Annotated in this window: 57 protein-coding genes and 1 tRNA gene (2 of these 58 cut by a window edge); 18 read left to right on the top strand and 40 right to left on the bottom strand. The window is 57.1% G+C overall.

Translation table 11 applies throughout. The features are described from left to right. On the top strand, positions 1-806 hold the 3' portion of the coding sequence (locus INF58_RS02185; protein ID WP_107534625.1) for an HlyD family secretion protein. It extends 262 nt beyond the left edge of the window; 806 of the gene's 1068 nt are visible here — the last part of the coding sequence; its start codon lies off the left edge, out of view; its stop codon occupies positions 804-806. Next, entirely contained in the window at positions 796-1872 is a 1077-nt protein-coding gene (locus INF58_RS02180; protein WP_193526901.1) for a DUF2955 domain-containing protein, read from the top strand. The genes INF58_RS02185 and INF58_RS02180 overlap by 11 nt, the downstream gene beginning before the upstream one ends. On the opposite strand, the gene INF58_RS02175 is transcribed toward INF58_RS02180, so the two are convergent. From INF58_RS02175 to INF58_RS02165, 3 genes are read right to left on the bottom strand one after another with little or no spacing between them, the layout of a single operon-like run. Continuing rightward, the gene (locus INF58_RS02175) at positions 1869-3140 is read right to left on the bottom strand and encodes a DUF445 domain-containing protein (protein ID WP_193526900.1); all 1272 of its coding nucleotides are present in this window, start codon (positions 3138-3140) and stop codon (positions 1869-1871) included. The genes INF58_RS02180 and INF58_RS02175 overlap by 4 nt on opposite strands. 3 nt (positions 3141-3143) lie before the next feature. Next, positions 3144-3797 carry a LysE family translocator gene (locus tag INF58_RS02170; protein WP_193526899.1) on the bottom strand — a complete coding sequence of 218 codons (654 nt, stop codon included), beginning with the start codon at positions 3795-3797 and terminating at the stop codon, positions 3144-3146. 47 nt (positions 3798-3844) lie between these two features. Next, a complete protein-coding gene (locus INF58_RS02165) occupies positions 3845-4588 on the bottom strand; it encodes an AraC family transcriptional regulator (protein WP_193526898.1) in 744 nt (247 codons plus the stop codon). A 153-nt stretch (positions 4589-4741) separates the two neighbouring features. Here INF58_RS02165 and INF58_RS02160 point away from each other — a divergent pair, with 153 nt between their 5' ends. Beyond that, entirely contained in the window at positions 4742-6112 is a 1371-nt protein-coding gene (locus INF58_RS02160; protein ID WP_193526897.1) for an NAD-dependent succinate-semialdehyde dehydrogenase, read from the top strand. 178 nt (positions 6113-6290) lie between these two features. Here INF58_RS02160 and INF58_RS02155 read toward each other — a convergent pair whose 3' ends face one another. After that, positions 6291-6836, bottom strand: a complete 546-nt coding sequence (locus INF58_RS02155; protein WP_063450766.1) for a YfaZ family outer membrane protein — start codon at positions 6834-6836, stop codon at positions 6291-6293. A gap of 411 nt (positions 6837-7247) precedes the next feature. Between INF58_RS02155 and INF58_RS02150 the strand changes: the two genes are divergently transcribed. After that, a complete protein-coding gene (locus INF58_RS02150) occupies positions 7248-8606 on the top strand; it encodes an esterase-like activity of phytase family protein (protein ID WP_193526896.1) in 1359 nt (452 codons plus the stop codon). Between the two features lie 78 nt (positions 8607-8684). Here INF58_RS02150 and INF58_RS02145 read toward each other — a convergent pair whose 3' ends face one another. The 14 genes from INF58_RS02145 to hpaG all read right to left on the bottom strand — a co-directional run bounded on the left by INF58_RS02145 (position 8685) and on the right by hpaG (position 24630). Next, entirely contained in the window at positions 8685-10532 is a 1848-nt protein-coding gene (locus INF58_RS02145) for an NERD domain-containing protein/DEAD/DEAH box helicase (RefSeq protein ID WP_063867361.1), read from the bottom strand. Positions 10533-10718: 186 nt separating this feature from the next. After that, complete coding sequence (gene yjiA, locus INF58_RS02140; protein ID WP_193526895.1) at positions 10719-11672, bottom strand: GTPase; 954 nt, start codon at positions 11670-11672, stop codon at positions 10719-10721. Positions 11673-11682: 10 nt separating this feature from the next. Next, positions 11683-11886 (bottom strand): YbdD/YjiX family protein, encoded by a 204-nt coding sequence (locus INF58_RS02135; RefSeq protein ID WP_003856610.1) that lies wholly within the window; start codon positions 11884-11886, stop codon positions 11683-11685. 96 nt (positions 11887-11982) lie between these two features. Beyond that, positions 11983-14136 (bottom strand): carbon starvation CstA family protein, encoded by a 2154-nt coding sequence (locus INF58_RS02130; protein ID WP_063867366.1) that lies wholly within the window; start codon positions 14134-14136, stop codon positions 11983-11985. A gap of 282 nt (positions 14137-14418) precedes the next feature. Beyond that, positions 14419-14928, bottom strand: coding sequence for a 4-hydroxyphenylacetate 3-monooxygenase reductase subunit (locus INF58_RS02125; RefSeq protein ID WP_193526894.1), 510 nt, complete (start codon positions 14926-14928; stop codon positions 14419-14421). A 17-nt stretch (positions 14929-14945) separates the two neighbouring features. Then, positions 14946-16508 (bottom strand): 4-hydroxyphenylacetate 3-monooxygenase, oxygenase component, encoded by a 1563-nt coding sequence (hpaB, locus tag INF58_RS02120; RefSeq protein ID WP_116290533.1) that lies wholly within the window; start codon positions 16506-16508, stop codon positions 14946-14948. 195 nt (positions 16509-16703) lie between these two features. Continuing rightward, complete coding sequence (gene hpaA, locus INF58_RS02115) at positions 16704-17594, bottom strand: 4-hydroxyphenylacetate catabolism regulatory protein HpaA (RefSeq protein ID WP_193526893.1); 891 nt, start codon at positions 17592-17594, stop codon at positions 16704-16706. Then, complete coding sequence (gene hpaX / locus INF58_RS02110; protein WP_193526892.1) at positions 17566-18909, bottom strand: 4-hydroxyphenylacetate permease; 1344 nt, start codon at positions 18907-18909, stop codon at positions 17566-17568. The genes hpaA and hpaX overlap by 29 nt, the downstream gene beginning before the upstream one ends. A 21-nt stretch (positions 18910-18930) precedes the next feature. Then, on the bottom strand, positions 18931-19725 hold the full coding sequence (gene hpaI / locus INF58_RS02105) for a 4-hydroxy-2-oxoheptanedioate aldolase (protein ID WP_041911315.1): 795 nt from the start codon (positions 19723-19725) through the stop codon (positions 18931-18933). A gap of 10 nt (positions 19726-19735) precedes the next feature. Further along, complete coding sequence (hpaH, locus tag INF58_RS02100; protein ID WP_045259529.1) at positions 19736-20539, bottom strand: 2-oxo-hept-4-ene-1,7-dioate hydratase; 804 nt, start codon at positions 20537-20539, stop codon at positions 19736-19738. 106 nt (positions 20540-20645) lie between these two features. Beyond that, complete coding sequence (locus INF58_RS02095) at positions 20646-21026, bottom strand: 5-carboxymethyl-2-hydroxymuconate Delta-isomerase (RefSeq protein ID WP_102750119.1); 381 nt, start codon at positions 21024-21026, stop codon at positions 20646-20648. A 9-nt stretch (positions 21027-21035) separates the two neighbouring features. Continuing rightward, the gene (hpaD, locus tag INF58_RS02090) at positions 21036-21887 is read right to left on the bottom strand and encodes a 3,4-dihydroxyphenylacetate 2,3-dioxygenase (protein WP_107534635.1); all 852 of its coding nucleotides are present in this window, start codon (positions 21885-21887) and stop codon (positions 21036-21038) included. Between the two features lie 2 nt (positions 21888-21889). Further along, positions 21890-23356, bottom strand: coding sequence for a 5-carboxymethyl-2-hydroxymuconate semialdehyde dehydrogenase (hpaE, locus tag INF58_RS02085; protein ID WP_193526891.1), 1467 nt, complete (start codon positions 23354-23356; stop codon positions 21890-21892). After that, the gene (gene hpaG, locus INF58_RS02080; RefSeq protein ID WP_193526890.1) at positions 23353-24630 is read right to left on the bottom strand and encodes a 4-hydroxyphenylacetate degradation bifunctional isomerase/decarboxylase; all 1278 of its coding nucleotides are present in this window, start codon (positions 24628-24630) and stop codon (positions 23353-23355) included. The genes hpaE and hpaG overlap by 4 nt, the downstream gene beginning before the upstream one ends. A gap of 268 nt (positions 24631-24898) precedes the next feature. Here hpaG and hpaR point away from each other — a divergent pair, with 268 nt between their 5' ends. Then, a complete protein-coding gene (gene hpaR, locus INF58_RS02075) occupies positions 24899-25339 on the top strand; it encodes a homoprotocatechuate degradation operon regulator HpaR (protein ID WP_063867379.1) in 441 nt (146 codons plus the stop codon). Between the two features lie 83 nt (positions 25340-25422). Then, complete coding sequence (tsr, locus tag INF58_RS02070; protein WP_063450753.1) at positions 25423-27087, top strand: methyl-accepting chemotaxis protein; 1665 nt, start codon at positions 25423-25425, stop codon at positions 27085-27087. A gap of 250 nt (positions 27088-27337) precedes the next feature. Here tsr and INF58_RS02065 read toward each other — a convergent pair whose 3' ends face one another. The 17 genes from INF58_RS02065 to INF58_RS01985 form a co-directional block, all read right to left on the bottom strand. Then, positions 27338-27844 (bottom strand): GNAT family N-acetyltransferase, encoded by a 507-nt coding sequence (locus INF58_RS02065; RefSeq protein ID WP_193526889.1) that lies wholly within the window; start codon positions 27842-27844, stop codon positions 27338-27340. 29 nt (positions 27845-27873) lie between these two features. Further along, entirely contained in the window at positions 27874-28347 is a 474-nt protein-coding gene (locus tag INF58_RS02060) for a hypothetical protein (protein ID WP_063867381.1), read from the bottom strand. A gap of 1 nt (position 28348) precedes the next feature. Continuing rightward, entirely contained in the window at positions 28349-29089 is a 741-nt protein-coding gene (locus INF58_RS02055) for a transcriptional regulator (RefSeq protein ID WP_063867382.1), read from the bottom strand. A gap of 129 nt (positions 29090-29218) precedes the next feature. After that, positions 29219-30175 (bottom strand): spore coat U domain-containing protein, encoded by a 957-nt coding sequence (locus INF58_RS02050; protein ID WP_193526888.1) that lies wholly within the window; start codon positions 30173-30175, stop codon positions 29219-29221. Then, on the bottom strand, positions 30166-32460 hold the full coding sequence (locus tag INF58_RS02045) for a fimbria/pilus outer membrane usher protein (protein ID WP_227414978.1): 2295 nt from the start codon (positions 32458-32460) through the stop codon (positions 30166-30168). The genes INF58_RS02050 and INF58_RS02045 overlap by 10 nt, the downstream gene beginning before the upstream one ends. Then, on the bottom strand, positions 32378-33157 hold the full coding sequence (locus INF58_RS02040) for a molecular chaperone (protein ID WP_063450748.1): 780 nt from the start codon (positions 33155-33157) through the stop codon (positions 32378-32380). The genes INF58_RS02045 and INF58_RS02040 overlap by 83 nt, the downstream gene beginning before the upstream one ends. 2 nt (positions 33158-33159) lie before the next feature. After that, the gene (locus INF58_RS02035) at positions 33160-33660 is read right to left on the bottom strand and encodes a spore coat protein U domain-containing protein (protein ID WP_063450747.1); all 501 of its coding nucleotides are present in this window, start codon (positions 33658-33660) and stop codon (positions 33160-33162) included. Positions 33661-33680: 20 nt separating this feature from the next. After that, positions 33681-34235 (bottom strand): LuxR C-terminal-related transcriptional regulator, encoded by a 555-nt coding sequence (locus INF58_RS02030; protein WP_193526887.1) that lies wholly within the window; start codon positions 34233-34235, stop codon positions 33681-33683. After that, a complete protein-coding gene (locus tag INF58_RS02025; protein ID WP_063867385.1) occupies positions 34232-34870 on the bottom strand; it encodes an EAL domain-containing protein in 639 nt (212 codons plus the stop codon). Before INF58_RS02025 ends, INF58_RS02030 begins: the two co-directional genes overlap by 4 nt. A gap of 180 nt (positions 34871-35050) precedes the next feature. Next, a complete protein-coding gene (opgB, locus tag INF58_RS02020; protein WP_193526886.1) occupies positions 35051-37342 on the bottom strand; it encodes a phosphatidylglycerol--membrane-oligosaccharide glycerophosphotransferase in 2292 nt (763 codons plus the stop codon). A 268-nt stretch (positions 37343-37610) separates the two neighbouring features. Next, complete coding sequence (locus INF58_RS02015; RefSeq protein ID WP_063867387.1) at positions 37611-38093, bottom strand: DUF2501 domain-containing protein; 483 nt, start codon at positions 38091-38093, stop codon at positions 37611-37613. Positions 38094-38166: 73 nt separating this feature from the next. After that, positions 38167-38904 (bottom strand): DNA replication protein DnaC, encoded by a 738-nt coding sequence (gene dnaC / locus INF58_RS02010; RefSeq protein WP_193526885.1) that lies wholly within the window; start codon positions 38902-38904, stop codon positions 38167-38169. Next, the gene (gene dnaT / locus INF58_RS02005) at positions 38901-39446 is read right to left on the bottom strand and encodes a primosomal protein DnaT (RefSeq protein WP_064910162.1); all 546 of its coding nucleotides are present in this window, start codon (positions 39444-39446) and stop codon (positions 38901-38903) included. Before dnaT ends, dnaC begins: the two co-directional genes overlap by 4 nt. 123 nt (positions 39447-39569) lie before the next feature. Continuing rightward, positions 39570-39998 (bottom strand): organic hydroperoxide resistance protein, encoded by a 429-nt coding sequence (locus INF58_RS02000; RefSeq protein ID WP_003856578.1) that lies wholly within the window; start codon positions 39996-39998, stop codon positions 39570-39572. Positions 39999-40082: 84 nt separating this feature from the next. After that, the gene (locus INF58_RS01995) at positions 40083-40535 is read right to left on the bottom strand and encodes a MarR family winged helix-turn-helix transcriptional regulator (protein WP_193526884.1); all 453 of its coding nucleotides are present in this window, start codon (positions 40533-40535) and stop codon (positions 40083-40085) included. 44 nt (positions 40536-40579) lie between these two features. Beyond that, on the bottom strand, positions 40580-41053 hold the full coding sequence (locus INF58_RS01990) for a threonine/serine exporter (protein ID WP_063450740.1): 474 nt from the start codon (positions 41051-41053) through the stop codon (positions 40580-40582). Continuing rightward, on the bottom strand, positions 41044-41820 hold the full coding sequence (locus tag INF58_RS01985; protein WP_107534649.1) for a threonine/serine exporter ThrE family protein: 777 nt from the start codon (positions 41818-41820) through the stop codon (positions 41044-41046). The genes INF58_RS01990 and INF58_RS01985 overlap by 10 nt, the downstream gene beginning before the upstream one ends. A 392-nt stretch (positions 41821-42212) precedes the next feature. Between INF58_RS01985 and INF58_RS01980 the strand changes: the two genes are divergently transcribed. Both INF58_RS01980 and bglJ read left to right on the top strand, forming a co-directional pair. Then, positions 42213-42950, top strand: a complete 738-nt coding sequence (locus tag INF58_RS01980; protein ID WP_193526883.1) for a response regulator transcription factor — start codon at positions 42213-42215, stop codon at positions 42948-42950. After that, positions 42947-43582, top strand: coding sequence for a DNA-binding transcriptional activator BglJ (gene bglJ, locus INF58_RS01975; RefSeq protein WP_063867393.1), 636 nt, complete (start codon positions 42947-42949; stop codon positions 43580-43582). The genes INF58_RS01980 and bglJ overlap by 4 nt, the downstream gene beginning before the upstream one ends. 37 nt (positions 43583-43619) lie before the next feature. Here the strand turns inward: bglJ and INF58_RS01970 are convergent, their stop codons facing one another. Then, entirely contained in the window at positions 43620-44078 is a 459-nt protein-coding gene (locus tag INF58_RS01970) for a YbaK/EbsC family protein (protein ID WP_003856572.1), read from the bottom strand. A gap of 328 nt (positions 44079-44406) precedes the next feature. Here INF58_RS01970 and INF58_RS01965 point away from each other — a divergent pair, with 328 nt between their 5' ends. Then, positions 44407-45753, top strand: coding sequence for a PTS sugar transporter subunit IIC (locus tag INF58_RS01965; RefSeq protein ID WP_063450736.1), 1347 nt, complete (start codon positions 44407-44409; stop codon positions 45751-45753). A gap of 84 nt (positions 45754-45837) precedes the next feature. Here INF58_RS01965 and fhuF read toward each other — a convergent pair whose 3' ends face one another. Further along, positions 45838-46626, bottom strand: a complete 789-nt coding sequence (fhuF, locus tag INF58_RS01960) for a siderophore-iron reductase FhuF (protein ID WP_107534651.1) — start codon at positions 46624-46626, stop codon at positions 45838-45840. Positions 46627-46719: 93 nt separating this feature from the next. Next, the gene (locus INF58_RS01955; protein ID WP_193526882.1) at positions 46720-47784 is read right to left on the bottom strand and encodes a GGDEF domain-containing protein; all 1065 of its coding nucleotides are present in this window, start codon (positions 47782-47784) and stop codon (positions 46720-46722) included. Between the two features lie 255 nt (positions 47785-48039). Between INF58_RS01955 and INF58_RS01950 the strand changes: the two genes are divergently transcribed. Next, complete coding sequence (locus tag INF58_RS01950; protein ID WP_193526881.1) at positions 48040-48270, top strand: DUF1435 domain-containing protein; 231 nt, start codon at positions 48040-48042, stop codon at positions 48268-48270. 42 nt (positions 48271-48312) lie between these two features. On the opposite strand, the gene INF58_RS01945 is transcribed toward INF58_RS01950, so the two are convergent. After that, positions 48313-48399: transfer RNA gene (locus INF58_RS01945), tRNA-Leu, on the bottom strand. A 148-nt stretch (positions 48400-48547) separates the two neighbouring features. Then, complete coding sequence (gene rsmC, locus INF58_RS01940) at positions 48548-49576, bottom strand: 16S rRNA (guanine(1207)-N(2))-methyltransferase RsmC (RefSeq protein WP_193526880.1); 1029 nt, start codon at positions 49574-49576, stop codon at positions 48548-48550. Positions 49577-49678: 102 nt separating this feature from the next. On the opposite strand from rsmC, the gene INF58_RS01935 reads away from it, so the two are divergent. The 8 genes from INF58_RS01935 to INF58_RS01900 form a co-directional block, all read left to right on the top strand. Continuing rightward, positions 49679-50092 carry a DNA polymerase III subunit psi gene (locus INF58_RS01935; RefSeq protein ID WP_063867399.1) on the top strand — a complete coding sequence of 138 codons (414 nt, stop codon included), beginning with the start codon at positions 49679-49681 and terminating at the stop codon, positions 50090-50092. After that, on the top strand, positions 50061-50504 hold the full coding sequence (gene rimI, locus INF58_RS01930; RefSeq protein ID WP_193526879.1) for a ribosomal protein S18-alanine N-acetyltransferase: 444 nt from the start codon (positions 50061-50063) through the stop codon (positions 50502-50504). Before INF58_RS01935 ends, rimI begins: the two co-directional genes overlap by 32 nt. 19 nt (positions 50505-50523) lie before the next feature. Further along, the gene (gene yjjG, locus INF58_RS01925; protein ID WP_193526878.1) at positions 50524-51201 is read left to right on the top strand and encodes a pyrimidine 5'-nucleotidase; all 678 of its coding nucleotides are present in this window, start codon (positions 50524-50526) and stop codon (positions 51199-51201) included. A 92-nt stretch (positions 51202-51293) separates the two neighbouring features. Continuing rightward, positions 51294-52883: a peptide chain release factor 3 gene (gene prfC / locus INF58_RS01920; protein ID WP_063450728.1), complete on the top strand. Its 1590-nt coding sequence runs from the start codon at positions 51294-51296 to the stop codon at positions 52881-52883. A 304-nt stretch (positions 52884-53187) separates the two neighbouring features. Continuing rightward, positions 53188-53805: a molecular chaperone OsmY gene (gene osmY, locus INF58_RS01915; RefSeq protein ID WP_193526877.1), complete on the top strand. Its 618-nt coding sequence runs from the start codon at positions 53188-53190 to the stop codon at positions 53803-53805. A gap of 127 nt (positions 53806-53932) precedes the next feature. Continuing rightward, complete coding sequence (locus tag INF58_RS01910; protein WP_003856556.1) at positions 53933-54094, top strand: DUF1328 domain-containing protein; 162 nt, start codon at positions 53933-53935, stop codon at positions 54092-54094. A 122-nt stretch (positions 54095-54216) separates the two neighbouring features. Next, positions 54217-55269, top strand: coding sequence for a patatin family protein (locus INF58_RS01905; RefSeq protein ID WP_193526876.1), 1053 nt, complete (start codon positions 54217-54219; stop codon positions 55267-55269). Continuing rightward, positions 55266-55675 carry the 5' portion of a TatD family hydrolase gene (locus INF58_RS01900; protein ID WP_193526875.1) on the top strand. Its footprint extends 373 nt past the window's final position, so 410 of the gene's 783 nt are visible here — the first part of the coding sequence; the start codon lies at positions 55266-55268; the stop codon falls past the right edge of the window. Before INF58_RS01905 ends, INF58_RS01900 begins: the two co-directional genes overlap by 4 nt.

Raw genomic sequence — 55675 nt, 5'->3', positions numbered from 1 at the left:
CGCAAATCGCGCTGGAGCAGGCGCGTCTGTCTAACGATCAGCTGGATGCGCAGATTGCCGCGGCGCAGGCCAGCCTGAAAACCGCCGTGCTGACGGCGCGTAACGACAAGGTGACCTTCGACCGCTACCAGAAACTGAGCACCTTGCAGAACGTGTCGCAGGCGGATCTGGATAAAGTCCGCACCACCTGGCAGAGCAGCGAGCAGTCCGTCAGCTCGATTCAGGCGAATATTCATAACCTGCGCATTCAGCGCGGCGAGCGGGACGAGCACCGTAACGTGACGCTGCAAAAATACCGTAACGCGCTGGATGACGCGGAGCTGAACCTTGGCTGGACGAAGGTCTACGCCGAGGCGGACGGTACGGTCAGTAATTTGCAGCTAAGCCCCGGTTTTTACGCCTCGTCCGGTTCGGCCGCGCTGGCGCTGGTGAACACCCAGACCGATATTGTGGCGGATTTCCGCGAGAAGAGCCTGCGTCATACCCACCAGGGGACCGACGCCGCCGTGGTGTTTGACGCCTTCCCGGGGCAGGTCTTCCGCGCCCACGTGACCAGCAGCGACGCGGGGATCCTTGCAGGCCAGGAGGCGGTGAACGGCCAACTCTCTGAACCGGAAACGTCCAACCGATGGGTGCGTGATGCCCAGCGTATGCGCATTCACGTGGCGCTGGATGAAGCCTTACCGAAGCCGCTGCCGACCGGCGCGCGCGCCACCGTGCAGCTCTATAATAGCGAAGGGCCGTTTGCGCGATTCTTCTCCGGAATGCAAATCCATCTGGTGAGCCTGCTTCACTATGTCTATTAGCACCCTGGCGCGGGTCTTTACCCCGCACGGCAACATTGTCTACACGGCAAACGACTTTCGCCAGACCCTGCGCATCGTCTTCGCCGGGATGATTGCGCTGAGCATTTCGAGCTTCTACAACACCAGCTACGGCGTGTTTTTCGTGGTCTACCCGATCATGCTCCTCTCGCTGGTGCCGGTATTTAACCGCCACGTGGCGAAGCAGTTTATCTTCAGCGCATCGCTGAACTGCGTCGAAATGGTGATTATCATCGGCTATTTATCGCAATGGCCGATCATTATGACGCTGGTGGTGTTCGCCCTGTACGTGATGCGTTTTCGCTTTATGAGCAAGGGGCCGCTGTTCCTGTTCGGTTCAATGGGCGTGGTATGCCAGAGCGTGATGCTCAACTTTATGAGCTACCCCACCACTAACTGGCACACGCTTTTGTTCTCTAACATCGAAGCGAGCGTGATGGCGGTGTGTCTGAGCGCGCTGATGAATTACCTGCTGCCGGACGTTGAGCCGCGTAAGCCGCCGCCGCTGATCGAGAAAAACGATACCCGCGTGCGCCACGAGTCGCTGCTCTCCGGCACCGTGGCGACGCTGATTTTCGTGGTTTTCCAGATAAGCGATCTCAGCGATTCCCTGTCGGCGCTGATGGCGGGCATTCTGATCCTGTTCCCGATGCACTATCGCGGCTCGGTGATCAGCTCTATCTGGCGCGTGGTCGGCGTGGTGCTGGGGTGTCTCTATATCCTTGTCGTTCAGCTTATTCTGTACGATCACAGCAGCCATATGCTGCTGATGATGCCGCTGATCGGCCTTGGGCTGGCGTTTGGGGCACGTCTGCACGTGATGGAGAAGGTCGGCGCCGGGGTAGGCTTCGCCAGTATTACCACCATCGGCATCATGTTCGGACAGAACATGCACCCGGACAGCGACCTGGTGTTCAGCGATCTGTACCGCATCACCTCCGTCACCTTCGCGCTGGTGGTTACGCTGACGATGGTCTTTCTGGTGCACCTGATCCTGAACCGCTTCGAGGCGACGCGCTACGTTATCGCGCCGCCAAAAGCGGATTAGTGCGCCAGCACGGGGGGCAGTTGCGAGAGTAAAAACAGGATCAGGCCAATCGTCCCGCCCACTAATGTGCCGTTGACGCGGATAAACTGTAGGTCTTTGCCTATGTTAAGCTCGATCTGACGTGACATATCTTTGGCGTCCCAGCTTTTCACCGTGTCGCTGATATGGCGCGTCAGGAACGCCGCAAAATCCGGCGCGACGCGGTGCGCCGCCTGCTCCAGATGCTCGTTCAGCGACGCGCGCAGGCTGGCATCATTCGATAGCGTCTCACCAAACCACAGCCCGGCGTTGGCAATGCGCTGCTTCACGCGCGAGTCCTCGCTTTGCATATCCGCCTTTAGCCACTGGCGAAGGTCGGCCCACATTTCACCCAGATAACGGTTAAACGCTTCATCATTCTTCAGATAGTGCTTGATGTTGTCGGCTTTGGCCGCCATCTCCGGGTCGTTTTTCAGGTTGTCGATAAGCTTCAGCGTGGCGCGGTCGAACGCCTTGCGGATCTGGTGCGTGCGGTCGTGGCTGATATCGTCCAGCAGCGTGTTCACCGCGTTCGACACCATCTCTGCGCTCTGATCGCCCAGCCACTCGGTGGGCAGCACCATTGCCTTGCGGGGGTGCTCGGTCTTCAGCCAGTGGACAATCTGGTCAGAGATAAACTCCCGCGTGCTTTCCCGCTGAATCAGCGTAATCAGGCGGTTGATGATGGCGTCCAGCAGCACCTGATGGCGGTTGTTTTTAGTCATGCTTTCCAGCATCACGGCGCTGGTTTCGGTGAAATCGACCTTGTCGATAGCCTTATGCACCGCGCGTTTGAGCAGGCGCTGAATGCGCCCGTCGTCGGTCAGCTCAAGAAAACCGCTCATCACCTGCATCAGATGCAGCCCGACGCGCTGGGCGTTGTCGGGCTTGCTGAACCAGGCACCGATCATCTGCGCCGGCTCGTAGCGGCGAATTAACGCGACCAGCGACTGGGTATCCAGAAACTTCTCCTGCACGAACTGGCCGAGATTGTCGCCAATCCGGTCCTTATTGCGCGGGATGATTGCCGTATGGCGTGAAATGAACGGAATGGGCACCCTGCGAAACAGCGCGACGACGGCAAACCAGTCCGCCAGCGCGCCGACCATTGCCGCCTCGGCAATGGCCTTCACGCCGCGTACCCAGAAGGTCTGCGGCAGAAACAGGGTGGTGATAAAGGCCGCAGCGGCAATCAGCAGCAGCGACAGCGCAAGAAGCTTGGCGCGTTTGAGTTCAGCTATTTTTTCCATGGGTTAAGGATAGAGGGAGACGGGGGGAATGTGCAAAAACCGCCACAGCACCCACCCACCAAACCCCATCAGCACCACGCCCGCCGTGCGCTCAATCCACCACAGCGAACGGCTAAGCTTCTCTTGCACCGCCGATAGCCCCATCATCGACACCAGTGCAAGATCCCACACCAGCACCACCGTCACCATCCAGACGCCGCAGGTTGTTTGCTGAAGCAGCGTGACGTCCGGACCGAGTAACGCCGTCATCAGCGCCAGGTAGAACAGCGCATTTTTCGGATTTAACAGCGCCGACCCCAGCCCCAGCAGGATCTGCTTCATCAAAGAAGGGCACCGCTGTCGGGTTTCAGCAAGCGCCAGCGCCTGCGGTTGGCTGCGCACCAGATGCGAGCCGATCCACAGCAGATACAGCGCCCCGCAAAGCTCTATCAGCGTAAACAGCCAGGCAAACTGGCGCAGTGCGCTCCAGCCGATAATCACCAGTAAGATATACAGCCCGTTACCCGCGGCGATACCGAAGCACAACCCGGCGCTGCCGCGCAGTCGGTAGCGCGCGGCGTAGCCCACCAGCAGGAAGAAGTCCGGGCCCGGGCTTAACAGGGCGACAAAATGCGCCAGCGCCAGGGCGAGAAAAGCGGAAGGGAAGAACAGTTCCATAGCAACCTCGGTTAACAATCTGAGGTCAGCCTACGGTGATGCAAACGCTATTTATTGTCAGATATTGATCGGCCTGTCGCATACTGACGCGGCGTGGCCGCGGTATAGCTGACAAAGGTCTTATGAAAATGGCTCTGGTCGGCAAACCCGCTCTGGTAGCCGACGTCGGCAATGTCGTCTCCGGCACGCAGCCGCGCTTTGGCGAACTCCACGCGGGAGACGTTGAGAAAGCTGACCGGCGTCAGGCCGGTGTCCTGCCGGAAGGTGCGGATCAGCGTCTCCTTGCGCAGCGAGAATCGTTGGGCAAGTTCGTCAAGCGAAGGCGGTGCGGCCAGGTCGGCAAGGAATGCCTGCTGAAGGTGCTGACTGGTAGAGCGAAGCGCGTCTGCGTTTTCCACGCAGCGGGGAAGGGCAGAAAGTAGCGTGTCCACGGATGCAGGTGACATCGTCGCAACAACATCAAGGTAGCGCTTAAAGAGCGCAGGGTCGCGAATCACCTGGAACGCCACGGGAAGATCGGTGTCGATATAGAGCATATGGTAGCTGCGCGGTTGCCCGTTGACGGGGTTGCAGCTGTGCGGCGCGTAAGCCGGGATGACAATGAGATCGCCGGGGTTCAGGATAGACTCTCTGCCATGACTGACGCAGCAGGTCTGGCCTTCCATAATCGCGCCGATGGAGAGCTGCGGATGACAATGACGTTTGTACGCCCGGGTGCTCTGCCACGTACTGCGCAGCTCAAGACCTGCGGCGCGATGAAAGGTCTGGCGGATGTGGCGGGTATCGGTCATAAGAGCTCCAGTGATGAGCTTTTTTTATACCATGTATGCGCCTGCCCTGGCAGCGTCTTACTAAGAACCTTCCGTATATACCCAACTTTACCTTCATAGCCAGTCACATTGACTACCCTTAATACCCTAAGCGGTAAAACAAGGAGATTCAATATGGCTTACCAGACAGTAAATCCTGCCACCAACCAGCTCATCAAAGAATACCCCTCACATACCGACGCGGATGTTGAAGCGGCGCTAAAGGCGGCCGATGCGCTCTATCATTCTGACTGGGCCAAAGGCGACATCAGCCAGCGCCTGCCGGTACTGCATAAGCTTGCCGACCTGATCGACGAGCGCACCGAGGAGCTGGCGAAAATTGCCAGTCAGGAGATGGGTAAGCTCATCGAACAAAGCCGCGGTGAAGTGAAGCTGTGCGCGCAAATCGCCCGCTATTATGCGGACAATGCGAAGCAGTTCCTGGCCCCGGTGAAGTATCCGTCTGAACTCGGGGAAGCGTGGGTGGAACATCACCCCATCGGCGTGCTGATGGCCGTAGAGCCGTGGAACTTCCCGTACTATCAGCTGATGCGCGTTCTGGCGCCAAACCTGGCGGCGGGTAACCCGGTGATCGCCAAGCACGCCAGCATCGTGCCGCACTGTGCCGAGACCTTTGCCCATCTGGTACGTGAAGCGGGCGCGCCGGAAGGGGCGTGGACCAACCTGTTTATCTCGTCCGATCAGGTAGCGAACATCATCGCCGACGATCGCGTACAGGGGGCGGCGCTGACCGGTTCTGAAAAAGCGGGTAGCGTGGTTGCGGCGCAGGCAGCGAAGCACATCAAAAAATCGACCCTTGAACTGGGCGGAAACGACGTGTTCGTGGTGCTGGACGATGCGGACCTGGAGAAGGCCGTGAAGATTGGCGTTAACGCGCGGCTTAATAACGCCGGGCAGGTCTGTACCGCGGCGAAGCGCTTTATCCTGCACGAGAGCATCGCAGACGCGTTCCTCGAGAAATTCACCGAGGCGTTTAAGCAGGTGAAGATCGGCGATCCGCTGGACGAAAGCACCACGCTGGGGCCGCTGTCGTCGAAAGACGCGCTTGAAACATTGACCAAACAGGTCAACGAGGCGGTGAAAAACGGCGCAACGCTGCACTATGGCGGTAAACCGGTACAGCGTGACGGGAGCTTCTTCGAACCGACGATCCTGACGAATATATCGCGTGAGAACCCGGCGTACTTCGAAGAGTTCTTTGGCCCGGTGGCGCAGATCTACGTAGTGAAAAATGACGACGAGGCGGTCGCTCTGGCGAACGACTCGCACTACGGTCTGGGCGGCGCGGTGTTCAGCCAGGATATCGAGCGCGCGAAGAAAATGGCGTCGCGTATTGAGACCGGGATGGTGTACATCAACTGGCTAACCGATACGGCGGCAGAACTGCCGTTCGGCGGCGTAAAACGTTCGGGTTACGGACGCGAGCTGTCGGACCTGGGGATCAAAGAGTTTGTGAACCAGAAGCTGGTGGTTGTTCGCAAGTAATGTCGGAAATAAAAAAAACCTGCCATCCGGCAGGTTTTTTATTAACAGTCTCATCGCCTTTTTTGCCGGGTGGCGCTGCGCTTACCCGGCCTACAATGTGCAATAATTTTACTCTGTTGCACCCTTCATTGTAGGTCTGCGCAAGCGTAGCGCCGCCGGGCGAAACGGGCAATCAGTCTTAGAAGGACACGCCGCCGCCAACATATGCGCCGTCAATCAGCGTGTGGTTTGGACGACCGTCTTTGCCATCAACGCTCACGTGGCGGTAGCCCACTTTCAGCGTAACTGGTTTGACCGGGGTCCAGCTTACGCCGCCGTTAGCTTCAACGTAGTTCTTCACGCTGTTGTTCAGGCCGTCTGGCGCAACGTAGCCTTCACCGAATACCCTGATGCTGTCGGTCAGGGCAACGTTCACACCGCCGCCGACCGGGAACGCCACGCCGTTATCGCCTTTCTTCGGGCCAACGTAGAGGGCCTTAGCGCCTGCGTTCAGCATCACCGGGCCGACCTCGAAGTTGTAGCCTGCACCCACGCCACCGGTCGTGGTGCCGTCGTCGGTGTTTTTCAGCCAGTTACCTTCGGTGTACAGACCAGAGGTAGATTTGCCCATTTCCACATTCAGGTTGGTAAAGTTTTTACCCTGCTCAATGCTGCCGCCCATTGCCAGTGCAGAGCCCGATACGGCGGTGAGAGCAGAAAGGATGAGAACGTTAAGCTTTTTCATGAGTGTTTCCTCGTCATCAAATTAATCTGAGGGCACCTTAACAAGGGATGTTTATGACTGCAAATGTGATGAGTATCGCAGTTTTATGCTGTTTTTGTTGGGTTTTTTAATCTTAAATGTTGATGAGATGTTTTTATGGCAAATCGTCAATCCCCAATCCATTCGCGTTTAGGGAAAGTTTATATTTTTGGCTAAACGTTTAATGAACGAGGCGAAGAAAGCCGTTTGAGATGAATTAATTAAGTTTCTAATAATTTCCAAAAATATTTCAGCTGTCACAGATAAAGACAGAGGTTTACATTTCTGGTGATTGCTATACGTATTTCTTTGCCGATCCGCTGTCGTTACATGTCATTTTTCTGACACGTTTCTTTATTACGTTGTTGGCTTCACTTACTGGATGCTAACAATATGAAAAGAAAAAACATTCCTGTGCTAATCGGTTGTGCGCTCTCTTTCTCTGCCCTGGCGGGACAGCCAACCGCGGAGCGCTACGTCGTCAGCTTCCCTGAGGGCTCGCATGTTAAATACAGCGGTGCGTTTGCCAGCGCGTTTCCGAACGGGCTTCCTGTGGGGGTGGGTTCTGGTTTGCTGTTCACCGGCAAGCAGGGCGATACCCTGACCTTTGCGACCGTGACCGATCGCGGTCCAAACGCCGACGCGCCAAAGAAGGGGAAAAACGAAGCCAAAATTTTTGTTACACCGGATTTCGCTCCGCTCTTGATGACCATCCGCGTCCAGAACGGCAAAGCGGAGGCCGTCGATGCTCGCCCGCTGCATGATGATAAAGGCGAGATTAACGGCCTGCCGCTGGAAAGCGGCGTGATTGGCTCGACCAATGAAGTGGCGTTCAGCGATACCTTAAACGTGCTCAAAGGCGATAACCGCGGGCTGGATACGGAAGGCATCACGCCGGACGGGAAGGGCGGTTACTGGCTGTGCGATGAGTATGGTCCGTTCCTGATCAATATCGACAGCAAAGGTAAAATCCTCGCGATCCACGGCCCGCAGGCGACGGAAGGGGAGAAATCCATTGCGGGCGGTCTGCCAAACATCATCAAATGGCGCCAGGCGAACCGTGGCTTTGAGGGCCTGACCCGGATGCCGGACGGGCGCATTATCGCCGCCGTGCAAAGCACGCTGGATATCGACGGTAAGAGCAAAAAGCAGGCGCTGTTTACGCGTCTGGTTAGCTTCGATCCGGCGACCGGGAAAACCGCGATGTACGGTTACCCCGTTGACAGCGCGGCCTACAGCAAAAACAGCGACGCTAAAATCGGCGATATCGTGGCGCTGGATAACCACACGATCCTGCTGATTGAACAGGGTGAGGATAAAAACGACGCGATGCGTAACCTCATCTACAAGGTGGATCTGAGCAAAGCGAGCGACCTGACCGCCTTCGACAAGCCGGGCGACTACCCGGAGTTTGACGATGAGAAAACGCTGGCGCAGCGCGGCATTACCCTTGCTGCAAAAACGCAGGTGGTCGATCTGCGTGCCCTGGGCTGGCAGCAGGAAAAGGCCGAAGGGCTGGCGCTGATAGACGGCAAAACGCTTGCGGTGGCGAACGATAACGACTTTGGCGTGAAGGTCGCGATGCAGAATCCGGTCGACGGCAAGAAGCTCAAGGATTATCGGGTAAACGCGGGAGGCAAGCTGACGCTGGATGACAAACCGGTGGAGACCACGCTCAGCGTGAAGCCGCTGAAGAAGCCGGAATCTGACAGCGAATTGTGGATTGTGACGCTGCCGGAGGCGTTGAAATAATACCAGGGCTTACCCCTCACCCTAGCCCTCTCCCCAAAGGGGAGAGGGGATTGTTCGGGGCAGACATTTATTGGACAGCTAAATCGTCTTAACGCTCTTTTCCCAGGTTTCGACCAGATGATCTCGCAGGCTTCCGGTCCCGTGCATTGTTACCAAAAGATTCTGTCGCGCGCGGGTAAAGCCGACGTAAAGGCGCTTGATATCGTCACTCAGATCTTCACTTTCCCTTTCCTTTGCCGCATCCATAATGGCGACCGAGTTAAACTCAAGCCCCTTGCTGCTGGGCAGCGGCATGACGCAGAGGTAATCATTCTGCGGAGACCAGTGCTTTTTATCATCGCTGGAGACAATCATCTGGTATGGGATCTTACGAGCTTCAAGCCTTGGCGCGAGCATGCCTGAAATGCTGTAGGTTGAGGGGCACAGTATGGCAATTTCCGACCATGGAACACCCTGCTGTCGCTGCTCTGTGACCCAATCCAGGACGCGTGTAATCTCCTCGTCCTGATTATCAAAACTGGCAAGCGCCGGATACTTCCCGGACAATCCTCCTGCGGCAGGCTGCTGGTATTTGAGGGAAGCTTCTATGTGATTATTGAGATAATTAAATGCTACGCTGCTGGCGAAATGGAGTATTTGCCGGGTGTTGCGATAATTGGTATCCAGAATAGTTGTGCGGCCCTGAGCCTTTATATCGACGCTGGACAGGGTAAAATCGAGCGCTTTCTTTTTCTGATAAATTGACTGAGCATCATCGTACAGGAAAAGCAAGGAGCTATCTTTATTGTCCGGCATTTTGGCGAGGATCCTTAGCCACTCCGGCTTAAAATCGTGTCCTTCATCTATCAAAACGGCGCTGTACTGCTCCGGTTTGATCGCTCCCTCTTCAAATGCCTCCGTCAGCGCATTTTCCATCAGTTCAATAAAGTTTTTGCTCTTAGGTGGCAGACGCCGATGCGCTTTTAACTGCTGATAACACCAGGCGTGAAAATGGGTAATTTCGACTGGAAGCCTGAGGCTGTGCTGTTCGAGCTGCGCTTTCAGCTTTTTAGCCAGCGTAATGTTGTAACAAATCACCAGTATCGGTTTAGTGTTTTCAATGTTGTTGGCAAGTTCAATACAGCGGTGGTGCAAAATAAGCGTTTTGCCGGAGCCTGCCACGCCGTGAATAACCCGGTGTCCAGCTCCCATGCTGCGGGCCAGCTGCTCCTGATTCCTGTCCATCATGCAAACCACATCGGGAGTATGGAAGGTGAAATGATCCAGATCGACTCGCGTCACGGACGCGTTAATGCGTACGTCGGGATAAAGATGCCAGCGAATGCGGTCGAGCTGTTGTGGCGTAGTACGATGAACGAAGCGATGTCTGAGAAGGGATTCGAGCCGGGCGGAGATCTGCTCTCGGGTCATAAACTCGGTGAGTTCATCTTTGCAAATCACCTGGCTGGCGGGCAATATTTCATTCAGCTCGTCGGGTGTAAAATTCTTTTCCAGCTGCGCCCGGGTGATATTGCTCAAGTACACCCCGTATCCGTACGGCATAATAAAACTGCCCTCATAATCACCCTGCTGCTGGCGAAGCAGAGGATCTTTTTTCAGGCTGTCGATGATGTGGAAGGTATATTGTCGAACCTGTTCGAGCGGGTTTTTCAGCGGCTCAATGCCGTTTTTGGTCTCGTAATCAATATGCGTTTTATTCGCAGATTTTATTTTCGTGATAAACCAGTCTTTCACCTCAATAAACAACAAACCTTTTTCGGGTGCCAGAATCACAAAGTCAGGATGCTCTTGCCTGTCTCCCATTCGGGTGTCGTACCAGCAGGTACACTGTTCGCTGAGCCCACCCTCCAGAAGCCTTGCCAGCCTTTTTTCTCCGGCCGTTATCTTCTCACTACAGCTGCTGATTGTGGGAATAATGATTGCCATAATACGCCTACCAATTCATGAAAATTATATAATCCCATTCAATTAATATTTCAGGCAATATTAATTGAAGCATGATTTGTTATTATTAAGGACATTAACAGACAATATGGCAAACAGAAAGCGCGATACGAGCAAATCTGCCTCAGAAAAATACGCTCCCTTTCGCGCGGACAAGGGAGCGGCTATTTACTTTTTCAGCCCCGCAAACGCCGCCCGAATCTCCTCTTCCGGCAGCTGTATTCCAATAAACACCATCACGCTGTGCGGCGCTTCATCGCCCCACGGGCGGTCCCAGTCGGCGCTGTACAGGCGCTGTACGCCCTGAAACAGCAGGCGGTTTGGCTCGCCGTCGATCCACAGCATCCCTTTGTAACGCAGCAGCTTGTCGGCAAACGACAGCAGCAGGTTCTCCATCACGCGGGAGACTTCGCTGATGTCCACCGGGTAATCCAGCTCCACCACAATCGACGCCACGTCGTTTTGCCTGTCTCCCATAAAGTGGAAGCGTGGTTTCGTGGTGACGTTCTCTTCCAGCATAAAGCCGTTGGTGTTGAACAGCTGTGACAGGTCGATATCGCCGTGCGTTACCGTGTAAATCGGCGCGCGCGAGTTAATGCGCGTCAGGCGCTCGCGCAGTTTTTCGCTGTCGCCCGCCACGTCGGTTTTGGTCAGCAGGATGCGGTCGGCGTAGCCAACCTGAGACTGGGCGATGGTGAACTGGTTCATCTGCTCGTCGGCGTGGACCGCATCCACCAGTGCGATGACGCCGTCCAGCAGGTAGCGCTGGCACAAAACGTCATGAGAGAAGAAGGTCTGGATAATCGGGCCCGGGTCGGCCATGCCGGTGCATTCGATCACCAGACGGTCAAAGTCGATGTCGCCGCGATCGCGGCTGTCGAGCAGATCCAGCAGGGCGTCTTCCAGCTCGTTAGAGCGGGTGCAGCAGATGCAGCCGTTGGTCAGGGTTTTGATTTGCGTGGCGCGATCGCCAATCAGCTGGTCGTCCACCGAGACTTCACCGAACTCGTTTTCGATCACGGCGATTTTGAAGCCGTGCTGCTCGTTCAGGATGTGGCGCAGCAGGGTGGTTTTGCCTGCGCCGAGAAAACCGGTCAGCAGGGTAACGGCAATCGGGGTCATGGTCTCTCCTTTAGCAGCAGCGGACGCCGCCTTCTCCACTTCCGCCATAGCGCGCTTCCTGACGCTCGCGGAAGAATTCGGTGTAGGTCATGTACGGCTTATCCGGATGGTTGGTCTTCATATGCTCAACGTAGTTGTCATAGTCCGGAATGCCAATCAGCATCTTCGCCGCCTGACCGAGGTATTTTTTCGCTTCGCCTAAGTTACCAAACATAATGCATCCTGATAAGACAAAGCCCGGTGGCGCTACGCTTACCGGGCCTACAGTACCGTTGTAGGGCGGGTCAGCGTAGCGCCACCCGCCATTTTTTTAATGGTGTGAAGAGGTCTTCACGCCGCCTTCCGGCACTGGCACGTACGGGGTCTCTTTATCCGTACGGCCATCGGCGTTGCGCACTTTCATCCAGGTTTTAATCCCGTAGAAGATAATGCTGTACACCACCACCAGGAACAGAATGCTCAGACCCGCGTTGGTGTAGTTGTTCACCACGATATGGTTCATGTTGGCAATCTGCTGCGCGGTCAGATCCGCGCCGCCTGCGGCAATCTTCTCTTTGTACTGGTTAGCCATGAAGAAGAAGCCTTCCAGCTGCGGGTTGGTGCTGAACAGCTTCAGACCCAGCGCCCAGGTGGTGCAGAGCAGCAGCCACAGCGCAGGAACCACGGTCACCCAGATGTATTTGGTGCGTTTCATCTTCACGAGAACAACGGTGCCCAGCACCAGAGCTACGGCTGCGAGCATCTGGTTAGAGATGCCGAACAGTGGCCACAGGCTCTTCACGCCGCCCAGCGGGTCGACAACGCCCTGATACAGCAGGTAACCCCACAGGCCTACGCAGCCCGCCGTACCCAGAACACCCGCCACCAGAGAGTCGGTTTTCTTCAGGAATGGCACGAAGTTGCCCAGCAGATCCTGCAACATAAAGCGGCCTGCACGGGTACCGGCATCCAGCGCGGTGAGGATGAACAGTGCTTCGAACAGAATACCGAAGTGGTACCAGAAGCCCATGTCCGCCCACGGCAGCACTTTGTGGAACACGTGTGCGATACCTACCGCCAGCGTCGGCGCGCCACCGGCACGGTTCAGCACGGACGGTTCGCCGATGTCTTTCGCGGTCTGCATGATCTGCTCAGGTGAGATCACGAAGCCCCAGGAGCTGACGGTTGCCGCCGCGTGTGCGCTGGCCTCTTTCAGCTGGGCCATGATCAGCGCGGTATTTTCGCCGCCCATCTCATGCAGGTTTGGCATGGTGATGCCAAGACCCGCCGGTGGAGTATTCATCGCGAAGTACAGGCCTGGCTCGATAATCGACGCCGCCACCAGCGCCATGATCGCCACGAAGGACTCCATCAGCATCGCGCCGTAACCGATAAAGCGCGCGTCGGTTTCGTTGGCCATCAGCTTCGGCGTGGTGCCGGAAGCGATCAGCGCATGGAAGCCCGAAACGGCGCCGCAGGCGATGGTGATAAACAGGAACGGGAACAGGGCGCCTTTCCACAGCGGACCGGTACCGTCAATGTACTGGGTCACCGCCGGCATTTTCAGCTCCGGGTTGATGATCACAATCCCGATCGCCAGCCCGACGATCACGCCGATTTTCAGAAAGGTTGCCAGGTAGTCACGCGGAGCCAGAATCAGCCACACCGGCAGCAGGGCGGAGATAAACGCGTACCCGATCAGCGCGAAGGTGATGGTGGTGTCTTTAAAGGTCAGCGCCGGGCCCCAGTACGGGTCGTGCGCAATCACGCCGCCGAAGTAGATCGAGGCGACCAGCAGCACGATACCGATGACCGACACTTCACCCACGCGGCCCGGGCGCAGGAAGCGCATGTAGATGCCCATGAACAGCGCAATCGGTACGGTCGAGCAGACGGTGAAGACGCCCCACGGACTTTCGGCCAGCGCTTTCACTACGATCAGCGCCAGCACCGCGAGGATGATGATCATGATCAGGAAGCAGCCGAAGAGGGCGATAGTGCCCGGCACGCGGCCCATCTCTTCTTTGATCATCTCGCCCAGCGACGAACCGTTACGGCGCGAGGAGATAAACAGCACCATAAAGTCCTGCACCGCCCCCGCCAGCACCACGCCCGCCAGCAGCCAGAGCGTGCCCGGCAGGTAGCCCATCTGCGCGGCCAGCACCGGGCCGACCAGCGGACCCGCGCCTGCAATGGCGGCAAAGTGGTGACCAAACAGCACGTAGCGGTTGGTTGGCACGTAGTTCAGGCCGTCATTGTTAATGACCGCCGGGGTGGCGCGCGTCGGGTCGAGTTTCATGACCTTCTGCGCGATGTATAAGCTGTAGTAGCGATAAGCCACAAGGTAGACGGAAACCGACGCGACCACGATCCACAGGGCGCTGACGTGCTCGCCCCGGCGCAATGCGACAACCGCCAGACAGAAAGCACCGAGGATCCCGAGTAAGGCCCAGGGCACGTGCTTGAGTAGTTTTTTAGTATCCATAGTAAGACCTGGTTTTTTATGTAAAGAAAAAAGGGTCAGGGTTCGTTGTGAGGAGGTATTGATTAATGCTGGAGCGATCGTGCCAGATCCCCGCGCGCGTAAAGCACGGTAAATGGGTGAGTGGTTGAAAGCGATGCGTGAGCGGTCAAAAGCGGGGGCGAGTGGTTAAGGCTCACCCCCGGCGGAAAGAAATATGTGATTGAGATCACTAAGGATAATCTGGCGCTTCGGGCGCGGCCGTTCACGCCTGTGCGGAAACGCAGCGCTTTTTGTGCAACGGGATCAAACCGCGGCTTCCATCTCCATCATCACCGGGTGGAAACGGCGTTTGAAGTAGATCAGGCCGTGTCCCTCGTTGCTGAGAATGATGTTTTTTATTTCCACGAGATAGACCAGATGGGTGCCGATAGTTTGCACCTGGGTTATCTCCCCTTCCAGACTTGCCAGCGCGCCTTTCAGCACCGGCTGCGCCAGTGGGCCTTTCTGCCAGCAGGAGAGCGCGAAGCGCTCCTCCATGGCCATGCCCGTCATCCCGGCAAAGTGGCGGGCCATGATCTCCTGCTCGTGGTTCAGCACGTTGACGCACAGTTTGCCGTTGCCCTGAAAGACCGGGTTCATGGCGCTGTTGGCGTTGATGCAGACCATGACCGAGGGCGGGGTATCCGTTACCGAACAGACCGCAGTGGCGGTAATACCGCAGCGACCGGCGTCGCCCTCGGTGGTGACCACATTGACCGCCGCCGACAGGCTGGCCATCGCGTCGCGAAAACGCAGGCGTTCTTCAGATTGCATTGAAACCTCCTGCTGCGCTATTTCAGCAGCTTATCCAGCATGTTGATATCAGTGTTGTTGTGCAGGTGCGGCACGGTCCAGCCGTGCTGGTCGTATTCGGACATGCAGCGGTCAACCATCGCCATCATCTTGTCCATGTTGCCGGAGCTTTGCGCCTGACGCAGGCATTGCAGGCGGATCTCGTCCTGGCTTCCGGAGTAGTTAATCTCGTACAGCTCGTGGCGACCGCCAAACTCGCTGCCGATGGCGTCCCACATCAGTTTCAAAATCTTGATGCGCTCGACGTGATCCATCCCGTTGGAGCCGCGCACGTACTTCGCCAGATACTGGTCGATCTGCGGGTTGTTCAGGTCCCGCGCGCTGGACGGCAGGTAGATCAGTCCGGAGGTCACGTTGCGTTCGATGATGTTCTTGATCTTCGCGTAGGCCATTGGCGCCATCACGCGGTAGGTCTGCAACGCCGCGTGGTCAGGCAGGTACGCGCCGTTCACCCACGGCGTCGCTTCGGAGCACATGGAGTCGCTCAACGCCCAGAACATGTTGCGCCACGCCACCACTTCGCCGAGATCCGCCTGCACGCCGCGGAACTCCAGGGTGCCGGTGCACTCCAGGGATTTTTTCAGCAGGGCGGTGATGAAGTCGAGCTTCACCGCCAGGCGCACGCAGGCCTGAAGCGGGTACATACGGGCGAAGCCGCCCTCCATCGTCCAGCGACGGCAGCGGTCAAAATCGCGGTAAATCAGCACGTTTTCCCACGGGATCAGCACGTGATCCATCACCAGGATTGCGTCGTTCTCGTCGAAGCGGCTGGAGAGCGGGTAGTCGTACGGGGAGCCGGTTGCGCCTGCCACCATCTCATACGAGGCGCGGGAGATCAGCTTCACGCCTTCGGCATCCATCGGCGCGACGAACATCAGCGCGAAGTCCGGGTTTTCGCCCATCACCTGCGCGGAGCCAAAACCGATCATGTTGTAGTGGGTCAACGCCGAGTTGGTTGCGACGACTTTCGCACCGCTGACGATAATCCCGGCATCGGTCTCTTTCTCCAGCTTGATGTAGACGTCCTTCACCTCGTCCGCCGGCTTGTGGCGGTCGATCGGCGGGTTGACGATGGCGTGGTTGAAGTACAGGCCGGTTTCCTGAATGCGGGTGTACCAGTTGCGGGCGTTCTGCTCGAACTGACCGTAGAAGGCAGGGTTCGCTCCCAGCGCGCAGCCGAACGCCGCTTTGTAGTCCGGTGTGCGCCCCATCCAGCCGTAGCTCAGGCGAGACCACTCAGCGATGGCGTCGCGCTGCTGGCGCAGGTCATCGGCGCTTTTCGCCACGCGGAAAAATTTGTGGGTGTAGCCGCCGCTGCCGGTGTCGGTGCCCCAGCACAGCGTATCCTGCATGTCTGGCTTGTGCAGGGCGTCGTACATCTGGGCGATGGACGCCGCCGCATTGCGAAATGCCGGGTGGGTAGTGACGTCCTTAACGCGCTCGCCGTAGATATAAATCTCACGGCCATCTTGCAGGCTTTTTAAATACTCTTCGCCGTTTAACGGACGTTTGGCATCAGCGCGGAAATCTTCAGGCTTCATAGGGACCTCGTATAGGAAGATGATTGTTAAATTTATGTTTTGTTTTTGTTGTTTAATTGAAGCGTGAGAGGGGCGGAACGTGAAGGGACGATTGGGACAACGGCGGGTACTTTTCGGGCGGGATTGGGATTTGTGATCTGTGCTGGTTTTTGGCGGGTGGCGCTGCGCTTACCCGCCCTACAGACCGCGATGCGCTCAGGAAACCGGTACTTTCTGCGCCCGATACGCGCTGGGCGAGCAGCCCGTCAGGCGATTGAAAAACCGGGCGAAATAGGCCGGATCTTTAAATCCCAGCTGCCAGGCAATCTCGCTGACCGCGCTGTCGGAAAACAGCAGCAGGCGCCTGGCCTCGCGCAGCTGCCGGTCGAAGATCAGCCGTTTCGGCGAGCGGTTGGCGAAGCGGCGGCAGATGTCCGTCAGGCGGGATTCGGTGAGGTGCAGTTCGCTGGCGTATTCCGGTACCGTCCAGTGCTGGTAATAGTGGGTGTCGATCAGCTGGGTAAAGCGCTGAAACAGCTTCAGCTCGCCGCGCATGCCGCTGGCCGCGTGGTCGTCGAGCTTCGCATTGCGCAGCAGCAGGGTAAAGACCGCCTGCGCCAGAAGGACCAGCGTATGCTCACGGCCCGGCAGCTGTGCCGTGGATTCCCGGGCAATGAGCTGCCAGTAGTGCTTCAGCGCCGCCAGCTCGTCAGGCTTGTCGGCAAGCGACAGACAGATCCCCGGCAGGCCGAACGCTTCCCGCGTGCCGGGGTAGAGCACTTCTAACAGCGGCCAGATGAGATCCTCGCGCACCGTCAGCACGTGGCCGTCGCTGTCGGATTCGGTGATGAAGGCGTGCGGCACCGACGGCGGCGTCAGCACAAACAGCGGCGCCTGCACCGAATAGCGGTGGTCGTCGAGCTGGAGCTCAATCTGCCCGGTGTCGAGAAAGTGCATCTGAAAATACTGGTCGTGACGGTGCGCCTGCATGTCGCGGCCAAAAAAGGCCGCCATGCGCGCGAACGACTGGTAGTGCACATCGTCGGAGCCCAGACTTTCGTCGTACTCCTTGCTGATATCAATGTTGGCGATAGGGCTCTGGCACATGCTCGTTCCTCTGTTGAACCCGCTGCGTCATCGGGATGCGCGTCAGCACCAGCGCGCCGACCACCAGCAGACCCGCCACGAACCACAGCCCGGAGCTGAAGCTGCCGGTCGCGTCGCGCAGAATACCAATCAGCAGCGGGCTGACGGCAGAGCCGACGTTGCCGATGGCGTTGATCACCGCCAGCGCCACCGCGCGGGATTGCAGGCTAATAACCTGGTCCGGCGTGGTCCAGAATATCGCCATGGCGGTAAACGATCCGGTTGAGGCCATGATGATGCCAAGCAGCTGGATCAGGCTGTGATCCGTCGCGGAGGCCAGCATCCATCCCGCCGCTGCAAACAGGTACGGCAGGATGGTGTGCTTTTTTCGCTCTTTCAGCCTGTCGGAGCGGCGACTCCACCAGATCATCCCGAGAATGGTGCAAAACTGCGGGATCGCCGCCAGCAGGCCAATCACGATATTGCTGCTGCCGGTGTTGAAGCTTTGCAGGATCTGTGGCGTCCAGATGTTGATCGCACTCAGCGTATTGGTCAGACAGAAGTAGGCCAGCGTGTAGAGCAGAACGGCGGGCGTAAGCACCTCGCGAAGCGTCGATCGCGGCGTGACGGCCTGGGCGATGGCGACCTCCTGCTCGCGGGCGATCATCGTTTTCAGCGCCTGCTTTTCGTCTTCATCCAGCCAGGTGGCCTGATCCGGCGTGTCGTTGAGGTAAAACCAGGTCACCACGCCGAGCACCACCGACGGCAATCCCTCCAGCAGAAAAAGCCATTGCCAGCCCTTCAGGTTCCACAGCCCGTCCATCGCCAGAATATACCCTGAGAGGATCGAGCCAAGCATCATGGTCACCGGCATGGCGATCATAAACAGCGCGTTGGCGCGGGCGCGGTGATAGGCCGGAAACCACCAGGTGAGATAGACCAGAATCCCCGGCAGGAAACCGGCTTCCGCAATGCCCACCAGCATGCGCAGGACGTAAAGCGTTTCAGGGCTGGTGGCGAACATGGTGCAGGTGGAGGCGATGCCCCACACCACCATGATCCCAGCGATCCAGCGCCGCGCGCCGACCTTCGCCAGCATGATGTTGCTGGGGATCCCGCACAGCACGTAGGTGACGTAAAACAGCGTCGCGGCCAGGCCAAACATGGTCGACGTGAGGCCCAGATCTTTGCCCATCGTCAGTCCGGCAAAGCCGATGTTGATGCGATCGAGAAACGAGAAAACAAACAGGATAAAGAGAAACACGATCAAACGACGGAACAGCTTATTGATTGCGCGATGTTCTACATCTTTGCTATGCAGGGTTGAGGTCGTCATGTTGCGCTCCACATCGTACGTTTAGTAGACGGATTTATTGTTATCAACTGCTGTGGTGACGTCGGTAAAGCGGGCCGCCAGCGCTTCGGCGCTGCGGGCGAGCAGGGTGGTATCTACACCGACCGCCACAAACAATGCGCCGAGGCCGAGATAGCGTTTCGCCAGCTGTTCATTCGCCATCAGGATGCCGGGCGCTTTACCCGCGCTGAGGATCTGGGCGATCGCCTGCTCAATGGCGGCCTGCACCTCCGGATGCTGTGGGTTGCCGGCAAAGCCCATATCGGCGCTCAGATCCGCCGGGCCGATAAACACGCCGTCGACGCCTTCCACGTCCAGGATCTGCGGCAGGTTTTTCAGCGCCTCGCGGGTTTCGATTTGCACCAGCACGCACATGGCGTCGTTAGCCTGATGCAGGTAATCCGGGATGCGGTTCCAGCGCGACGCGCGTGCCAGGGCGCTGCCGACGCCGCGAATGCCCGCAGGCGGGTAGCGGGTGGCGCTTACCGCCAGCCGCGCCTCGTCGGCGTTTTGCACCATCGGCACCAGCAGGGTTTGCGCCCCCACGTCCAGCAGCTGCTTGATCTGCACCGGATCGTTCCACGACGGGCGCACCACCGGCTGGCTGGGATAGGGGGCGATGGCCTGGAGCTGGGTTAAGACGGTTTGCACGCTGTTCGGCGCGTGCTCGCCGTCGATCAGCAGCCAGTCAAAACCGGCCCCGGCCAGCAGCTCCGCGCTGTAGCTGCTGGTCAGCCCCAGCCATAAGCCGATTTGCGGACGGCCCGCCTTCAGCGCCGCTTTGAATGCGTTTTGCATGATCGCCTCCTTACACAAAGCGACAGCTGATGGAGCCCATGTTGCCGTAGTCAACATGGAAGGTGTCGCCTCTGCTGGCGGCAACCGGACGGGTAAACGAGCCGCCGAGGATGATTTGTCCGGGCTCAAGCTGCACGTCGTACGGCGCGAGCTTGTTCGCCAGCCACGCCACGCCGTTCGCCGGGTGGTTAAGCACGCCAGCGGCGACGCCGGTCTCTTCGATCACGCCGTTGCGGTAGAGCAGGGCGGAGATCCAGCGCAGATCCAGCGCGTCGGGCTTAATCGGACGACCGCCGAGGATCACCCCGGCGTTGGCGGCGTTGTCGGAGATGGTGTCGAACACCTTGCGCGGGCGCTGGGTCTCCGGGTCAACGTTGTGGCAGCGGGCGTCGATCAGCTCCAGCGCGGGGATCACGTAGTCCGTGGCGTTGTAAACGTCGAAGATCGTGCAGTTCGGGCCGCGCAGCGGTTTTGCCAGCACGAAGGCCAGCTCCACTTCAATGCGCGGGACGATAAAGCGGTCAACGGGGATGTCGCTGCCGTCGTGAAAGAACATGTCGTCCAACAGCGCGCCGTAGTCCGGCTCGCTGATTTGCGAGCTGGCCTGCATCGCCTTCGAGGTGAGGCCAATCTTGTGGCCTTTCAGCACGCGGCCTTCGGCAATTTTCAGGCTCACCCATTCGCGCTGGACTGCGTAGGCGTCTTCAATCGTGATCTCCGGGTACTCCAGCGAGATCGCGCGGATCTGCTCCCGGGACTGTTCCGCCTGATGCAGGCGGTGGGCGATCAGGGTATGGGTGTGTTTGTCGAGCATGGCGTATCCTTTGTGCGGCAGTTGCCGGGTGGCGCTTCGCTTACCCGGCCTACGTTCGAGCCGTTGTAGGCCCGGTAAGCGAAGCGCCACCGGGCGAAAAAGATGTCTACTTAAACAACGCGTGTACGTTGTTTTGTTTGTAGTTGAGCGTCGGATCGAGTTCTTCCATGGCGAACGACAGCGCCAGATAGCGCTCCGCCATCAGCGCCGCGAAATGGGTTTTGATCAGCGTAAACAGCATCTCTCCCACGGCTTCACGGCTCTCCAGGCTCCGGCCCGCGCCGATCTTCAGCGTCATATGCACAAAGGCGTAATCATGCTTACCGTCCGCCATCTGCCAGGTGTCCAGCCAGTGGGCGCGGCTGCGGATGCCGCCGAGCGGGAAGATCCCCGTGGCGGCCAGCGCCTCGTTCACTTTGGCGAACAGCCCCGGCAGGTCGGCCTGCGCGCGGATGTTGTCGGTACATTCAGCAATAAAGTGCGGCATAACGACTCCTTACGCGGGCAGCGGGAAAACGGCGTTAACCTGGCCGGTGCCGGAGCTGGCGAACAGCTCGGTGAGAAACTCCACCTTGCCGTTGTAGTTGTCCCAGCCGAGCATCCCCAAAAGCATCACCGTGTCGTGCATGTTGCCCTCGCCGTAGCAATAGTCGGCATACTCCGGCAGCATGCTGCAAAACTCTTTAAACTGGCCTTCGCGCCACAGCTTGACCACGCGCTCGTCCATCTGGCGGTCAAACTCGCGGGTGTAGCTGTTCATCCCTTCCTCGGCGCGCTGGTCGTCGATAAACCTGTGCGACAGCGAGCCGCTGGCGAGCACCGCCACGGTGCCGTCGTACTTTTCGATGGCGCTGACGATGGCCTCGCCCAGCCTGCGGCTGTCGGCGAAATCGTGAACCGTGCAGAACGCCGAGATGGAAATCACTTTGAAGTGCTTATCCGCATTCATATAGCGCATCGGTACCAGGGTGCCGTACTCCAGCTTGAGGCTCGGGATGTTGTGCGCCTTGGCGCGCACGCCAAGCTTCACCGCTTCGTCGGCGATCAGCTGCCCGAGCGCCGGATTGCCGTCGTAGTCATACGTCATGTCGCGGATAAAGTGCGGCAGCTCGTTGCTGGTGTAGACGCCTGAAAAATGATCCGCACAGTTGATGTGGTACGCGCTGTTTACCAGCCAGTGGGTGTCGAACACGATGATGGTGTCCACGCCCAGCTCGCGGCAGCGCTTGCTGATCTCTTTATGCCCGTCGATGGCCGACTGGCGGCAGCCGTGGTTTTTCCCCGGCAGCTCGGAAAGGTACATCGACGGCACGTGGGTGATTTTTGCCGCTAACGCTAGCTTGCCCATTGTCAGATCCCCCATTTTGGAATCGGATGGTCGCCCATGGAGATGCAGACGTTCTTCATCTCCGCGAACACCTCAAAGCTGTACTCGCCGCCTTCGCGCCCGGTGCCGGAGGCCTTCACGCCGCCAAACGGCTGGCGCAGGTCGCGCACGTTCTGGGTGTTCACGAACACCATGCCCGCTTCAATGCTGCGCGCCAGACGGAGCACCTTGCTGACGTCCTGGGTCCAGATGTACGACGCCAGGCCGTACTCCACGTCGTTCGCCAGGCGCAGGCCTTCCGCTTCATCCTTAAACGGCAGCAGGCAAGCCACCGGCCCGAAGATCTCCTCCTGCGCCACGCGCATGCGGTTGTCGACGTCCGCCAGCACCGTCGGGCGCAGGAAGTTGCCGCCTTTCAGGTGCGCGGGCAGGTCGGTCGGTTTGTCCGGGCCGCCCGCCAGCAGGGTTGCGCCTTCTTCAATGCCGAGGCGGATATAGCCGGAGACTTTCTCCCAGTGTGGCTTGCTGATGAGCGCGCCAATCTGGGTGTTCGGATCGGTTGGATCGCCCACGCGCAGGCGGTTGGCGCGTTCGGCAAAGCGCTTGACGAATTCCGGGTAGATGCTCTGCTGGATGAAAATGCGCGAGCCGGCGGTGCAGCGCTCGCCGTTGATGGAGAAGATGGTGAACAGCGCGGCGTCCAGGGCGCGCTCGATATCCGCATCTTCAAAAATCAGCACCGGGGATTTGCCGCCCAGCTCCATGGAGTATTTCTTCAGCCCGGCGTTTTTCATGATGTTGCGCCCGGTGGCGGTGCCGCCGGTGAAGGAGACGGCGCGCACGTCGTGATGACGCACCAGCGCGTCGCCTGCCGTCGCCCCGTAGCCCTGCACTACGTTCAGCACGCCCGCCGGAATGCCCGCCTCCAGCGCCAGCTCGCCCAGTCGGTCGGCGGTCAGCGGCGAAAGTTCGGACATCTTCAGCACCGCGGTGTTGCCCAGCGCCAGGCACGGCGCGACCTTCCAGGTGGCGGTCATAAACGGCACGTTCCACGGCGACACCAGCGCGCAGACACCCACCGGCTGCACCAGCGTGTAGTTGAGCATCTTGTCGTCGACCGGGTAGGTTTTGCCGTTCATCTGCTGGCACACCTCAGCGAAAAACTCGAAGTTGTGCGAGGCGCGCGGGATGAGCACGTTTTTGGTCTGATGGATCGGCAGGCCGGTGTCGGCGGTTTCCATTGCGGCAATGTCCGGCACGTTCTGGTCAATCAGTTCGCCCAGGCGACGCATCAGGCGCGCGCGCTCCTTCATCGGCAGGTTGGCCCATTTCGGGAACGCCTCTTTAGCGGCGGCAACGGCCTGATGAATTTCCGCTTCACCGCCGGAGGCGACTTCCGCTAATACCTCGCCGGAGGCCGGGTTAGTGGTGTGGAAGTACTCACTTCCGGCGACGTTTTTACCGTTGATCCAGTGGTTAATCTTTTTCATTTTGCTGTCTCCTCACTGATAATTCGGTTTACCAGGCGGCCCACGCCTTCCACCTCCACCACCACTTCATCGCCCGGCACCACGTCGGACAGCCCCTTCGGCGTGCCGGTGGCAATCATGTCGCCGGGTTGCAGGGTCATAAAATCGCTCAGATACGCAATCAGGTAGGGGATGCTGAAAATGAGATCGGCGGTGGTGCCTTCCTGACGCAGTTCGCCGTTGACGTAGGTGCGAAGACGGAGGTTGTGCGGATCGGGAATCGCTGATTTCGGCACGACGTGCGGGCTGATGGGGGTCAGCCCGTCGCGGCTTTTTACCCGCAGGTTCGGGCGGTAGTAATTTTCCAGGTAGTCGCGGATGGCGTAGTCGTTGCAGACCGTATAGCCCGCGACATACTCCATCGCCTCGGCTTCGCTGACCCTGCGCGCCGTCTTGCCGATGACCACCACCAACTCCGCCTCGTAGTGCATGTATTCGATATTGTTTGGACGCACCGAGGTCTGGTTGTCGCCGTTAAAGGTGTTCGGCGCTTTGATAAACACCAGCGGTTCGGTGGGCGGCTTGAAGTCCAGCTCGCTGGCGTGATCGGCGTAGTTAAGGCCGAGGGCAAACAGCGTGGCGTGCGGCGGCGCGGTACGGGTAAGGGCGACGTCGCGCTCATCCACCACCGGGTTTTCCAGCGGAGGAAATCCTTCTGCCAGAATGCGTACCCGATCGCCCGGACGGATCTCGACGCGGCTTTGCGGCGTGCCGAGCAATATCGCATCGCCGGGATTCAGGGTGGCAAATTCGCTCAGGGCGCTCAGCAGTTCGGCGGCGTTGCGGTGCAGATCGGTGGTATTCCAGTGGTCCGCTTCGCGGCCATTAATTTCGGTGATGATGGTCAGGTTGTCCACGCTATCAACGGCGACAGGCTCGCCGAGCGGGCAAAATCCATCCCGACATTTGGCCTTAATGGCCGGGCGATAAAAGCTCTCCTCCGGCAGGCTGATTTCGTTGGCCAGCGCATACCCGGCGATGTACGCCGCCGCCTCTTCAGCGCGTACTTTGCTGGCGGTTTTTCCCACCACCAGCGCCACCGTCGCACCGCTTAACACCGTTTCCCCCTGCGGAAAAGGAATCGGTTCGCCTGCGCGGATAACGGTGTTGTGTGGCTTGATAAACCACACCGCCGTTTTTGGCGGCGCGTTATAGGGGGCTTTTTCAAACGCCTCTGCCCAGGCAGCACGCTGGCTCTGGTGGTTTAGCGCCACGGCAAAAACAGTACCTTTCATTCCCATACTCCTCAGACCGGATATCCGGTTTGGATTTCATTAATATGTTAATGATCTGGTTTTATGCTTTTGCTGAACGTTTCGCAATCAGAAGTGAATAATTTGTGATATAAGTAACAATAAATTTACATAAACAGGTAAATGTATCATTGAATCAATGCATTAAAAAAAGCGCGTTGTTTCTGTTAGACTTTTTAGGTAAAAACGTGCTGTTGATAAAAGCATCTGTTTTGAATTGTTTACTTGTTAATGATGTAAGGGGAAGGCTATGCATGATTCATTAACCATCGCGCTGTTGCAGGCGCGTGAAGCGGCGATGGGCTACTTCCGCCCGATAGTGAAGCAGCATAATCTGACCGAGCAGCAGTGGCGTATCGTCCGCGTGCTGGCCGAGCATCCCTCCATGGATTTTCACGATCTGGCGTTTCGCACCTGCATTTTGCGCCCGAGCCTGACCGGCATTCTGACGCGCATGGAGCGCGACGGTCTGGTGCTGCGCTTAAAGCCGGTGAACGACCAGCGCAAGCTGTACGTGTCGCTGACGAAAGAAGGTAACGCGCTGTACCAGCGTGCTCAGGCGCAGGTGGAAGAGGCGTACCAGCAGATTGAGGCGGAATATACGCCAGAGAAGATGAAGCAGCTCACGGCGCTGCTGGAAGAGTTTATTGAACTCGGAAACCGACATATCGCCGCGCGGGACGAAGCGTAAAAACCCTAAATTCCAGGATGATTTTCGTAAAGTTTTCTCATGCCAGGCCGAATATTCTGTATCTGTCTGAGGAAAGAGAAAACATGTTAAACCGAATCAAGATTGTCACCAGCTTACTGCTGGTTTTAGCGATATTTGGCCTTTTACAACTCACGTCCGGTGGTCTTTTCTTCAATGCCCTGAAGCATGACAAAGAGAATTTCACCGTCCTGCAAACCATTCGCCAGCAACAATCCACCCTGAACGGTAGCTGGGTGGCGCTGCTGCAAACCCGTAATACCCTGAACCGCGCGGGTATCCGCTACATGATGGATCAGAACAATATCGGCAGCGGCTCTACCGTCGCCGAGCTGATGCAAATTGCGTCTGCGTCCCTGAAGCAGGCGGAAAAAAACTGGGCGGATTACGAAGCGCTGCCGCGCGACCCGCGTCAGAGCGACGCTGCGGCGCTGGAAATTAAACGTAATTACGATATCTACCACGGCGCGCTGGCCGAGCTCATCCAGCTACTGGGGGCAGGCAAGATCAATGCGTTCTTCGACCAGCCGACCCAGAGCTATCAGGACGGCTTTGAGAAGCAGTACGTCGCCTACCTGCAACAGAACGACGCGCTGTACCAGACCGCGGTTGAAGACAGCAACAGCTCTTACCGCCAGGCTATCTGGGTGCTGATTAGCGTGCTGGTTGCCGTGCTGGTGGTGATTGTCGCCGTCTGGCTGGGCATTAAGCAGGCGCTGATATCGCCGCTGAACCGTCTGATCGACAGCATTCGTCATATCGCCAGCGGCGACCTGGTGAAGCGCATCGACGTGGAAGGCTCCAACGAGATGGGCGAGCTGGCCGACTCCCTGCGCCATATGCAGGGTGAACTGGTGCGTACCGTGGGTGACGTGCGTAACGGCGCAAACGCCATTTACAGCGGCGCGAGCGAGATCTCAATGGGCAATAACGATCTCTCATCCCGTACCGAGCAGCAGGCTGCCTCTCTGGAAGAGACGGCGGCCAGCATGGAACAGCTGACTGCCACCGTGAAGCAGAACGCCGAGAACGCCCGTCAGGCGAGCAACCTGGCGCTGAGCGCCTCTGAGACGGCGCAGAAAGGCGGTAAAGTGGTGGATAACGTGGTGCAGACCATGCGCGACATCGCCGGCAGTTCGCAGAAGATTGCCGACATTATCAGCGTAATCGACGGCATTGCCTTCCAGACCAACATTCTGGCGCTGAACGCGGCGGTAGAAGCGGCGCGTGCGGGCGAGCAGGGCCGTGGTTTTGCGGTAGTTGCGGGTGAAGTGCGAAACCTGGCGCAGCGTAGCGCCCAGGCGGCGCGCGAGATCAAGAGCCTGATTGAGGACTCCGTTGGCCGGGTGGAAGTGGGTTCAACGCTGGTGGAAAGCGCCGGTGAAACCATGGGTGAAATCGTGAATGCGGTTACACGCGTGACGGACATCATGGGCGAGATTGCCTCTGCGTCTGACGAGCAGAGCCGCGGTATCGACCAGGTCGGCCTGGCGGTGGCAGAGATGGACCGCGTGACCCAGCAGAACGCCTCGCTGGTGGAAGAGTCAGCAGCGGCGGCGGCGGCACTGGAAGAGCAGGCGAGCCGTCTGACGCAGGCCGTTGCGGTGTTCCGTATCCAGCAGGAGCAGATGAAGGCGCGCGAGTTCGCCTCCGCGAAAAGCGTTGCCGCACCGGTGATAGCGCGTAAACCGGCGACCGCAGATGCGGGCGATAACTGGGAAACGTTCTGATCGCGTGCGTTTTGCCGGGTGGCGGCTGCGCCTGACCCGGCCTACGGGATGTGCGTGTTGCCGGGTGGCGGCTACGCCTGACCCGGCCTACGGATGGTGCGTTTTGCCGGGTGGTGGCTGCGCCTGACCCGGCCTACGGATGGTGCGTTTTGCCGGGTGGCGGCTGCGCCTGACCCGGCCTACGGTGTGGGATCGCGGCTACGGAACGCGTTTTTTGTAGGCCCGGTAAGCGCAGCGCCACCGGGCGATTTTACAGAGGCAGGCGCATGGCGCAGCGGGAACCATACGCTAAACCGTGCGCCGCCTCTTCTTCACGTTTCTGATGCAGCTCCGGCGTCAGCGTTGCCATCATGTCAAACCCCAGCCGCGCATAGAACGGCGCGTTCCACGGGACATCACGAAACGTCGTTAACGTCAGCGAGGCGAGCCTCAGCGCGCGGGCACGCTCTGCAACACGGTTAATCAACCGGCGTCCAATCCCCTGTCCCTGCCAGTCCAGATCAACCGAGAGTTCCACGATAAACAGCGATGATGGATGGGCTTCGGCGAGAATAAAGCCCACCGGGCACCCGTCAGCCAGCGCCAGCCAGCTTAATCCCCGCGCGGCATAGCCGAGGTGATCCTCAACCGAAATTACGTCGCCGTCGGCAAGCCAGGCCAGCTCAGGAACGTCGCGAAACCGCTGCCCTGCCGCGCGTTCGATCGCGGGCAGGGCGGTTGCGTCATCGCAGGTTGTGGGGCGGATTTCAATGTTCATGGCGGGAAGTATAGCCTGAGCGACCGCTATTACTCCGAGCAAACCAGCACCGGCGAGTAAAAATTGCTGATCACCAGCGCGCTCTGCGGCGTGCGCTCTATCGTCAGGAGCCTTTTTTTCCCCAGCGTCAGGCCCGCGACGTACTTTTCAAACACCCCCGGCGGCATGGCGTCATGGCTGAAGCGCTCCACTTTTTGAATAATAATTTCATACAGCTCTCCCTCCACGTGCCGCCATTTAAACATCTCCTGACGAGAAACCTCCCAGCTGTTCGGGGCATTCTCGACGTTGCCGTTTAGCGTGATGTAGCCCGTTTTATCCGGGTGAAAACGCATTATGATCTCCCCGTCGAACGTGAATTCATGGTTGTCGCGCCTGTCGGAGAAGGTCAGGTTGCCATCGCAGGCCACCGACAGCGGGGGCGTGTAGTAATACCACGCCAGCGCGGCGCCCAGAAGCAGCAGGTTGAGGACCAGTATTAGCCACACTTTTTTGTGTTTCATATCACCACTCGTAATAGTAAAGCGTACGACAGGCGCTGGCTTTATCGTGCGTGAGCGAGCACTGGGATAGCACCAGCCGCCCTTCGTGACCGTAGAAAAGCGTTCTCTGAATGTGCATGTAAAAGATCGAATTTTTCAGGCACGGGAGATGACCGTCCTGCTGAAGCTTTTGCGCCAGGGCAATCGCCCTGTCGTGGAACACATCCGCCAGCGGCGTAAAGGTGTAAACCGGACACGTGTCGATATGGGTAAGCAGGTGAATTTCACTCTGCGGGGCATCTGGCTTAATGGCCGTTATCCAGACGCACAGCGCAACAATCGCCAGCGTGAGCGCGCCGCAGAACAGCAGTTCCGGACGAACGCGCCATGTCGGTTTCGTCGTTTCGCCCGCCGGCGCCTCTTCCTCCAGCGCTGTGACCGTGACGTCCGCGCAGAGCATAAAGCCCGTTTTCGGCACCGTGACGATAAACAGCACGTCGGGAAGCAGGCTGGCCAGCATTTTGCGCAAGATGCTGATGTACTGGTTTAACGAGTTGTTGGATCCCTGAAGCCCGCGCCGATCCCAGACCTCATGGAGGAACGTTTCCCGTTCGACGACGTTCCCGTGATGCTTCACCAGCAGCTTCAGGATGGTATTGGCCGTACAGGTGAGGATCTGCGCATCCTCGTCCGGCGCATTAACAGGAGCAATGGTACCGTCCTCATCGTTGTAAACGAGGGCGTCAGCAAGCAGGTATTTCATAAGTTGTTGTAATACAAACAGAGATATTCAATTAAAAAAAACAGGCATTACGCCTGAGCAAACAGCGTTGTTGGTTATTTTAGCGCCACTGTTACCGATAACATTGATCCAGACGGTTTTTTGGTGAGTTTAATAAGTCAGCGTGACTATCACGTCGTCAATGAACTCCCCCGTCCCGCTCAGGGGCTGGGCCGGAACCTCCCCGTAAACGGTGAAGTCCTGCGTGCCGCCGGCGGGGTTGGTGACGTTCAGCGTATCGCCGCTGCTTTGATCGCCCCAGCGCTGCGTCGCCCCCGCATCCTGCCAGAGCCCATAGCGCAGGCACTGCCCCTCATCGTTGCAAAGCTGCCGCCAGTCGCCGCTGGCATGATTGCCTTTCCCCATGGCAAGCGTGAATGCGGTTCCGGCCGGGCAGCGCGTGGTGAGGGTCGCCGTCGAGCGCGTGGGGCGCAGCGCGGTGGTGCTGGTCAGGGTACCGAAGTTCAGCGGGGTGACACGCTCTATGTAGCATCCCTCGCTGATTTCGGCCTGCGCATTGCTCCCGCCCTGCACCTGTTCCCCCTCCGCGGAGCCGTCTGCACAGCTTTGCAGGGCATCCTGGCGGGTGGCGCTGTGCCAGGCGATGCGCAGGTTCATGTTGTAGTTGTAATAGTGGGTCGCGGGGAGCTGGCTTTGCCCCGCCGGCAGGGTGGCGATAAGCGGAAAGCTGCCGCTGACGCTGGCGTTGCTTCCCGCCGTGATGGTCTGCTGGATGAGATCCCCGCGGCTGGCGGGGCCCAGCTCCTGCGATCGCGCGAGGCCGTTAAGCAGGCGAAACAGCAGGGTGTACTGCTTTCCCTCCTGGTCGCCTGTCGAGAGCATCTGAAAGGGCGGGGCGTCGATGCTGCTCAGACAGACGTTGATGTACTCTGCCGTGCCGAAGTTGTCGGCCTGACAGCTAAACTTTACCTCGGTGTTGGTCGAGGCGGCGTTACCCGGCACGACGTTGCCGAAGTTAATCACCGCGGGGGAGGTAATCCAGCACGCTGCCGCCATCGCCTTCATGGACAGCACAAGCAACAATGTTAACGGCGTTTTTATTGACACAGCTGTTCTCCAATATTGATTACGGTTGACGCGGTGCGCGGGGCCGGAAGCGTGACCCGGCACTCGCCTTCACCGGTTTTCACCACCAGCACGCCCGGCAGGGGCGGATCTTCAAGCCAGATAAACCCGTCGCGACCCACGATAGTGGCGCCGTGTGGCGTTGAAACGACGCTGCCCAGCGGCAGCGGCTGGCGGCGCCTGTCGACCAGCCGGGCCTGAACCGTTACGGCGCGATGGACGTTAAAATCGACTTTTACCGCGCTGCTGTTGCCCGGTCTGGCATACATGTCGGTGACGGGGGCGATGACGTCGGGCGGCAGATCCAGCGGATCGATGGTGACTTTGCTGTTGTGGTAGCGCGGCAGGTCGGTCAGCAGAAGGTATCCCTTCTCATCGGTCTCGCCCGCCCGGCGGTTTTCCAGCATCACCGGCACGTGCCCGATACCGCGCGTGGAGACCAGCGCCAGGCCCTGCTGGCTGTAGCGTAAAGCGTGCAGGCTGTTGTCCAGCAGCGTCAGGCTGCCTTCGGCCGAGGCGTACTGGTTAACCGCGTTAGTGCTCTGCTCCAGCCCGACGTGCCACTCTCCGGCGCGGCCAAGGTAGCCCACGTCTGCATACCTTTCCCGGTTTTGGCCAAAGCCCTGCCCCAGCTGCCAGGACCAGCCGCCCGCCTGATTGTCTGGCTGGTGACGATAGTCCACGCGCGGCCTTTCCCGGCTGGCCTGAACCGAGAGGGTATTCTGGCGGCCCAGCGGGACGGAGAGCATAAGCTGGATGTTGCTCGACCCGTCCGTAAACGAGCGGGTATAGCTCAGCGTGGTAGAGAGATGGGCCGGGAGCGAAACGGACCAGGAGGCATTGAGATAGCGCTGCCGGTTGCCCTGTATATTTTGCTGCACCCAGCCCGCACCCAGCGTGCCGAAGTGGGGAAATGCGTGGCTGACCCATACGCTGTCGCTGCGCCGGACGGGCTCGGCCCCGCTCATGCGGGCGTTATCGGCGAAGGCGGCATCGGTACGAACGGTGCTGGCGGAAAATCCTGTTCCGTTACCGTTCCACTGCCAGCCGATGCCCCACTGCATCCCCTTACCGTAGGCGCTGTCGCTCAGGGCAACGTGCGGGCTGAGAATGCCCGCACTGGGGGATATTAGCCAGTCCGCGCCTGTTCCCACGTTGCGCAGCTTTCGCTGCTGTTCCGTATGCAGCGCCAGCGTTAGCTGGTTGTTCATGCCATAGCGCCAGCCGGCGTCGAGCATCGGCGAGGCGGCATAATCATCGGAGCGCAGCGAATAGTTTTGCCGCATCCAGCCGATGTCCAGCGAGCCGCTGCTGAGCCCCTCCGCCAGCATTCCCGGCGCGCCGTACAAATCGAGCTGAACGGTGCGCCGCTGGCCGTTGATGTCGGTAATCACCACCTGCGCCTGCCCGCTGCCGGTAAAGGCGGGCAGGGTATCGAGCAGAAAATCTCCCGGCGTTACCTGCTGGCTGCTCTGCTTAAGGCCGTCGATGTAAAGATCGACCGTTGAAGGCAACACGGCCGTGTCGCTGTAGCGGCTGCGCGGTTCGGTGTTGAGCTGCGGATTGAGCTCAAAGTTGGGCGCCCAGTGCAGCCCGCCGAAGCGGACCTGGCGGCTCCAGCGGGTGCCGGTGGTGATGCTGTCCCCCAGGGCCAGGCTGGTCAGCGAGTCTGTGTTATCCCGCTGCCAGCGGGTTTCAAGGCGCGTATGGGTGGGGCGACCCGCGCTGTTTTCCTCCCCGGCATGGCTGGAAAAGCTGCTGCTGAACAGGCCGGGCAGCGGCCCGGAGGCGGACAGCGTGGTTTGCGCGTTAAGCTGGCGTTTTCCCTCGGACTCGCTGGCATAGAGCGCGTACCCGAGCGTAAAGGCGCTGACGGGCTGCGCTTCAGGATAGCGGTACTGCGAGGGAGGCCTCCCGAACGTCACGTGCTGCTGCCCCTCAAGCGCCTTCGCCTCGGCGCTGATGGACACCTGCTGCGAAAGCACGTCGAGGCTGACCTTCAGGCCCGGCAGGGACGTCAGTTCAACCCACTCGCTGCGGCCTTCCGGGGCGCGAAGCCCCAGCTTTGCGATGTCGCTGCGGCCAATCCACAACGCATCGCCCTCTACGCGGCAGGCCCACAGCTCGCCGCGCGGGGCGTGGTTTACGGTAATGGCCAGCCACTGAACGGCGTCAACCGGAGGTTCAGCCCGGGCTGCTGGCAGCATGAGCGGTAGCCAAAGCAGGAGCGCGAGCAGCGAGCGGGCGCAGTGGGATCTGGCTGGCATGGCGATCGTCATTGATGTAGGCGCGTAACGCGCTGAGCGCGTGGCGGGGAGTTTGCTTAAGCGGCACAAGCGCGGTCTGTCCCGGCAGCACATAGCCCGCCAGTCCTTTGACTGCGGCAGCAACCTGCCCGTCGGCCGTCAGCACCTGAAGGTGGCTGAGGCGAATATGGCGGTTTCCGGCGTTATAGCAGCGCAGCGTGGCCGGAATGTCGGCCTGTTCGCAGCTCAGGACAGCCTGGCTGACGGGCGTTGTCTGGCTTCCGGCGATGAAGACCGGAATCGAATAGCGCAGCAGGAAGTGGACCGCGCTGGGGTTGGCCGCACGGGACGCGGCGTCTGGCAGCTCATCGATGATCAGCCGGTAGCTTTGCTCCTGTTCATGAGCACCCGGCTGCATCACGATAATACGCACCAGCTGCTGCTGGCCCGGCGCCAGCGAGGTCATCGCCGGGCTGCTGACGACTTCCTCGGTCGCTTCCAGCACATCCTTGCCGTTTTTCTGGGACCATTCGTACACCCGTATCTGAGCGTGGATGGCCGTTTTCCCGCTGTTCGTGAGGTAAACGGCCGTTGCGCGTTGACCGCTCTGCATGTCGAGCGTCACGGGCGCGACCTGAAGCGTGGCGGCCAGCGCGTAGCGTGACAGCAGCGCCAGCATCATGAGCCAGATAATGAAGCAGGGAAGAAAGCGACGCACGATCAGTACTCCAGGTTTAAGGTAACATCGTCGCTGTAGGTACCCGCCTGGGCAGTCGTCAGGGCGCCCGCATCAATCACGCCATACAGCGTCTCTTCCTGTTTCATCCCGTTGCCGGTATCGGTGAGCCCCCCGGTGCCGGTGATTTGCGTCTGTTTGCCTTCGTCAGCAAACAGCTTCCACGCAATCTTTTGCGCGCCCGTTTCGCCGTTTTCCGGCTTCAGCCAGAAGGTGCCGTTCTCGCTGCTGTCGCTGCTGGTCGCGGAAAGGGTGAACGGGGTACCGTTGGTGCAGACGATATCGACCTGCGTCCTGGCCTCAATTTCACCGGCTTCATCCGTACCGTGGCGCGAGAAGTTGAGATCGTTGGCGTTGAGGGTGCAGGACTTTACCACCTCCAGTGAGACGTGCATCGTCGCGCTCGCGGTGCTGTTGTCTGCGGCGATTGCAGCGGCAGGAAGCAGGAGAACTGAACAACATACAGCGGTGGAGATAATTCTCATGATTGTATTTCCTAACGTGATTAACGGTGCATTGACAAAGAAGAGGACTGAGCGTCCAGCAGGCAGAGCTTCCGATGAAACTCCGCCAGGGTATGGCAGCAAAATTTGTTCATCGCGTTACGCTTGTGGGTGTAGATCGTTTTTGGTGATTTATTGAGGATTTGCGCGATACGTGCCGGGCAAAATCCTTTATGAAACAGCATGCAAACCCGCATCTCCTGATACGTCAGCGTGGCGGTATTTTCGAAGGTGAAGGTCGTGTCGCTAAAACAGCGGCTCAGCTGGGCAAGCGATACATTGTCCGCCACCGCTCTCGCCCGCTCGCCGCGCAGGAAGGCGTTGACGTCGCTGACCCGGTCCGCATCGGTAAATACCAGCCAGTCCGCGCCGGCATGGGTATCCAGCAGGCGTTCCTGTAGGCGCACAAGCCCTTCCGGACTCGCGTTTTTGATCCAGTACATATCAGGGCGAGGGGTGACCGCCGTCGAGATGAGCCACTCGAGGCCAAGCCATAAATAGGCGTTTTCGCTCAGGACGATGACCTGATAGCCAGCGTTAACGATACAAGACGTCACGATCTGCCCCACAGATAACCCTGGCCGTAATCGGCCACGCTGGCGCGGGCCAGTGCGAAATCCCCCGCGGTTTCGATGCCTTCTATCAACACCTTGCCGGCGAGACGTTTGCACTGGCGGGTGAGCTGTAAAAACTTTTCCCGCTCGGTGCGTCCGCTCCAGAAGGTATGCTTGTCAATTTTTACGCCGCAGAAGCGGATCTGGCTGGCAAGCAGGTCGGGAAGAATGTCTTCGCACACATCGTCGGCCCACACTTCTATTCCCCACTGGTGCAGCGTGGCGATGCACGTCCGCAGGGCCCGGCTTTGCGTATCGTCAAGGTGTACCAGCCTGTGAAGATCGGTGACTTCGATAGCAAGCCTCTCCGGGCTGGGCGTCTCTTCTTTCAGCCTGTCCAGGAAGTCCGTTTCCAGCAGCAGATCCGTCGTCGCGTTGAGATAATATTTGTCGCCCGCTTCGCAGAACATGGCATGACGAAGCTGCGCAAAGAAATGCGCTTTACGCTGCGTCGCGGACATTGAGCAAAAATAGTCTTCGAGATCGACGTGAGGCATCGCCGTGGACAATACCTCCCAGGCAATGACGTTTTCGCTGCGCAGTGCCCGGATGGATTCGAACTTGTAGCCGGTTAGCATGATAAAAGTGCGTAACGCTCCGTGGTAAATTCAGAAGCTGCACATTTTATAAATTGTGAATTTGACGGGATATTTATAAATAAAAATTGCTTATATATAGCGTTTTTATCTAATTTATAAACATTATAAAGGATTATATAATTTCAAAAACGCCCGACTGGAAGCCGGGCTTTGCGCGCGTTAGCCGTTGTTTTTGACGATTTTGATTTCCACCATGCCAATCCCAAGCTGGCGCGGGGCATGGCCGAGGATATTTCCTTCGTTAGTGGACTGCGGGTCTGGCGGCACGATCACCAGCGTATTGCTGCGCGAGGGGTTATCAAAATGCAGCGTGCTGGTGGAGACATCATTACTCAGCGTCAGCATCTGTTCTTTATCACCGACGCGCACCGGAATAGGGCGGTTTGCATTGGGACCAAATGCCCTGGCGGTGATCACCAGATCGAATTTCTCCGGCAGCGGATGGGTATACTCAATTTTCACCTCATCCCCCAGCTGTGCGTTAGACCAGCGCCCCCAGGATTCGGGACGTGAAATTCCGCTGAACTGCTTCACCTCTTCCGGCGCGCCGGCAACATTGAAGATGAAGCTGTCTGCTTTGTAGCGAATGTCGTTGTCGACGATTTTCAGCAGGTCAACGTTGCGCTGATAGCGTGCGGTATCAATGACCGTATCGTTAAACGCGGTTTTTCCCTGCCACTGCGGTTTGTCAACGTGTTGCACGGTCTGCTCACCGCCGAGTTGCCCCTGAGAAACGCACCAGTCGGTGGACAGCGACAGCTGTTGCGACCAGAGCTGGCCCATTTTGTAGCACCTGTCGACCCAGACGAAATTATCGCGCGGGGCGAATTCCGCCAGCTGGAAGCGCAGCGGCGCGGAGTATTCGCTTTCCGGCAGCGGCTCGACGCGCTTATCCGACACGCGCAGCAACAGAGGCAGGCGGAAGTGGCTGCCGGAGAAGGCGATCGTTTTTTTATCCCGATCGATGGTGAAATCGTTTATCTCTTTCGGGAAGTTCCACAGGCGGATGATATCCGGCTTCCAGGCGAGGATTTTTTCCTTCATGTTGAGGAAGATTTCCGACAGGGACTGCCCCGACAGCGTGCTGCGGCCCAGGCCGATAAAGTTGTCGCCGCCCAGAATATCGAGCACGGTAGCGCCGTTATCCATCGAGTTACGCTTAGCGGCAATGACCTCCTGCTGCGGTTTATCGCCGCGCAGCACAAAGAACAGGTTGCTGCGATCGCGCTTGTTCAGCTCATCCCAGGCGCTGTTTTTCATCGCCAGATGGTCAGACGACACGACGATGACCGTATTTTTGAAATAGGGCGACGCTTTAATTTTCTCAATTAACGCCGCGATATGCTCCTGGCTACAGGTTACGGCGCTGAACGACTTATTGTTTTTGCCGTCAATGTCGTAGCCCTTACGCTTACAGGTGCGCGAGACGAAACCATCCGGGTGGTGCGTGTCGACGGTCAGCGCAAACAGCGAGAAGCGTTTACCGGCGCGAGAAAGCTCCTCGAATTTCTTCCAGGTTTCATCCAGAACGGTATCGTCGTAAAAGCCCCAGTCGTTACGGTAAGCCGGATCGGCCACGGTAGTTTTCAGCTCTTCAGAACCGTACAGGTGATCGAAACCGTGGGATTTCAGGAACACGTCTTTCCCGGCGAAGCGCAGGTTAGCGCCCTGCATAAAGTAGTTTTCATAGCCCGAGTTTTTCAGGATATCGCCGAGGCATACGTTCTGCGGGAAGAAGCTCGACATTGAGGCGGAGGCGTTACCCTCAAACGGGGCGAACAGGGGGATGCCGCACTGGGAGGCCACCATCCCGGCAATGGTGTAATCTGTGCCGGGCAGCTGCGCGGTGTGGCTGAAGTCGAGGCCCTGATTTTTCAGCGCGCCGAGCTCCGGCGTCAGGTTCGGAAACGCCTCGTTGTCAAACCAGGTGCGCTCCAGACTCTCCCCATAGATGTAGACCAGGTTGAGTTTGGGGTTGTCGATTTTTTTCGCCGGCTCTTTGTAATAGGCCACGAAGTCCGGATCGCCATCGCGCGACTGGGATTTTACCAGCTCGGTAATCTGATGGAAGGCCGGGCTGGCATCCACGGAGGCCAGCGCCAGGCACAGCGCCAGCAGGCTGTAGCCATGGTGATGCGGGCGGTGACGGCGACGGCGCAGCACCCAGGCCAGCGCAGCGAAGATGCCCACCAGCGCGACCACCAGCCCCAGACCGGGGAGAATGTATTTGCCCACGCCTGCGCCGGTGAGGCTGTTCGTCAGGGTGTAGAGCACCGCGTCGTTAATACCGTCGCCGGTAAAGTAGTCGCTGGCATATAAGGTAATGTTTAAAACAATAAAAATGCCGAGCACGACCAGGGTGGCAACAAACCACCAGGTGTGACGACCGGCTTTCCAGGCATAAACGCCGATGGATGCCAGAAAAAGGACAAGGGATAGTAACTCTGACAACAGCAGATCCTCATCATGCCGGACGCTTAGCCGGCTAATAGCTTATTTTTTTGGGTAATACACTGTAATTGCGATGTCGCTTAGCTGCAATTTTAGTGTCACGAAAGTGTGCTGTGGTTAGGATTTGGTTTATAAAACCGGTTTTTTGTGGACGGTCGCATCCTGACAGACGGACGCTGAGGCGGTAGAGAAAGAGAAAAATGCACGCTTCACGCCGCGCTGAAGGAGTAACGTCATAAACGCGGCGTGTTGTGGCAGAAAACGGGGGTCAGGAGAGGAAATTAACGCCCTGTTTCAGCACCAGATCGCAGGCTTTTGTTTTCACCTGTTTTGCCAGAGAGGAGTTTCCAAGGGTGCTCAGGTTCAGCTGCTGACCATTTTGCGCGTTCAGCAGACCCTGAATACCGTCCATATAGTTGGTATCCGCTTTCTGCTCCTGGGTGTCCAGGCCCAGCTTGCCCAGCACCTGATTCTTGATGTTTTCGGTATCGGTCACGGACGCCAGCTTCTGCTTCGCACAGTATTCCAGGATGCCCGCGGCGTTGTTCATCGTGCCGGCGCTCAGGCTCTGGGAACTGTTGCCCAGCAGGCCGGTGAGGGAAGCAGCCGACAGCCCGCCCTGAGACGTGCCGCTCTCTTTGGTTAACTCATTCGCCGCGCTGGAAAGCGACTCCTGCCATGAAGCGGCCTGCGCTGCGCCAGCCACCAGCAGGGCGCCAGAAAGAATGCTGATAAGAAACTGTTTTTTCATAATGACTTACTCAATAGGGCCGGAAGGGGCTCCAGTATATACCTCTGCTCCTCCGGCGCTCCCTGGAAATGTCTTAATACTCTTTGCCGGTGACGCGGCTGCGATAGCTGTCCCAGTCGAAGATGACGTACAGGCTGTTGCCCAGCTTCATGCGGTCCATCACTCGCTCGCCCAGCAGGCGGGTCATCTCGTCGATATTGTGGTTCGTCAGCATACCGGTGGGGCGTTTTGACGACGAACGGCGATCCACAATCTGGTTAATGATCACTTTTTCGTAGCGGGATTCGGTCTGGACGCCGATCTCGTCGATCACCAGCAGATCCACGTTACTTAAATCATTCAGCAGCTGCTCTTCGCTGGTTTCGCGGTTGCTGAAGGTGTCCTTCATGGCGGACATGATGTCGGCCACGGTGATAATCAGCACTGATTTCCCGCGCAGCAGCAGCTCGTTGCAGATAGCGGCCGCCAGGTGATTTTTTCCGGTGCCGGGCTTACCGCTAAAGATGAAGCTCGCGATGTTGCCGTCAAATTCTTCCACGTACTGGCGCGCCTGGTTAAGGGCGTTCATCTGCCCCTGTGATTCGACCTTATAATTGTCGAAGGAGCAGTTCTGGTGCAGGGGGCGAATGCCCGAGCGGTTAAAGGTGCGCTGCATTTTCATCGCGCGGTTTTCGCGGGCGAGAGCTGCCGCACGGATTTCACCCTGCTCTTTTTGCCACGCCAGCAGCTCTTCACCGGTGGTGAAGGCGGGCTTCACGTTGGCTGGCATCATCTTCTGCAAACGTTTCATCAGGTCGCCGACGTTTTTCATTTCGCACCTCGAAATCCATCAGGAATTTTTTTGTCCGGTTCTGAAAAGGCATTGATATCACGTTTTGGCTGGCCGTTGGTGCTGGCGCGGTTGATTTGCAGGCTGCGCGCAAGTTTTTGCTGCCACTGAACATGGTGGAATACTTTTCCCTCAGCCTGCCAGTAAGCGGTAAAGGCCGCCAGCTCTTCCGGCGTCGCGGGCTGCGAGAGGGCTATTCCCCATAAGGCCGCCTGGCGCTGAAAATCGGCATCCGGCTGCCAGCCAGCGTACATGGGAAATTTCCCCATCGGCACGGTCACCGGGGCGCTGGTGGGTTCGTCAAAAAACTGATTATCCAGCATGACGTCGCTCGCCGGGCGCGAGAGCCTCGCTTCAATGTCCAGAAGCTGCGCCAGACGTTCCGGCGTGACCGCATAAAACGCCGGGGCGTTGTCGGCAAATACCGCGAGCGTGCCGCCTTCGGCGCGCGTCAACACACCGCGAGGGTCGCGCATAAAGGCATCAATGCCAGCAATGCTGGTGGTCAGGATTCTGGAGGACATAACACTTTCTCAACTGATTACTACGGGCGTGATTGAGGGTTATGGTAGCACAGAGAGAGGGGAGGAAAGGAGAGGATTTCCCCGGCGGCGCTGCGCCACCGGGGCAACAATCAGAGGCGCTGTTTACGCGATGATGTTGAGCGTCACGTCGATATTGCCGCGCGTTGCGTTAGAGTACGGGCATACGATGTGGGCGGCATCCACCAGCTTTTTGGCTTCCGCAGCGTCCATCCCTTCAACGTGGATGTTCAGCTTCGCTTCGATACCGAAACCGGTTGGCAGCGGCCCGATCCCCACTTCGCCTTCAATAAAAGCGTCTTTTGGCAGGGCGAATTTGTCGCGGGCTGCAACGAACTTCATCGCGCCCAGGAAGCAGGCAGAGTAGCCCGCCGCGAACAGCTGCTCAGGGTTAGTGACTTCTCCCCCCATGCCACCCATCTCTTTTGGCACGCCCAGCTTGACGTCCAGGACACCATCGGAAGAGGTTGCGCGACCGTCACGGCCTCCGGTTGCTTTGGCTTTGGCAGTGTAGACAACTTTTTCTAAAGACATGGCAGGTTCCTCATCTTGTGTTTAAGTGTGCTATTAAATAGCGCGCGATGTATATGGTTAAAATTAGACGCGTAAAGTATAGCCTTACGCGCGATGCAGCTGTTGGCGCAGCAGTTCGAGCTGTTGTTTAAGTGTAAGCATGGTGTCGGTATCACACTGCGCGGCGCAGCCCACGGCATGCGGGATAGTCACGGCCTGCTGTTGCAGATCCCGACCCGCGTCGCTCAGGGTGACGGCAACCTGACGTTCGTCCTGACGGGAGCGCTGGCGGGAGATCAGTCCTGCGCTTTCCAGGCGTTTCAGCAGGGGCGTCAGCGTGGCAGAATCCAGAAACAGCCGCTCGCCAATGTCCGACACCGTAATATCATCCTGCTCCCACAGCACCAGCATCACCAGGTATTGCGGGTAGGTCAGGTTAAGCGGTGCCAGCAGTTGCCGGTACAGCTTGTTAAGCGCCAGGTTTGCCGAATAGAGGGCAAAACAGAGCTGGTTATCCAGCAGAAGCGCATTGGTGGTGTCGTTCGTTTTTGCGTCCATGAAATGAATATAGATAGTGCGCGATACAATTGCAAGCGATTTTATTATACACGCGGACGTTTACGGTAAAGCCATAATCCGGGTATCGACAAACCGATTGAGAGCGCGCCCACAATCGACGAGGCCTTGAGGAAGTTGCTCAGGAGCAGGATCATTTGGGGTTCGCTGTAGCCAAAGTGGCTGATTTTTACGGCGGAAATCATGGCCGTATAGGCCGAAATGCCCGGGAACATAGGAATGACTGCCGCCACGGTGAACACCTTCGGGTGTGCCAGATACCAGCGTGACCACTGGATACCGATGCTGCCGACCAGCATGGCGGCAATAAACGTCGACCATTCGATATTAAAGCCCGCGGTCATCATCACCATACGCGAGCCGTGGCCAATGGCGCCGAGCAGCGCGCACCAGGGTAACGCACGCTGTGGGACGTTAAACACCATCGCAAATCCAACGGCGGGAAGGGCTGCCAGGAGCATGTCCTGCGCCAGTGCGAGCAGAAAATCTATCACGCCCATCCGCGTAACCCCCACATCGTCATTGCCATGACCACCCCGATACAGGTTGCCAGCGTCAGCAGGCTGGCTATCGCCCAGCGCGCCAGACCGGTATTGATATGGCCTTTAAACATATCGGCGACGGCGTTGATTAAGGGAAAACCCGGCACCAGCAGCAATACGCTGGCGGCCATCGCAACCGTAGGCGTGCTGGCGAAGACGGGCTGGCGCAGCAGCAGGCCGGAGACGGTTGTCGCCACAAAGGCCGTAATGCAGAAATTAATCTGCGGATGCAGCTGCCTGTGGGTCAGAAGCTGGCGGACGTACATCGCGATGCTGCTGGCAAAGAAGGTCACCACCGCGCCGTCCCACCCGCCGTTGTTGAGCTTACAGAAGCAGGCGCAGGACAGCCCCACCATCAAAACAACCAGCCAGCGCGGATAGCGCAGGGGTTTGATTTGGTTGAAACGTTTTTCTATCTCCCGGAGATCGAGCAGCTTGTGTTCAGCGAGGATCACGATGTGCTGCACTTCCGTGACCACGTGCATGTTAATGCCGCGATCGTGATTTTTACGCGTGGAGGTCAGGCACTGTCCGTCCTTAATGGTGGTCAGCACAATGGCATTTGACGAGATGGAACTCTCCACGCTGTCCATCCCCAGCGCCAGCCCGAGGCGCGTGGAAAGTTCTTCGACGAGGGCGCTTTCTGCCCCGTGCTGTAAGAGGAAAAGCCCGCACTGAATACATAGCCGCGTTGCGGCACGCTGCGTAGACCGATCTGCCTGCATGAAACGCCCTGAAAAGAAGAGAGATTGCTTACTTTTAACACAAAGTGCGGTGGCCGTTGTGCTGGGCCAGATCAAGATTTGTGCGATTGGCTGCGCATCTGAAGTCGGGAAGAGAAAACGTATTTTATTTATTTAATGAATATAAACGAAGAACATATATAAACAATATATTAAGTATTTCTAATTTCATATTGTCGATATTTTCAGGTGTTTTTAATTAAATATTTATGGTCTTTATGCGATATTAAGCCTGTATTGGGCGTTTCATAACCCAAGCGACATATCTTAGCGAGTGCGAGTTTTAAGCCGTGTTGTACGTAGGGATGCAGGCGTGTTTAACCTCGTAGGGTTTTCACGTTATTAAATTAATGTATTAAAGACATGGAGGGTCTATGTTGCCATTGAATGGTAAACACGGAGTTGTGATCAGTAGAGTACCCGTAATGCAAAATGGGTTAGGGGGCGTCATGACGCGCCATTTTCCCGATTTTGAGATAACGTACTGCCGTTCGATGCAGGAGTTGACGCTGCTCCAGCTGCGTCGCGCTGGGGTCGTTATTGCCGATATTTCGGGTGAATATCGTAATCCGCGTGGCACGCTTGAGCAGTATTATGGATTAATGAATCAGTACCGGGATATTCACTGGATTTTCCTCGTCTCGCGTCCTCTTTATCCGCTTGCGGTAGAGCTGCTTATGCGCCCGGAAAGCACGCTGCTTTCAGATATGGAACCGATTGAAGGCGTTATTAACGCTATTCGCGCGGGCAGTGAACGTGCCGAGCGAATAAGCCAGACGTTATTAATACCAGAAAATCCTGATATTGAAGAGGAGAGTGAGCAAGCGATCGTGCTCACCCACTCTGAACGTAAGGTGTTGCGTTTATTGGGTAAGGGTTGGGGAATCAACCAAATAGCCACACTGCTGAATAAAAGTAATAAAACGATCAGTGCACAGAAAAACAGTGCAATGCGCCGCTTATCACTGCGCAGCAATGCCGATATGTACGCGTGGATAAGCAGTACTCAGGGAATGCGAGAGCTCAGTTTAATGTCGGCTTATGGAGAGTTTGAGGAATGGAAAAGACCACTGCAACAAAACATATCGCCGTCATCGAAAGTTGCTCAATGAGCGCTGTGGGGCTGAGGCATCTCTTTGCGATGCCCGCCCTGAGCCATTACCAGGTGCATCTGTTTAGCAGATTCGACAGCTTCAAAGCGGCGCTCTCGGAAATCTCATTCTTTGCGGTAATTTATTCATTGTCTGATGAGCGTGAGGAGCGGCGAAACTGTCTGGCCTGTTTGCGGGATCTCACCTTCACCCACAGCGACGTCCAGCGTATCGTGCTGGCTTCTGATGAAATGGAGGCGAGACTGGTCAGCCATCTTTCGCCTTCTCGCTTACATGGGATCATCAGTAAATCGGTTCCGCTAAAGCAGTTATTGGAGGGGCTGGAGACACTGCTCAGTGAAACACATCAGGTGAATGACAACGTGTTCAATCATTGGTGTGTGAGCCAGAATCGCATGCTAAGCCCAACCGAAAGGGCCATACTGCGCTATATGTCATCGGGTTTTTCGATCCCTGAAATAGCGGCACAGCTTGAACGCAATATTAAAACCATTCGGGCGCATAAGTTTAACGCAATGGTAAAGCTGGGCGTCAATTCTGACGTGGGGTTACTGGATGCGGCGGATATCCTGGCGCATCTCCCCGTCAGGGAAGTGCGTCGTTCCGCTCTCACCGTTCCTTCCTTCTCTTAGCGTTAAGAGGTGCGCCAGAGTGCTTCTGGCGCAACGTTCAAATACAGACATCGACCCATTTTGCTGCGGTCAGTTCCGCCATTCTGTCGGGGGATATACGCACCGCGCTGTGGATGGCACCCGCTGCGGGTAATACTTCCGCGTACTGTTTTAATGTGATGTCACAGTAAACAGAGAGGGGGTTTTCCAGCCCGAAAGGGCAGACGCCGCCCACAGGATGACCCGTCAGGGTGACGACCTCATCGCTGCTGAGCATGCGGGCTTTTGCACCAAATGTCTCTTTGAGCTTTTTGTTATCAAGACGCGCATCGCCTTTTGCGACCACCAGAATCACGTCATTTTTAATCTTCAGTGATAGCGTTTTGGCAATCTGGCCGGGTTCAACGTTGTGCGCGGCAGCAGCAAGTGCAACAGTCGCTGTGCTTTGATTAAGCTCAATGATCTCTATATCCGGAGCGTGTTCGGCGAAAAACTGCTGTACAGACTGCAAACTCATTGATTCCTCCTGACAAATATCCTGCGTAATCTGTCATAAGAATTTAGTCGCTGTAAATATCCCTTAAGTAACAAATATTCGTCAGGGTCGATTTCTGGATCGCCTTCACATTCACAGAAACCGGTTACAGTAACCGGTTGCAGAGCGTGATGCAGAGATTAATACTGAGGGTGTAACTTCCCCTGTATCTAATAATAAGAGCTAATTATGAAACCATTCCGTTTGAGCAGTACCGCGGGTACACGATCCGGCAAGGTTGTGACGCTGAATTATGGAACAACGTGTGACGTGAGAACGTCCGAAACGAACGTCTGACAGGAGATCTGCTATGTCTGCCAACCATGCTGCATTTAATCTGATTTTCCGCTTCGTTGAGAATTACGTCAGCCCCGTTGCCGGGCGGATCTCTTCTCAGCGTCATGTGATGGCGATTCGCGACGGGTTCATCTCGGCGATGCCGTTTATGATTGTGGGTTCGTTTTTATTAGTGTTCGCTTATCCTCCTTTTTCGCCTGATACCACCTGGGGTTTTGCCCGCGCCTGGCTGGATATGGCGAAGCAGTTTGAAGGACAAATTCTGACGCCGTTTGATATGACGATGGGCGTGATGTCCCTTTATATCTGTGCGGCTATCGCCTACAACCTGGGCAAACATTACGTTAAAACCCATCAGCTGGATCCGTTCATGTGTGCCATGCTGTCGCTAATGGCGTTTCTGCTGGTGGCGGCCCCTAAAACCAAAGGCGCTTTGCCGGTCGATAGCCTGGGAGGGACCGGGATTTTCACCGCGATTCTGGTGGCGATTTATTGCGTTGAGATGATGCGTTTTCTGAAGGCTCACAACATCGGGATCCGCCTGCCGGACCAGGTTCCGCCGATGATCAAAAACTCGTTTGACCTGCTGATCCCGGTACTGGTGGTGGTGTTGACGCTTTATCCGCTGAGCCTGCTGATCCAGTCGCAGTTCGGCATGCTGATCCCGCAGGCCATTATGTCGATCTTTAAGCCGCTGGTCTCTGCGGCTGACTCGCTGCCTGCCATCCTGCTGGCGGTGCTGATTGGCCACCTGCTGTGGTTTGCCGGGATCCACGGCGCAGCGATTGTCTCCGGGATGCTGCAAATGTTCTGGCTGACCAACCTGGGGGCGAACCAGACCGCGCTGGCGGCGAGCCTGCCTTTGCCACACATCTTTATGGAGGCCTTCTGGACGTTCTTTATCGTTATCGGTGGGTCAGGCGCGACGATGGGGCTGGTGTTCTGCTACCTGCGCAGCCGCTCCGCGCACCTGCGTTCGATTGGCCGCCTCAGCGTGGTGCCGAGCATATTCAACATCAATGAACCGGTGATTTTTGGCACGCCGATTGTGATGAACCCGGTGTTCTTTATTCCTTTCCTGCTGGCGCCGATGGTCAACGCCGTGCTGGCATGGGCAGCGATGAAGTTTGATCTGATTGGCCGCGTGATTTCCGTGGTGCCGTGGACGGCGCCGGCGCCGGTTGGTGCGGCCTGGGCGCTGGGCTGGGATTTCCGCGCCGCCATTCTGGTGCTGGTCCTGGCCTGCGTTTCCGCCATTATCTATTTCCCGTTCTTCAAGGTGTACGAGAAGCAGCTGCTTCAGCAGGAAGCGGAAGAAGCACAGCGTAACGGGGAAGAGGAAAATCAGCAGATAGCGTAGGTAAAAGCAAAACGGCAACGCAGGTTGCCGTTTTTAGTGTTTGTTGCCTCTCCCCGTGGGTGAGGGCATCAAGTTCGGGCCAGACTACTTAAGCGTGCAATCGCCGCACTGCTGCACGTCCGGCAGACGGTAGCGCTGACAGCAGGTACGACGCACCAGAAGTCCCTCACGCGGAACGACGGTGCGGTAAAGAGGGTTATCCCGTCCATCTGAAAGCTGTTTGGCAAAGAAACAGCTCTGACGCAGCGCATCCACTTTTTCGTCGCCGAGCAGCGGCTTCATCTCCGTCAAATACCAGTGGATAAGATATCCGGTATTACTCCAGATCAGTTTGCCGTTAATCTCTCCCGTCGCTTCCAGGGCATCCACCACCGGAACCAGCGCGCGCGTAATCAGCGATTCCATACGCGCCTGCGCAGACAGGTGCATTGCGCTGCGATCCTCATGCACGTCAATCCAGAAACAGGCGGCACGCCCGGTCTCATGAAATTCGACGTGGAAATGCTCCGAAGAGAGATCGAGCATGGTTTCCTGGGTCAACAACGCCAGCATGATCGGCGGCACCATCAGCCCGATGTACCACTGAGCCCAGAGGGAAAGCAGCGGTTTGTTTTCCCGCGCAAGCGTAGGCTGATTACGGTAGATATGATCGGAATAGGCCGCCAGCAGAGAGCGCAGCTCGGCAGGACGCTGCCACTGGGACAGCGTCAAAGCATGATGCGGGGGGGCTTCATCCAGCTTGATGAAATCCAGCAGATGGGCGCGCGTAACGGCGATTTTTTCCCGAATGGCGTCCGCAAGCGTCGTCTCCCCGGCGGAGAGTGGAGCGCGCCAGAGCAGGGGCTCAACGATGTGTGCAGTACGAGTCGCCATAGTGTGGATTACAAATCTAAATGATAATGATTGCCAATCCTAACTATAGATAAAACCGAGCGCAAGAGATTTATCCTGGCTCTGTGAGGGGGGTCAGGCGGTATGCAGCTCTTCGCTCATCAGAATGCTGTTGCGTCCCATGTGCTTGGCTTCATAGAGGGCTTTATCGGCTTTCGCCAGCGCACCCTCAACGTCTTCACCTTCGTACATGGCAATGCCAATGCTGATGGTCACGTTAGTGGCGACGCTTTCGTTGAACATATGGGGGATTTTAAGATCGTAAACTTTCTGGCGTATGCGTTCTGCCGTCTGGCGTGCTTGCTCCAGCGGAATGTTACTCAACAGAACCATAAATTCTTCCCCGCCAAACCGGGCGACCACGTCGCGTGAACGCACGGCATCGCGGATCGCTGCCGAGACGCGGATCAACGCCTGATCGCCCATCATATGGCCGTAATGGTCGTTATAGGCTTTGAAATGGTCGATATCCATCAGCAGCACGAAGTGCTCGCCGCCGTCGGGCGTGGGGAGATTCTCCAGCCGGCTTTGCAGCCCACGACGGTTATACAAGCCGGTCAGCGGATCCATCATGCTGAGATCGGTCAGGGTTTCGCGCTCCTCCAGCAGCTCGGAGAGCAGCTCCTGAGCGAAACGGTCGTTGCGCCGCTGGATCACGTGATGAATGCCAATGGCGACCATAGGCAGCGCGAAGAAATAGGTCATTCTCAGCCAGTTTTCGGCAGGGCTTAACCACAGGCAGATAATAAACGCGGGTAATGAATGTAGCGTAAATGCTTTGATATTACTGGCAAACGCCAGAGCCCCTATAAAAAGCACCGTTAAAAGCGCCATCATTAAAAACGGCGCGCGATCGTGCGTGATAACTAAAAATTTAGAGACGATCTGCCAGGCCCATAAAAAGCCGAAAATCGCGGAAACCGCGGGAATATTTATTTTCCGCGCGTTGTTTTTCCAGTGCCAGATGAGTAAGCCGGTGCTGATAGTCAATACGGCAACCAGGGGCACCGATAACACGCGCACGGAATAGAGCGGGTTTGTTATCGAGAACAGCGCTGAGGCGGCATTCAGAAATAAAAATAAACGTAAAGATAACTGATATTTCTTGTTGACCAAAGACAGCCAGGATTGTGATGTCATATGCGTGCGTTTTTATTAAAACTCAATTAAAACAATGCGCCAGGCGTTATTTATTCGTTATGGATGCAAGGAAATTGAATTCTTATTATCAGAAAAACTTTATAGAAAGTTAACAGGTGTGCAATTTATCACCTTACACATTCTCTGTCATTATGGGAAAGCGAATGTAGAAGCAATTTGTGCCCGCGCATGCTGACAGGTGATAATTATTATCATATGATATTGGTTATCATTATCAGTGTGAGAGGATAAACCATGTTGAGCAAAGCGCTGGGAAGTGGGTGGGAGATTTTACTGCCTGGTGTCATCCTTGGCGGCCTGACGTTTGCCGATCTCTCCATTGACGTCTGGAAGGCGATCATTGTTTCAGGGCTGCTGGTGACGTCGGCGATGATCTGGCATAAACAGCTTCGGCATTACGTGCTGCTGCCGTCTTGCGTTGCGCTGGTCAGTGGAATACTGGTGATTTTGATGAGTCTGAAATAGCCGGGAAAAACGAGAGGTACTGCCGGGAGGATGTAAGATAATTGGTGCGAGGGGGGGGACTTGAACCCCCACGTCCGTAAGGACACTAACACCTGAAGCTAGCGCGTCTACCAATTCCGCCACCTTCGCATACCATCGACACTGTAAAAGTATCGTAACCACGGAGGCGCATTCTAGATGTTTTCAGCTTTACGTCAATAGAAAATTGCGCACGTTGTTTTGATTGCTGCAAAAATGGGCGATGGCAGCGTCAGCCATCGCCGGACAAAGGCGGGGATTACTTTTTCGCCTGGCGCGTCATTACGGTGCGATACACCTTAAAGCGGCCCGTCTGGGCGATCACCTCGTGGAAGCCAAAGGTTTCATCCAGCACTTTCGGATAGGCCAGGAAGGCGTTTGCCACGATACGCAGCTCGCCGCCGCTGTTAAGGTGACGGGTTGCGCCACGGATCAGGGTTTGCGCCGCTTCGAGGCTGGTTTCCATCCCGTCGTGGAACGGCGGGTTAGAGATGATCATATCAAAGCGACCGGTCACGTCGGAGAAGACGTTGCTGGCAATAACGTCGCCTTCGATACCGTTCGCCGCAAGCGTGGCGCGGCTGGCTTCCACCGCCGGAGCGCTCACGTCACACAGGGTTAAACGCACCTTCGGCGAGTGGCTGGCGAGAACCGTTGACAGCACGCCCGCGCCACAGCCAACGTCCAGCACCTTGCCTTTGGTGTGCGGCGTCAGGGTGGACAGCAGCAGCTTGCTGCCCGTATCGAGCGCGTCACGGCTGAATACGCCCGGCAGCGTTTTGATGGTGAGGCCGTCGAGCTGATACTCGTCCCAGAAGGCGTTGGCATCAAAGGTTGTCTGTTTTTCCAGACGGCCATGATACAGGCCGCAGCGACGGGCGCTGTCGATTTTCGTCAGCGGTGCGTAGGCTTCGAGCATTTGCTCTGCGCTACGCACTCCGCTGCGGTTCTCACCGACGACGAAAATATCGCAGCCGACCGGCAGCAGAGAAAGCAGGTTCATCAGCTGGAACTGGGCTTCCGGTTTGTTCTTCGGCCAGTAGTAAATGAACGTATCGCAGTCAGCAATATCGCTCTGCTCCGCCACCAGGCTAAAGCGCGCGCGCTCGCCCATCTGGCGGCTCAGCACCTGCCAGTGGTGGTAGTACTGGGTGTGGGCACGGCTTTCAGCACAGTCGAAACGTGCGGGCAGGTCATCCTGCATATCTCCGGCAAACAGAATACGGCTTTCTTCGAAATCATCACTGTGACGCAGCAAGACTTCACTTGCCGGGGTAAATGCAGACATGAATTGTTCCTCAATAAACTCAGGCGGGGATTATAGTAGGTAGATGGCGCAGTTTCGACACATTTGCTATATTTGCGCGCCTGAGAGACAGGAGTTTTCGCTATGACATCCCGACGAGACTGGCAGTTGCAGCAGCTGGGCATCACCCAGTGGGCTTTGCGTCGCCCGACGGCGTTGCGGGGCGAAATAGCCATCTCCATCCCTGCGCATGTCCGCCTGGTGATGGTGGCAGACGCGCCGCCTGCCCTGAATGAACCCCTGATTGAAGATGTCCTTCGCAGCCTGAAGGTGACAAACGATCAGGTATTACAGCTGGCGCCCGAAAGCGTCGCGATGCTTCCCCCTGACAGCCGCTGTAACAGCTGGCGAATCGGGGCGGTGGATGAGCTACCCCTTGAAGGCAGCCAGATCAGCTCGCCAGCGCTGGACGAACTGAAAGCCAACCCAAAGGCGCGTAGCGCGCTATGGCAACAAATTTGCGAATATGAACACGATTTCTTCCCTCACGACGGCTGACCTGACCACCGCGTTCGCGATTGAAACCCGCGCCCATGCCTTTCCGTGGAGCGAAAAGACGTTTGCCAGCAATCAGGGCGAACGCTATTTAAATCTCCGCCTGGACGTGGGCGGCACCCTGGCCGCGTTTGCCATTACGCAGGTTGTTCTGGACGAAGCGACGCTGTTTAATATCGCGGTCGATCCCGCTTACCAACGCCGCGGGCTGGGCAGAGAACTGCTTGAGCACCTCATTCGTGAGCTGGAAAACCGTGACGTTTTCACTCTGTGGCTGGAGGTGCGCGCGTCTAATGTCGCCGCCATCGCACTTTATGAAAGCTTAGGCTTTAACGAGGCGACCATCCGCCGTAACTACTACCCCACCGCAGAGGGACGTGAAGACGCCATTATCATGGCTCTGCCGATTGGATAACGAAAATAAGGTTGTAACGATGAAATGGGACTGGATTTTCTTTGATGCCGACGAAACGCTGTTTACGTTTGACTCGTTCGGCGGCCTACAGCGGATGTTTCTCGACTATAGCGTGACCTTCACCGCTGAAGATTTTCAGGACTATCAGGCGGTGAATAAACCGCTGTGGGTGGACTACCAGAACGGAGCCATCACTGCGTTACAGCTTCAGCATCAGCGTTTTGACGCCTGGGCGGAGCGGTTAAAAGTCAGTCCAGGTGTGCTGAACGAGGCGTTCCTGAATGCGATGGCGGATATCTGCGCGCCGCTGCCCGGCGCCGTTTCCCTTTTGGATTCGCTGAAAGGAAAGGTGAAGCTTGGGATCATCACCAACGGTTTTACCGCGCTTCAGCAGATCCGCCTTGAGCGTACCGGCCTGCGCGATCATTTCGACGCGCTGGTGATCTCCGAGCAGGTGGGCGTACCGAAGCCGGATCCGCGTATTTTCGATTATGCGCTGGCGCAGGCTGGCAATCCTGACCGCGATCGCGTGCTAATGGTGGGCGATACCGCAGAATCTGATATTCTGGGTGGTATGAGATCGGGTCTGTCGACCGTCTGGCTGAACGCGCATGGTCGCGAGCTGCCGGAAGGCATCAAGCCGACCTGGACCGTCACGTCATTGAACGAACTGGAGCAGCTCCTGTGTAAACAATGATTGCCTGCCCCCTGTTGATGGGTAAAATAGCCGCATTTTTCGTATTCCATGATGCGCGGCCTGCTGCCGCGCCTACCTAAGAAGAATTGATTATGACGTTGTCTCCTTATCTGCAAGAGGTGGCCAAACGCCGCACTTTTGCCATTATCTCGCACCCGGATGCCGGTAAAACGACCATCACCGAAAAGGTGTTGCTGTTCGGACAGGCGATCCAGACCGCGGGTACCGTTAAAGGCCGTGGATCCAGCCAGCATGCAAAATCTGACTGGATGGAGATGGAAAAGCAGCGTGGTATTTCGATTACCACCTCCGTGATGCAGTTCCCGTATCACGATTGCCTGGTGAACCTGCTGGACACCCCAGGGCACGAAGACTTCTCCGAAGATACCTATCGTACCCTGACGGCGGTGGACTGCTGCCTGATGGTGATCGACGCCGCGAAAGGTGTTGAAGATCGTACCCGCAAGCTGATGGAAGTGACCCGTCTGCGCGATACGCCGATCCTCACCTTTATGAACAAACTCGACCGTGACATCCGTGACCCGATGGAGCTGATGGATGAAGTGGAAAACGAGCTGAAGATCGCCTGCGCGCCCATCACCTGGCCGATTGGCTGCGGCAAGCTGTTCAAAGGGGTTTATCACCTCTATAAAGACGAAACCTACCTGTACCAGACCGGTAAGGGCCACACCATTCAGGAAGTCCGCATCGTAAAAGGTCTGGACAACCCGGAGCTGGACGCCGCCGTCGGTGAAGAGCTGGCCGCCCAGCTGCGCGATGAGCTGGAGCTGGTGCAAGGCGCCTCTCACGAGTTCGACAGAGAGCTGTTCCTGAGCGGCGAAATTACCCCGGTCTTCTTCGGTACCGCCCTCGGCAACTTCGGCGTTGACCATATGCTCGACGGTCTGGTTGAGTGGGCCCCGCAGCCGATGCCGCGTAAAACCGATACCCGTGAAGTCGAAGCGAAGGAAGAGAAGTTCTCTGGCTTCGTCTTTAAAATTCAGGCCAACATGGATCCGAAACACCGCGACCGCGTCGCCTTTATGCGCGTAGTGTCCGGTAAATACGAGAAGGGCATGAAGCTGCGTCAGGTGCGTATCGGCAAAGACGTAGTGATCTCCGACGCGCTGACCTTCATGGCGGGCGACCGTTCGCACGTGGAAGAAGCCTATCCGGGCGATATCATTGGTCTGCACAACCACGGTACAATTCAGATTGGCGATACCTTCACGCAGGGCGAAATGATGAAGTTCACCGGTATCCCGAACTTCGCGCCGGAACTGTTCCGCCGCATTCGCCTGCGCGATCCGCTGAAGCAGAAGCAGCTGCTGAAAGGCCTGGTTCAGCTTTCCGAAGAGGGGGCTGTACAGGTGTTCCGCCCAATCGCCAACAACGATCTGATCGTGGGCGCGGTGGGTGTGCTTCAGTTTGACGTGGTGGTTGCCCGTCTTAAGAGCGAGTACAACGTGGAAGCGATTTACGAATCGGTGAACGTGGCGACCGCGCGCTGGGTTGAGTGTTCAGACGTGAAGAAATTCGAAGAATTTAAGCGTAAGAACGAAGTTCAGCTGGCGCTGGATGGCGGCGATAATCTGACCTATATCGCCCCGACCATGGTGAACCTGAACCTGACGCAGGAACGTTATCCTGACGTTCAGTTCCGCAAAACGCGCGAGCATTAATTCCCTCTCAGAGCACGGCAGCCGCCGTGCTCTTCTTTAATTCCTGTGTTATTAAACCCTTGCGGAATGTTCTTAATTCAACGCAATTTTTCGCTATTCGTTCGTTTTTTCCCCAATTCTGAATGCACCCCCGTAATTGTGATCTATATTTAACTCAGTGTTTAGCACCGGGCATGGATGAATTAACTGTTCAATGCATGTCCACTGGTTCTCCATTTCGCCCGTGTGTTAATTCGCAATATATAAAACCAAGATTTAGGGAAGTATGTCGCCCAAATAACGGGCAAAACACAGGAATAAATCGATGAATATGACAAGACTGAAGATTTCTAAAACTCTGCTGGCTGTAACGTTGGGTAGTGTCCTGGTAAGCGGTTCTGCTCTGGCAGAAACCAGCACCATGGATAAAGCGCAAAATACCGCCAATACCGCAGGGGAAAAAATCGATAGCTCTATGAATAAAGTCGGTAATTTCATGGATGACAGCTCTATCACAGCAAAAGTGAAAGCCGCACTGGTGGATCATGAATCCATTAAGAGCACCGATATTTCTGTTAAAACCGACAACAAGGTTGTCACCCTGAGCGGTTTCGTTGAAAGCCAGACCCAGGCCGAAGAGGCCGTTAAAGTGGCCAAAGGCGTTGAGGGCGTAAGCTCCGTCAGCGACAAACTGCACGTACGTGACAGCAAAGAGTCTTCGGTGAAGGGTTATGCCGGAGATGCAGCAACTACCAGCGAAATCAAAGCTAAACTGTTAGCAGATGACATCGTGCCGTCCCGTATGGTGAAAGTTGAAACCACCGATGGTGTGGTTCAGCTGTCCGGTACGGTTGAGAACCAGGCACAAAGCGATCGTGCTGAATCAATTGCGAAAGCGATTGATGGTGTGAAAAACGTTAAAAACGATCTGAAAACGAAGTAAAGCAGCACCACTCGCCCGTCTGGCTTAACGCCGCGGGCGAAATAAAAACGACTCTGGAAAAACGCCGGTGAGTGGCCTGAGCGCTCACGTTTAGCGGCCGACATTAACTATGGTAAAGGAGAGGCTTATGTTTCGTTGGGGCATTATATTTCTGGTTATCGCGTTAATTGCCGCCGCATTGGGCTTTGGTGGACTGGCGGGTACCGCGGCATGGGCAGCGAAAATTGTCTTCGTCGTCGGTATTATTCTGTTCCTGGTGAGCCTGTTTACGGGTCGACGTCGCCCGTAGCAAACGCAATATTCATTAAACAAACTCAAGCCAGTCCTCGTGACTGGCTTTTTCTCGTTTGAGAACCGGCAGGGATCTGCGTTACTGTGTCTGAACATAATAATGAAAACAGGAAGGCAGAGGTGGGGCAGCGAATTCCCGTGACGATCGGCAATATTGCGCCGCTGACGTTAAAACCATTCCATGCAGGCCAGCTTGCGCTGGTCTGTGAAGGGGGCGGACAGCGCGGTATTTTCACAGCAGGCGTGCTGGACGAATTTATGCGCGCTGAGTTTAACCCGTTCGATCTCTATTTCGGCACCTCTGCCGGGGCGCAGAATCTCTCTGCCTACGTCTGTAACCAGCCCGGCTATGCGCGCAAAGTGATTATGCGCTACACCACCTCCAAAGCGTTCTTCAACCCGGTACGCTTCGTGCGCGGCGGGAACCTGATCGATCTCGACTGGCTGCTGGATGCCACCTCCAGCCAGATGCCGCTGGCCATGGATACCGCGTCACGACAGTTCGATACCGGAAAAGAGTTCTGGATGTGCGCCAGCCGCGGCGATGACTATTCACCGGGTTACTTTTCGCCGGAGAAAGAGAACTGGCTGGATATCATCCGCGCCTCCAGCGCGATCCCCGGTTTCTACCGCACCGGCGCGCTGCTGGAGGGGATCAGCTATCTTGATGGCGGTATCAGCGACGCGGTGCCGGTACAGGAGGCGGCGCGGCGCGGGGCGAACACCATTGTGGTGATCCGCACGGTGCCTTCGCAGATGTATTACACCCCACAGTGGTTTAAGCGTATGGAACGCTGGCTGGGCGACAGCAGCCTGCAACCGCTGGTAAATATCGCAAAGCAGCATGAAACGACCTACGGCGCGATGCAGCGCTTTATTGAAAAACCCCCGGGCAAGCTGCGCATCTTTGAAATTTATCCGCCTAAGCCGCTGCTGAGCATGGCGCTGGGCAGCCGGCTGCCTGCGTTGCGTATGGACTACAAAACGGGGCGGCTGTGCGGGCGTTACTTCCTGGCGACCGTCGGGAAAATGCTGGCCGAGCAACCGCCTCTTCATCGGCATAAAAGCATCATATTGCCGCCCGCCGTTGTGGCCAATGACGCGGTGGCGATGCCGCTGGTGGACGCGCCACAGGCCAACGATGGTTTACTCGATAACGAGGATCTGGCGTGACGCACTGCTTTATCGATACCCATTGCCACTTTGATTTCCCCCCGTTTAGCGGTGAGGAAGCCGCAAGTATCGCGCGCGCGGGTCAGGCCGGCGTGAGGGCCATTATTGTCCCGGCTATTGAGGCGGCGAGGTTTGAGAACGTCCTGGAACTTGCCCGCGTTCACGATGCGCTGTACGCCGCGCTGGGTCTGCATCCGATCGTGATTGAGCACCATCTTGATGAACATATCGACAGGCTGGATGCCTCGCTGCAAAACGCGGATAAGAAGCTGGTTGCCATCGGGGAGATCGGCCTCGATCTCTATCGTGAAGATCCGCAGTTTGAACGCCAGCAGACGATCCTGGATGCGCAGCTCCGGCTGGCAAAGCGCCACGATCTGCCGGTGATCCTCCACTCCAGACGTAC

It is taken from the genome of Enterobacter cloacae complex sp. P24RS (genome assembly GCF_014982165.1).
Classification (GTDB): domain Bacteria; phylum Pseudomonadota; class Gammaproteobacteria; order Enterobacterales; family Enterobacteriaceae; genus Enterobacter; species Enterobacter quasihormaechei.
The sequence above is the reverse complement of the archived record's forward strand: the minus strand, read 5'-3'. Positions and strand labels throughout refer to the sequence as shown.

What these genes read in the sequence shown, in the direction of transcription:
- INF58_RS02035 (WP_063450747.1), bottom strand. Translation starts at nt 33,660, where the DNA reads ATGAGAATTATCTCCACCGCTGTATGTTGTTCAGTTCTCCTGCTTCCT.
- rsmC (WP_193526880.1), bottom strand. Translation starts at nt 49,576, where the DNA reads ATGTCTGCATTTACCCCGGCAAGTGAAGTCTTGCTGCGTCACAGTGAT.
- hpaX (WP_193526892.1), bottom strand. Translation starts at nt 18,909, where the DNA reads ATGACGACCTCAACCCTGCATAGCAAAGATGTAGAACATCGCGCAATC.
- INF58_RS02155 (WP_063450766.1), bottom strand. Translation starts at nt 6,836, where the DNA reads ATGAAAAAGCTTAACGTTCTCATCCTTTCTGCTCTCACCGCCGTATCG.
- dnaC (WP_193526885.1), bottom strand. Translation starts at nt 38,904, where the DNA reads ATGAAAAACGTCGGCGACCTGATGAAACGTTTGCAGAAGATGATGCCA.
- INF58_RS02160 (WP_193526897.1), top strand. Translation starts at nt 4,742, where the DNA reads ATGGCTTACCAGACAGTAAATCCTGCCACCAACCAGCTCATCAAAGAA.
- INF58_RS02045 (WP_227414978.1), bottom strand. Translation starts at nt 32,460, where the DNA reads ATGCCAGCCAGATCCCACTGCGCCCGCTCGCTGCTCGCGCTCCTGCTT.
- INF58_RS02180 (WP_193526901.1), top strand. Translation starts at nt 796, where the DNA reads ATGTCTATTAGCACCCTGGCGCGGGTCTTTACCCCGCACGGCAACATT.
- INF58_RS02025 (WP_063867385.1), bottom strand. Translation starts at nt 34,870, where the DNA reads ATGCTAACCGGCTACAAGTTCGAATCCATCCGGGCACTGCGCAGCGAA.
- yjjG (WP_193526878.1), top strand. Translation starts at nt 50,524, where the DNA reads ATGAAATGGGACTGGATTTTCTTTGATGCCGACGAAACGCTGTTTACG.
- hpaE (WP_193526891.1), bottom strand. Translation starts at nt 23,356, where the DNA reads ATGAAAAAGATTAACCACTGGATCAACGGTAAAAACGTCGCCGGAAGT.
- dnaT (WP_064910162.1), bottom strand. Translation starts at nt 39,446, where the DNA reads ATGTCCTCCAGAATCCTGACCACCAGCATTGCTGGCATTGATGCCTTT.
- INF58_RS02015 (WP_063867387.1), bottom strand. Translation starts at nt 38,093, where the DNA reads ATGAAAAAACAGTTTCTTATCAGCATTCTTTCTGGCGCCCTGCTGGTG.
- INF58_RS01995 (WP_193526884.1), bottom strand. Translation starts at nt 40,535, where the DNA reads ATGGACGCAAAAACGAACGACACCACCAATGCGCTTCTGCTGGATAAC.
- INF58_RS01990 (WP_063450740.1), bottom strand. Translation starts at nt 41,053, where the DNA reads ATGGGCGTGATAGATTTTCTGCTCGCACTGGCGCAGGACATGCTCCTG.
- INF58_RS02135 (WP_003856610.1), bottom strand. Translation starts at nt 11,886, where the DNA reads ATGTTTGGTAACTTAGGCGAAGCGAAAAAATACCTCGGTCAGGCGGCG.
- INF58_RS02150 (WP_193526896.1), top strand. Translation starts at nt 7,248, where the DNA reads ATGAAAAGAAAAAACATTCCTGTGCTAATCGGTTGTGCGCTCTCTTTC.
- INF58_RS02170 (WP_193526899.1), bottom strand. Translation starts at nt 3,797, where the DNA reads ATGGAACTGTTCTTCCCTTCCGCTTTTCTCGCCCTGGCGCTGGCGCAT.
- INF58_RS02130 (WP_063867366.1), bottom strand. Translation starts at nt 14,136, where the DNA reads ATGGATACTAAAAAACTACTCAAGCACGTGCCCTGGGCCTTACTCGGG.
- INF58_RS02145 (WP_063867361.1), bottom strand. Translation starts at nt 10,532, where the DNA reads ATGGCAATCATTATTCCCACAATCAGCAGCTGTAGTGAGAAGATAACG.
- INF58_RS01910 (WP_003856556.1), top strand. Translation starts at nt 53,933, where the DNA reads ATGTTTCGTTGGGGCATTATATTTCTGGTTATCGCGTTAATTGCCGCC.
- INF58_RS01965 (WP_063450736.1), top strand. Translation starts at nt 44,407, where the DNA reads ATGTCTGCCAACCATGCTGCATTTAATCTGATTTTCCGCTTCGTTGAG.
- hpaR (WP_063867379.1), top strand. Translation starts at nt 24,899, where the DNA reads ATGCATGATTCATTAACCATCGCGCTGTTGCAGGCGCGTGAAGCGGCG.
- INF58_RS02065 (WP_193526889.1), bottom strand. Translation starts at nt 27,844, where the DNA reads ATGAACATTGAAATCCGCCCCACAACCTGCGATGACGCAACCGCCCTG.
- hpaG (WP_193526890.1), bottom strand. Translation starts at nt 24,630, where the DNA reads ATGAAAGGTACTGTTTTTGCCGTGGCGCTAAACCACCAGAGCCAGCGT.
- bglJ (WP_063867393.1), top strand. Translation starts at nt 42,947, where the DNA reads ATGAGCGCTGTGGGGCTGAGGCATCTCTTTGCGATGCCCGCCCTGAGC.
- rimI (WP_193526879.1), top strand. Translation starts at nt 50,061, where the DNA reads ATGAACACGATTTCTTCCCTCACGACGGCTGACCTGACCACCGCGTTC.
- hpaA (WP_193526893.1), bottom strand. Translation starts at nt 17,594, where the DNA reads ATGTGCCAGAGCCCTATCGCCAACATTGATATCAGCAAGGAGTACGAC.
- INF58_RS02165 (WP_193526898.1), bottom strand. Translation starts at nt 4,588, where the DNA reads ATGACCGATACCCGCCACATCCGCCAGACCTTTCATCGCGCCGCAGGT.
- hpaI (WP_041911315.1), bottom strand. Translation starts at nt 19,725, where the DNA reads ATGCAAAACGCATTCAAAGCGGCGCTGAAGGCGGGCCGTCCGCAAATC.
- hpaD (WP_107534635.1), bottom strand. Translation starts at nt 21,887, where the DNA reads ATGGGCAAGCTAGCGTTAGCGGCAAAAATCACCCACGTGCCGTCGATG.
- INF58_RS02095 (WP_102750119.1), bottom strand. Translation starts at nt 21,026, where the DNA reads ATGCCGCACTTTATTGCTGAATGTACCGACAACATCCGCGCGCAGGCC.
- INF58_RS01970 (WP_003856572.1), bottom strand. Translation starts at nt 44,078, where the DNA reads ATGAGTTTGCAGTCTGTACAGCAGTTTTTCGCCGAACACGCTCCGGAT.
- INF58_RS01980 (WP_193526883.1), top strand. Translation starts at nt 42,213, where the DNA reads ATGTTGCCATTGAATGGTAAACACGGAGTTGTGATCAGTAGAGTACCC.
- INF58_RS02125 (WP_193526894.1), bottom strand. Translation starts at nt 14,928, where the DNA reads ATGCAATCTGAAGAACGCCTGCGTTTTCGCGACGCGATGGCCAGCCTG.
- INF58_RS02000 (WP_003856578.1), bottom strand. Translation starts at nt 39,998, where the DNA reads ATGTCTTTAGAAAAAGTTGTCTACACTGCCAAAGCCAAAGCAACCGGA.
- INF58_RS02175 (WP_193526900.1), bottom strand. Translation starts at nt 3,140, where the DNA reads ATGGAAAAAATAGCTGAACTCAAACGCGCCAAGCTTCTTGCGCTGTCG.
- INF58_RS01985 (WP_107534649.1), bottom strand. Translation starts at nt 41,820, where the DNA reads ATGCAGGCAGATCGGTCTACGCAGCGTGCCGCAACGCGGCTATGTATT.
- fhuF (WP_107534651.1), bottom strand. Translation starts at nt 46,626, where the DNA reads ATGGCGACTCGTACTGCACACATCGTTGAGCCCCTGCTCTGGCGCGCT.
- yjiA (WP_193526895.1), bottom strand. Translation starts at nt 11,672, where the DNA reads ATGACCCCGATTGCCGTTACCCTGCTGACCGGTTTTCTCGGCGCAGGC.
- INF58_RS01935 (WP_063867399.1), top strand. Translation starts at nt 49,679, where the DNA reads ATGACATCCCGACGAGACTGGCAGTTGCAGCAGCTGGGCATCACCCAG.
- hpaB (WP_116290533.1), bottom strand. Translation starts at nt 16,508, where the DNA reads ATGAAGCCTGAAGATTTCCGCGCTGATGCCAAACGTCCGTTAAACGGC.
- tsr (WP_063450753.1), top strand. Translation starts at nt 25,423, where the DNA reads ATGTTAAACCGAATCAAGATTGTCACCAGCTTACTGCTGGTTTTAGCG.
- INF58_RS01955 (WP_193526882.1), bottom strand. Translation starts at nt 47,784, where the DNA reads ATGACATCACAATCCTGGCTGTCTTTGGTCAACAAGAAATATCAGTTA.
- osmY (WP_193526877.1), top strand. Translation starts at nt 53,188, where the DNA reads ATGAATATGACAAGACTGAAGATTTCTAAAACTCTGCTGGCTGTAACG.
- INF58_RS01950 (WP_193526881.1), top strand. Translation starts at nt 48,040, where the DNA reads ATGTTGAGCAAAGCGCTGGGAAGTGGGTGGGAGATTTTACTGCCTGGT.
- prfC (WP_063450728.1), top strand. Translation starts at nt 51,294, where the DNA reads ATGACGTTGTCTCCTTATCTGCAAGAGGTGGCCAAACGCCGCACTTTT.
- INF58_RS02060 (WP_063867381.1), bottom strand. Translation starts at nt 28,347, where the DNA reads ATGAAACACAAAAAAGTGTGGCTAATACTGGTCCTCAACCTGCTGCTT.
- hpaH (WP_045259529.1), bottom strand. Translation starts at nt 20,539, where the DNA reads ATGCTCGACAAACACACCCATACCCTGATCGCCCACCGCCTGCATCAG.
- INF58_RS02055 (WP_063867382.1), bottom strand. Translation starts at nt 29,089, where the DNA reads ATGAAATACCTGCTTGCTGACGCCCTCGTTTACAACGATGAGGACGGT.